We start from the raw sequence: 55,212 nt of genomic DNA, 5'->3' as shown, positions 1-55,212 counted from the left end.
CCAGCCGTCTGGCGGATGCCTGGGTGGCGCAGGACAAGGACTGGCAGCGCCCCATCAGCGAAGCCTCGGACAAGGCCCTGGCCCGGCTGGCCGAGCGCCTGGCGCGCTGGGAACTCGTGCCCACCGGCAGCGAGGGGTACAAGAAGGCCGAGGTCACGCTGGGTGGGGTGGACACGCGCGACCTCTCCTCCCAGACCATGGAATCGAAACAACCCGGCTTGTATTTCATCGGCGAGGTGGTGGACGTGACCGGCTGGCTCGGCGGCTACAACTTCCAGTGGGCCTGGGCCAGCGCCCACGCCTGCGCTGTGGCCATTTGTGAACAGAAAACCGGCTGAAGCCGGCCGTTGACGCCCCGGGAAAGCAGCAAAGGGCTGGAAAATCGGCTAGACAAGGCTATAATCCAAGGCTTTGCTGGCAAACCTCCGTCGGCCAATACTAGTTAACAGGCGGGGGAACTTTGCAGAAACGACGTCTGGGCCCGATCTCCTGGTCATCCTCTTTCTGTGCAATCTGGAATTTCTTCTTCAATGACGACCATCCGTGTAAAAGACAACGAGCCCTTTGACGTCGCTCTGCGTCGCTTCAAGCGCACCATCGAAAAACTCGGCCTGCTGACCGACCTGCGTGCCCGCGAGTTCTACGAAAAGCCCACAGCCGAGCGCAAGCGCAAGAAAGCTGCTGCCGTCAAGCGCAACTACAAGCGCATCCGCTCGATGCAGCTGCCCAAGAAGCTGTACTGATCGCTTCCCGGGTTCGCCCCGGACGCAGCAAAAGCCCGCTGGAGGACGCTCAGGCGGGCTTTTTTCGTTTTCTGCCCTCTCTTTCAAAGGATTTCCCATGAGTCTCAAGGACCAGATCACCGAAGACATGAAGAACGCCATGCGCGCCAAGGACAGCGAGCGCCTGGGTACCATCCGCCTGCTGACGGCGGCGATGAAGCAGAAGGAAGTGGACGAACGTGTGGTGCTGGACGACACCATGGTCATCGCCATCGTCGACAAGCTGATCAAGCAGCGCAAGGACAGCATCGAAGCCTTCACCAAGGCCGACCGCATGGACCTGGCCGACAAGGAAAGCGCCGAAATGAAGGTGCTGCAGGCCTACCTGCCGGCGCGCCTGTCGGCCGACGAGGTCGCCGCCGAGGTCAAGGCCATCGTGGCCGAACTGGGCGCCACCGGCCCCGGCGACATGGGCAAGGTCATGGGCGCGGTCAAGACCCACCTGGCCGGCAAGGCAGACATGGGCCAGGTCTCGGCCGCCGTGAAGGCAGCGCTGGCTGGTTGAATCTTTCCCAGCTCAGCGCAGGCATGCGAGGTGCGCCCCTCCCGGAGCGCGGCGGAGCCGGCTTCGCCGGGCCGCATCGCGCTGCCCCCTTTGAGGGGGTCACGCGCAGCGCGGCGGGGGTGGGCCTAGCTAGCTCCCCGCCACCTTCATGCGGTTCACAAGGATCGAGCCCACGGTCTTGGCACCGTAGTTGTAGGCGTCGGCGCCCACGGCCTCGATCCCCTGGAACATGTCCTTCAGGTTGCCGGCGATGGTGATCTCGTGCACCGGGTAGGCGATTTCGCCGTTTTCCACCCAGTAGCCGGAGGCGCCACGCGAATAGTCCCCGGTCACGTAGTTCACGCCCTGCCCCATCAGCTCGGTGACAAACAGGCCGCGGCCCAGCTTCTTGATCATGGCCTTGAGGTCGTCGCCGGGCTGGGTCAGGCGGCTGGTGAGCACGAGGTTGTGCGAGCCGCCGGCGTTGCCGGTGGTGCGCATGCCGAGCTTGCGCGCCGAGTAGGTGGAGAGAAAGTAGCCCTGCACCTTGCCGGCGCTGAGCACCTTGCGTTTCTGCGTGCGCACACCTTCGTCGTCAAACGGGGCGCTGCCCTTGCCGTTGATGACGTGCGGGTCTTCGACGATGTCGAGGTGTTTGGCCATCACGCGCTTGCCCAGGCTGTCGGCCAGGAAGGTGGTCTTGCGGTAGAGCGCGCCGCCGCTGGTGGCCTGCACATAGCCACCCAGCAGGCCGGCGGCCAGCGGTGACTCGAACAGCACCGGGCATTCGGTGGTGGCGATCTTGCGGCCGTTCAGCCGCGCCAGCGTGCGCTCGGCGGCGTAGCGGCCCACCGCCTGCGGGCTGGCGAGGTCTTCGGGTGCGCGCATCGAGCTGTACCAATGGTCGCGCTGCATGTTGGCGCCCTTGCCCGCGATGGGTGCCACCGACAGGCTGTGGCGCGAGCTGGCGTAACCCCCGCTGAAAATGCCGAGCTTGCCGCGTTCGCCGCCGCGCATGTGGGCGGTGAAAAAGTGCGACTGCTGGGCCGACACGCCCGCGCCTTCACTGTTGCTGATCTTCTTGCTGGTGGCGAAGGCCGCGGCCTCGCATTCGAGCGCGATGCGCAGCGCTTCCTCGGAATTGATCGCCCAGGGGTGGAACAGGTCCAGGTCGGGGTAGCTGTCGGCCACGTCGGCCGGATCGGGCAGGCCGGCCACCGGGTCTTCGGCGGTGAAGCGGGCGATGTCGTAGGCCGCCTGCACCGTCTGGCGGATCGCCGCGGGTGAAAAATCGGAGGTGGACGCGTTGCCGCGCTTCTGCCCCAGGTAGACGGTCACGCCAAGCGACTTGTCGCGGTTGCGCTCCACGTTTTCCAGCTCGCCCTTGCGCACGCTCACGCTCAAGCCCGCCCCTTCGGACACCTCGGCGCCCGCGTCAGAGGCACCCAGCTTTTTGGCGTGCCCAAGCGCCATGTCGACCAGTTCCTCGAACTGGCTCCGGGCGTACTGGAAGCCCGCGAGCGGCTGGCTGGCACTGGCGGCGGAAGAAGAAAGGGCTTGGGACGGGGTGTTGGGGGCTTTTTTCATGTCGACGGCTATGATACTTGCCGCCCCCTCTGGCTGCTGCAGGCCCTGCACAAGCCCATTTGAAGAAACCCGATGTCCCGCAAACCCACCAAAGGCTATTTCGTCCGTGGCCAGTTCGTTGCCGAAGGCAGCGAACTCGACCTGGAGCTCAAACGCGAGCTCAAGGGTTCGGTCGACATGAGCAAGACCGACCTGAAAAAAGAGAGCGACCGCCTCCAGTTGCTCGGCGAAAACCTGCTCACGCTCAACGCCGGCCTGATGACGCGCCTGATCGAAAACAACGGTCTGCCCGAGAAGCTGGTGGATGCCGTGGCCGATGCCAAACGCATCACCAACTTCGAAGGCCGGCGCCGCCAGATGCAGTTCATCGGCAAGCTCATGCGCAAGCTCGACGAAGCCACCGTGGCCGCCATCGAAACCGCCATGGAAGAACAGCGCAAGCCTTCGGCCCAGGCCACGCTCGCGCTGCACCAGGCCGAACAGTGGCGCGACAAGTTGATCGCCGACGACGATGCGCTCACGCGCTGGCTGGAGCAAGACCCGGCGGCCGACGTGCAGCACCTGCGCGCCCTGATCCGCCAGGCGCGCAAAGACGCACAGGCCGTGACCGAGCGGCCGGGCGAAGCCCTGCGCCACGGCAAGGCTTACCGAGAGATTTTCCAGATCGTGCGCACCGCCCTCACCCCCGCCGACGAATCGGCGGACGGCGCCGACGACACCCAGGAAGACTGATCCATGACCGACCACCTCACCCCCGAGCCGGTGCGCATCGGCATCGTTTCCATCAGCGACCGCGCCAGCAGCGGCGTCTACGAAGACAAGGGCTTGCCGGCGCTGCAGGACTGGCTCACGCGTGCCTTGAAAAACCCGATCACGTTCGAACCGCGCTTGATCCCCGACGAACAGGCCACCATCAGCGCGACGCTGATCGAGCTGGTGGACGCCGGCTGCGCGCTCGTGCTCACCACCGGCGGCACCGGCCCTGCGAAACGCGACGTGACGCCCGAAGCCACGCTGGCTGTGGCGCACAAAGAGATGCCCGGCTTTGGCGAGCAGATGCGCCAGATCAGCCTGGCCTTCGTGCCCACCGCCATCCTGTCGCGCCAGGTGGCCGTGATCCGCGACCAGAGCCTGATCATCAACCTGCCGGGGCAGCCCAAGGCAATTGCTGAAACACTCGAAGGCCTGAAGAACGCCGACGGCACGCCCAAGGTCAACGGCATCTTCACCGCCGTGCCCTACTGCATCGACCTGATCGAAGGGCCTTACCTCGAAACGAACGACGAGGTCATCAAGGCCTGGCGACCAAAACGGTAACCCCCTGCGCCGCTTCGCGTCTTCCCCCCCGGTGGGGGGACGCACCTGGTGGCCCGGCTAAGCCGGTTCCACGGGTGCCCACGACAAATACCTTCCCCCGGAGCCATTCATGAAAATCACCAAAGACACCGTCGTCACCATCACCTTCCGCGCCACCGATGCACAAGGCAAGTTGCTGGAAGACGGCAAGGAGCCGCGCGCCTATCTGCACGGCGGCTACAACAACACGCTGCCCGGCATCGAGAAGGCGCTGGAAGGCCAGGACATCGGTTTCTCGGCGCAACTGGTGCTCCCGCCAGAGGACGCCTTTGGTGTGCGTGATGAAAGCCTGGCCACCACGATTCCCAAGAGCGAATTCCCGCCCGGCGTGAAGGTCGGCGGGCAGCTGCAGGGGCATGATGATCAGGGCAACCAGCAGGTGTTCACGGTCATGAAGATCAAGGGCGACACCGTGCACCTGGACGGCAACCACCCGCTGGCCGGGCAGACGCTGCGCTTCGCGGTCAAGGTGGTGGATGTGCAGCCGGCTTCAGCCGAGGAGGTCGCCCACGGCCATGCTCATGGTGCCCACGGGCATCACCACTGACCCACCCTCGCACCAGCCGAAGGAACTTTCGCGCGCCCAAGCGCAACCCGTGACCCGGCGCACCGGGTGGCTGACGCAGCGAAGTCAAGGAGGAGGACCGGGCGCAGCCCGGTCCGGGGGACATGAGCGGAGTCGGCCGCCCGGCGCTCCGGGTCACAAGCCAACCAGGCAAAAGCGAGAGGAAGCTTACTTCCCGACCAACTGGTTGAGCTTTTCGGCTTCGAAATGCTCTTCCTTCGCCGCGTCGGGCGGTACGCAGTCGTCACCGCGATGCTCGCAAGCCAGTTGCTCGATGGCCGCCCACAGCAGCGCAATCTGGTGTTCCTGGCTACCGGTCTTGTCGATCAAGCCACGCATCGCCTGCGACAGCGGGTCGTCTTCCTGCGTGATGCCATAGGCCTGAAACTTCGGGTGCGCTTCGGTCACGTCGGCGCTCTCGCCGGTTTTGCTCGGGATGATGCGCGCCGGAATGCCGACCGCCGTGGCGCCCGCAGGCACCGGCTTGATCACGACCGCGTTGCTGCCGATCTTGGCGCCGTCGCCCACTTCGAAACCGCCCAGCACCTTGGCGCCCGCGCTCACCACCACGTCCTTGCCCAGCGTCGGGTGTCGCTTGGCACCTTTGTAGAGCGAGGTGCCGCCGAGCGTCACGCCCTGGTAGATCGTGCAGCCGTCGCCGATCTCGGCGGTCTCGCCGACCACCGTGCCCATGGCGTGGTCGAAGAACACCCGGTCGCCGATCTTCGCGCCCGGGTGGATCTCGATGCCGGTCAGCCAGCGCGCGATGTGCGAGGTGAAACGCCCCAGCCACTTGAACCCATGCGTCCAGCACCAGTGCGCCGGGCGGTGCAGCCAGACGGCGTGCAGGCCGGGGTAGCAGGTGATGACTTCCCAGGTGCTGCGCGCCGCGGGGTCGCGCTCGAGGATGCACTGGATGTCGGAGCGGAGTCGGGCAAACATGGAACGGGCCGTTGGTTTTCTGTATCGGGTCGGCCAGTCTAGCGCTTTGCCTGCGCGGCGGTCTGCAGCATGGCCTTGGCCACACCACGCAGGATGTGGATTTCTTCTTCGGTCGGTGCAGCGCGGTTGAAAAGCTGGTTCAGGCGCGGCATGAGCTTTTTCGGCGCCTCGGGGTCCAGGAAGTCCACCGCCACCAGCGCCTGCTCCAGGTGCTGCAGCATGCCGGCCAGGGCCTTGGCGTCGGCCAGCGGGCGTTCGGGTGCGCTGGCGGGCGGCAGAGCATAACCACCCAGCGCCTGGCGCCAGTCGTAGGCGATCAACTGCACCGCGGCGGCCAGGTTGAGCGAGCCAAACTGCGGATCGGTGGGAATGCTCAGACAGGTGTGGCAGCGGTAGACGTCCTCGTTGCGCATGCCGAAGCGCTCGGAGCCGAAGAGGAAGGCCACGCCGCCGGGGCGGGTGGACACAGGGGCTTCGGGTGTGCCCAGCAGCGCGGCAAAGTGTTCGCGCGGGTGGCGCGTGGGCGGGCCGAAGTCGCGCGGCGTCATGGCCGTGGCGCACAGGTGTTCGATGCCGTCCAGCGCTTCGTCCAGTGTGTCCACGATGCGCGCCTTGGCCAGCACGTCGTTGGCGCCGCTGGCGCGCTGGATGGTCTCTTCGCGCCGCAAGACGTTGGCCCAGCGCGGCGCCACCAGCACCAGGTCGTCAAAACCCATCACTTTCATGGCGCGCGCAGTGCCGCCCACGTTGCCGGCGTGGCTGGTCTGGATCAGGATGAATCTCGTCTTCATTTGGAATCCCCCCGCGCCGCTTCGGATCACCCCCCAGAGGGCCACACCAGCAGCCTGGCAAAGCCAGTTCTGCGGTGCGTGCTGGGTGGGGCACTTGCTCCGGTGAGGTGTTTGGTGTGTTGAAACGGTAAAATCTCCGATTGTCGCCGCCCCGCATCGCCTGGGGTCCAGCCTTCCCGCTCTTCCACTGTCACGCTCGCAGCCCGCTGCGGCGCAAAGGTTCACAACTTATGTCGTCCACACTCCACCCCATGCTCAACGTGGCCATCAAGGCCGCACGTACCGCCGGTACCATCATCAACCGCGCCGCGCTGGACGTGGAGTCGGTCCGGGTCTCTGCCAAGCAGACCAACGACTTTGTGACCGAAGTCGACCACGCGGCCGAAGCCGCGATCATCGACACCCTGCTCACCGCCTACCCCGATCACGCGATCTGGGCCGAAGAGTCGGGCAAGCGCGAAGGCAAACACGGTGGTGCAGACCATGTCTGGATCATCGACCCGCTGGACGGCACCACCAACTTCATCCACGGCTTCCCGGTCTACTGCGTGAGCATCGCGCTCATGGTGGGCAACAAGCTGGAACAGGCCGTCATTTACGACCCGAGCCGCAACGACCTCTTCTGCGCCACGCGCGGGCGCGGCGCCTACATGAACGACCGCCGCATCCGCGTGGCCAAGCGCATCGCCATGCGCGAGTGCCTGTTCTCCACCGGCTTTCCGTTCCGCCCGGGCGATGCCTTCCAGACCTACATGCAGATGCTGGGCGACGTGATGCCCAAGTGCGCTGGCGTGCGCCGCCCCGGTTCGGCCGCGCTCGACCTGGCCTATGTCGCCGCCGGTTTCACCGATGGTTTCTTCGAGATGGGCCTCTCGCCCTGGGACGTGGCCGCCGGCGCGCTGCTGGTGACCGAAGCCGGTGGCCTGGTGGGCAACTTCACCGGCGAAGCCAACTTCCTGGAACAGAAGGAATGCCTGGCCGCCAACCCCAAGATCTACGGCCAGCTCGTCAGCACCATCGGCAAGTACAGCAAGTTCGCCAGCGCGGGCGACAAGGCGGCTGTGCGTCAGGCCAGAGGCCCGCTCGCGGCTTCGACCGAAGAAGCTGATGCCAGCGGCCACAACGGGCCGTCTGGGGACGATGCTCCGCCCACCGAACAAGCCGCTCCCTTCTGAAGCCGCGCGGCCTCAAGGGCCTCAGCGCAGGTGCAACGTCCACCAGAACGTGGCGCCTGCCCCGGCCGTTGCGTTGGCCCAGATGCGTCCGCCGTGGCGCTCGATGATGCGCGCCACGATGGCCAGGCCGACACCGGTGCCCGGCACCTCGGAGCCCGCATGCAGGCGCTGGAACAGGCCGAACAGCTTGCCCGCGTGCGCCATGTCGAAACCCATGCCGTTGTCACGCAGGTAAAAAGCCTGCCGCTCCGCGTCAAAACCCAGCACCAGCTCGGGTTGCGACTGATGACGTGAGTACTTCAGCGCGTTGTCCATCAGATTGACGAGCACCTGCCGCAGCAAGGTGGCGTCGCCCATGACCGCGGGCAAAGGCTGCAGATCGATGAGCGCCTGCGGCACATCGGGCGCCAGGGTATCGACCACCGAATGCGCCAGCGCATTCATGTCCACCGGCACCGCGTCCAGATCCACCCGCACCACGCGCAGCAGCTCCAGCATGTCTGAAATCATCTGGCCCATGCTGCGCGACGAGCGGACGATGCGCCCGAACATGTCTTTGGCCACCGGACTCAAGCCATCGCCCTCTTCTTCGGCAATCAAGGACGCAAAGCCGTTGACCGAGCGCAGCGGCGCGCGCAGGTCGTGCGCGATGGAATAGGAGATCGCCTCCATGTCCTTCATGGAACGCTCCAGTTCGGCGGTGCGCTCGGCCACGCGCCGCTCCAGGGTGGCGTTGAGCGCGCGCACTTCTTCCTGAGCGGCCACCCGGTCGGAGATGTCGAGGTGGGTGCCCGACATGTACAGCGCCTTGCCGCTGTCATCGCGCCGGTGAACCCGGCCGCGGTCGTTGATCCAGACCCAGTGACCCGCCTTGTGGCGCATACGGACGTCGCACTCGTAGTAGGGCAGCTCGCCCGACCAGTGCCGCTGCAACACCCGCTGCGCCCGCTCCAGGTCCCTCGGGTGAACCAGCGTGCGCCAGGTATCGAACGTGGTGGGTTGCAGTTCCGCGACCGTGTAGCCCAGCATCTCGGCCCAACGGTCGTTGATCGTCATGGCCCAGGTCTCGATATTGGTTTCCCAGATGCCCGGACGCGTGGCCTCCAGCACCCACTGCAGCCGCTGCCGTTCCTCACGCAGCTCTTCTTCCGCACGCACATAGGACGTGACATCGGTGTAGGTGCGCACATAGCCACCGTCGGGCAACTTTCGTGTGTAGACATCCAGCACACGACCGTCGCGCGTGTGCCGCAGGTAGTTGTCGGGCAGTGGCAGGCTGGCGTTGCGGTCCACCAGGGCGCGCAGCGAGGCGTCCAGCAGGCGCCCGTCTTCACCAAAATCGCCCTGCGCCGCCTGGAATGCAAGCACCTCATCCTGATGAGGCTGTGTCTGCAGCAGCGCTTCGGGCAAGCCCAGCAGCTCCAGCATGCGCTGGTTGTAAAAACGCACCCGACCTTCTGCATCCACCATGGTCAACCCTTGGCTCATGCTGTCGAACGTCACTTGCAGCGCTGCGCTTTTTTCCACCAGCAGGGCACTCGTGGCCTGGAACTGCAGGCGAGCCCGCCTGCGTTCGGCATGCCCGCGCCAGGCCAGCACCAGCTGGCGCACGGCGCCCAGCAGCGGCTGCAGAAACGCCACATCGGCGGGGCTGTAACCACCGGGCTGGTTCGCCAGGCCGACCATCGCGACCAGACGGTCGCCCACGGCGAGCGGAATGCCCAGGAAACTCGTCATGTCCGGGTGGCCCGAAGCCAGTCCACCCGATCGGGGATCGTGGGCTGGATCGTTGGCGATCACCGTCTCGCCGGTGAGCATGGCGTGGCCGAACAGGGTCTTGAGGTTGCGGAACTCCATGCCCGCATCGACCTGCGCGTCGTACAGGCGCCGCGAAGCTTCGTCCCAGGCGATGTCGGTGATGGCGTGGGTCTTGAGGTAGGGCTGCTCGCGCATGTCGTACAGCACTTCGCCCACAAAACCGTAGCCACTGCCCGTCACGCCCAGCAGCGCAGCCAGCAGGCTTTCGAACGCCTGCCGCTTGTCATCGGCTTCGATGAAGGCGGCCTGTGCCTGCTGCACGGCTTCGAGCATGCGGTGCTGGCGTTCCAGCGCCTGGGCCGCCAACCGGGACTCGGTGACGTCGAAGGTGAAGCCGTGCCAGAGCACCGATCCGTCGGCTTCGCGCTGGGGCACCGCCTCCGCGCTGTACCAGCGCAGCCCAGCACGGGGCAACTGGATGCGGTAGACCTGCCGCCACAGTGTGAGATCGCGCGCGGATGCCGCCAGAGAAGAAACCATCTGTGGAAGATCGTCCGGGTGCACCCGTTCATAAAAGAGCCTGGCGTCGCGCGCGAGGTCGCTGGGGTCCAGTTCCACCATCTCGTGCACCGCGTCGTTCACATACGGGATCGTGCTGCTGCCGTCGGGGTACCGGCGTATCTGGTACACCAGACCCGGCACCCGGGCCGCGATGTTCTGGATGAACCGCAGCTGGCCAGCCAGCGCCTGGGCGGCCTCGCGCTCGGCGGTGATGTCCTGGACCACGCCGAAATCGGTCTGCGGATTGCCCGCCACAGCGGTCTGACCCATGCGCGTGCGCAGCCAGCGCTGCTGGCCATCAGGCCGCGTCCAGCGGAACTCGACCACCCGTCCGTCGAGCGCCTCACGGGCCTTCATCCAGGCCGGCAGATCATCGGGGTGGATGCCACCCCGCCCTTGCGCGCGGGACAACACCGGTGCGGGCTCGATCCCCGTCAGCTCGTAAAGACCGGGGGACCAGATCACATCCTGGTCGCTGCAGGCATTCGTCCAGTGGCCCACGCGGGCCAGTTTTTCGATCGCTCCGTGCAGTTCGACCTGCTGTTGCAGCTCCCGATTGGCGCTCTGCAAGGCCCGTTCGGCCTGTTGTTCCTGGTTGACTTCGGTCAGGTACACCAGCAAAAGTGGCTCGTCGCCCATGTCGAGCCGCCGGGTTCGCAAACAAACGCAGTGGGTTTTGTGGTGGCTCAAGCGCAGATCGACCACCTTGTCCGTCTGCGACAACGAAGCCACATAGCGGGCACGGTCTGATGCGTCAAACCAGTGACCCAACTCGATCGTCGTGCGGCCCAGCGCCTCCTCGCGAGGCACGCCACACAATGCAACCCAGGCATCGTTCACGGCCAGGAGGCAACCGTCGGCCATGCGACTCAGGCTGGCCGCCACGGGCATGGACAGGAACATCGCCTCAAAAAGCGACGGATCGCTGACCCATGCGGCCATGGAAGACACGGCTGGCGTTTCGCCGACCGGGCGGCCGCCAGCCGTCAGAGGGGGCTCGTTTTCAGGCATGGAGGATTTGGGCGTTTCGCACACGGTGTGCTGCGCCAACTTCCTCGCATTCTGTCTCAATTCCAGCGCCCGGGTCGGTGGAGCTGGGGCGGGAAAGGCGCCTATTTCCTGGGCCCTGCGTCCGCCCGGCGCACCGCCATTGACAGAAGGACGGGCAGACCTGAAGTCAACACGGGCGGGCCGAGCTTGAAGCCGCTGTTCAAGGCCAGCAAAGCCGCCATGCGCCGTCGCCCGGTGCCGGTCTTGCCGCGCCCCTTGGCCGTCCCAGCCACCGTCGTCCAGAGCATCAGGGTATGGTTTCAGACCAAACGGTAAAGACGGTTGAGCGATGAATGACGGTGCATAGTTTTTGCCTGTTATTGCCGCTTTGATTTGCACCAATTTGTATTGAGTGTTTTCTTCTATGGTTAAGTGAATAAGTTCAGATGTGGGCGGAATTGTTACAGTTTTTGAGCACACACATTTGAGGGTTGACAAGGGTTTCTGGTACATCCTGGGTCGCACCGACGGATCTCAAATCGCGCTGCGACGCGAAAATGCCTTGTTTTGGAGCTCGCCTGCGCAGGCTTTGTGGCCCAGAGTTCGGTCGGTCAGAACTGGATTCACCGCTCCGGGTTGAGTTCGAAGCGCTTGAGCGCCGGCTCCGGCATGCGCGCGAGCCAAATGCCGCCGGTCCAGCCGCACCCGGTGCCGGGTTACAAGGGCACGGCATAATTTCAGCTGTTCGCGTGCGTGGGAAGCATGGCTTATAGGGTCCGTCCATGCGCGCAGGACCGACGACCCGACCGGGTCGGATGGCGGGCGGCCGCTGACCGGGAAGCCTCCCGCGGGCCCAAGCAGGGGGCAAACGAAAAAATCACCTATGTTGGGAACGCAGCGTTGAGCCGCACAGACAATCACACGGACAGCCCTGCAGGACAGGATCTTTCCCGGCACACCCCCATGATGCAGCAGTACCTGGCCATCAAGGCCGGGTACCCGCACACGCTGGTTTTTTACCGCATGGGCGACTTCTACGAGCTGTTCTTCGGCGATGCTGAAAAAGCCGCGCGCCTGCTCGACATCACGCTCACGCAGCGCGGCCAGTCGGCCGGGGAACCGGTGGTGATGGCCGGCGTGCCCTTCCATTCCATCGACAACTACCTCGCACGCCTCATCAAGCTCGGTGAATCGGCCGCCATCTGCGAGCAGGTGGGCGATGTCGCCACGGCCAAAGGCCCGGTGGAGCGCAAGGTGGTGCGGGTGGTCACGCCCGGCACACTGACCGACAGCGAATTGCTGTCCGACAAGACCGAAGCGCTTCTCATGGCAGTGCACCCCGGCGCGCGCACCGGCGTCGGGCTGGCCTGGATGTCGGTCACGCAGGGCATCGTGTTCCTGGCGCAATGCGCGAGCGACGAACTGGCCGACTGGATCGCCCGCGTCGCGCCGGGCGAACTGCTCTACAGCGCCGAAGTCACGCCCGCTTTTGAAAAGAACGTGCAGGCGCTCGCCGCCCAGCCGCTGGCGAATGGCCAGCGCACCGTGGCCGTGCTGCGCCCTGCCTGGGCGTTCGACGGCGCCTTGGGCGAACGCAAGCTGCTCGAACAGCTCGGCGCCGCCAGCCTGGCCGCCTGGGACGCACAGGGCCTGACCGACGCCCACGCCGCCGCCGCCGCCCTGCTCGACTACGCCGAACACACGCAGGGCCGCGCGCTCAGCCATGTGAAGAGCCTGCGCGTGGCGCGCAGCGACGAGCTGATCGACCTGCCGATCACCACGCGGCGCAACCTCGAACTCACCCACACCCTGCGCGGCGAGACCAGCCCCACGCTGTTCTCCCTGCTCGACGTGTGCCAGACCGGCATGGGCAGCCGGGCACTGCGCAGCTGGCTGCTGGAGCCCAAGCGCGATCGCTCGGAGGCGCGCGCCCGGCTCGACGCCATCGGCCTGCTGCGCAATGGGCTTGCCAACTCCCTGCGCAACGCGCTCAAAGGCGCGAGCGACGTGGAGCGCATCACCGCCCGCACGGCGCTGCGCCAGGTGCGCCCGCGCGAGCTGGTCGGTCTGGGCCAGACGCTGGGCCGCGCGCAGCAACTCGCCCAGGGCCTGCAACACGGCCTGCCCGCGGGCGGACCGGCCCTGCTGATGCAGATCGCGGCCGACCTCACACCACCCGCCGGCTGCGCCGACCTGCTGCTGGCCGCGCTGCTGCCCGAGCCGGCCGCACTGGTGCGCGACGGCGGGGTGATCAATCATGGCTTCGACGCCGATCTGGACGAACTGCGCGGCATCCAGACCAACTGCGACGGTTTCCTGATCGACCTCGAAACCCGCGAGCGCGCCCGCACCGGCATCGCCAACCTGCGCGTGCAGTTCAACAAGGTGCACGGCTTCTACATCGAGGTCACGCAGGGCCAGATCGACAAGGTGCCCGACGACTACCGCCGCCGACAGACGCTGAAAAACGCCGAGCGCTTCATCACGCCCGAGCTCAAGGCTTTTGAAGACAAGGCGCTCAGTGCACAGGAACGCGCGCTGGCGCGCGAGAAGTGGCTCTTCGAACACTTGCTGGACGAACTGCAGGCTTACATCGACCCGCTCACCCGCCTGGCCCGCGCTCTGGCCGCGCTGGACGCGCTCTGCGCCCTGGCCGAACGCTCGCTCACGCTCAACTGGAGCGCGCCGTTGTTCGTCGCCGAACCCTGCGTCGAGATCCGCGCTGGCCGCCACCCGGTGGTGGAAGCGCGGCTGAACGAAACCACCGGCGGCAGCTTCATCGCCAACGACACGGTGATGGGTCCGAAACAGCGCATGCAGGTCATCACCGGCCCCAACATGGGTGGCAAGAGCACCTACATGCGCCAGGTGGCGGTGATCGTGCTGCTGGCCAGCATGGGCAGCTACGTGCCGGCGGCGGCCTGCCGCCTCGGCCCCATCGACGCCATCCACACCCGCATCGGCGCCGCCGACGACCTGGCCAACGCGCAATCCACCTTCATGGTCGAGATGACCGAGGCCGCGCAGATACTGAACGCCGCCACGCCACAAAGTCTGGTGCTGATGGACGAGATCGGTCGCGGCACCTCCACCTTCGACGGCCTCGCACTGGCCGGCGGCATCGCCGCCCACCTGCACGACAAAGCCAAAGCCTTCACCCTGTTCGCCACCCACTACTTCGAACTCACCGAGTTCCCCGCCGCCCACCACGCCGCAGTGAACGTGCACGTGAGCGCGGTCGAAGGTGGCGGAAAATCGGGCATCGTCTTCCTGCACCAGATCGAACCCGGCCCGGCCAGCCGCAGCTACGGCATACAAGTTGCAAGGCTCGCTGGCGTGCCGGCGGCGGTGGTGCAGCACGCGCGCCACGCCCTGGCCGCACTGGAAAGCCAGAGCGAACAGAGCCGCAGCCAGGTGGACCTGTTTGCACCACCGCCGCCGAGCGCCGAACCTGAAACCCACCCCTTGCTGGCTGCCCTGCGGGGCATCGACCCCGACGCACTGAGCCCGCGCGAAGCGCTGGACCAGCTCTACCAACTCAAGAAACTCAGCCTGCAACCATGACCTACTGCGTCGCCGTCAAACTCAACGCCGGACTGGTCTTCCTGTCCGACTCGCGCACCAATGCGGGCCTGGACCAGATCAGCACCTTCCGCAAGATGATCGTCTACGAGAAGCCGGGCGAGCGCTTCATGTGCCTGCTCTCGGCCGGCAACCTGAGCATCTCGCAGTCGATCCGCGAGATCCTGCAGGTCGAGCAGGTGGAGGACATCGCCGGCGGTGAGCCCATCACCATCTGGAACGCCAGGAGCATGTTTGACGCCGCGCGCGTGCTCGGCTCGGCGGTGCGCCACGTGTACGAACGCGACGGCGAATCGCTCAAACGCGCCGGTGTGGAGTTCAACGTCTCCATGATCTTCGGCGGCCAGATCCTGGGCGAGGGTATGCGCCTGTTCCAGGTCTATTCGGCGGGCAATTTCATCGAGGCCACGGCCGAAACCCCGTTCTTCCAGGTCGGGGAATCCAAATACGGCAAACCGGTGCTCGACCGCGTGATCACGCCCGAGACCCCGCTGGACGAGGCCGCCAAGTGCGTGCTGGTGTCCATGGACAGCACGCTCAAGTCCAACCTCTCGGTGGGTCTGCCGCTGGACCTCGCGGTGTACGAGGTCGACCAGCTGCAGAGCGACAAGATCACCTGCATCGACGAAAACAATCCCTACTTCCGCATGGTGCACAACACCTGGGGCCAGAAACTGCGTGAGGTGTTCGACAGCATCGAACACCCGACCTGGGACGGTGCCCACACCGAAGTGCCCCTGCTGTGTGAAAGCCCGCGCAACCAGCCACTGAAGAAGATCTCGAACTCAAGAGAAAAACTGATCTGATCAGGCCATGTCCCTGATCATCTTCTCCCACGCCAACAGCTTCCCCGCCAGCACCTACGGCGTGCTGTTCAAGTCGCTGCGGGCGCGCGGATTTTCCGTGCGGGCGCCCGAAAAGTTCGGTCACGACCCGGCCTACCCGGTCACCAGCAACTGGCCACATCTGGTGCAGCAGCTGGCCGATTTCGCGGCGCCGGAGATTGAGCGCCACGGCCAGCCGGCCTGGCTGGTCGGTCATTCGCTGGGCGGTTTCCTGAGCCTGATGTGCGCCGCGCGCCACCCGGCACTCGGCGGCCACGGCATCAAGGGGGTGCTGCTGCTGGACTCGCCCGTGCTGGGCGGCTGGCGCGCCCGGGCGCTGGAACTGGCCAAGCGCACACAGCTGGTGGGCTCGATCTCGCCCGGCAAGATCAGCCGCAAGCGCCGCAACGCCTGGCCCGACGCCCAGGCCGCGTTCGACCACTTTGCCCACAAGAAGGCCTTCGCCCGCTGGGAACCGCAGGTGTTGCGCGACTACATCGCCCACGGCACGCACGACGAAACCATCGCACAGGGCACGCGCCGCGTGCTCAGCTTCGAGCGCGATGTCGAAACCGCCATCTACAACACCCTGCCCCACAACCTCGACCGCCTGCTGCGCCGCCACCCGCTGCAGGCGCCGGTGGCCTTCATCGGCGGCACCGAATCGCAAGAGATGAAACAGGTCGGCATGGCCATGACCCACCGGCTGGTGGGCAAGAACCACCCCGGGCGCCTGCTCATGGTGGAAGGCAGCCACCTGTTTCCGATGGAAAGGCCCCAGGAGACGGCCGCAGCCATCGAACGCGCGCTCCAGAGCCTGGCGCGCTGAGCGGCCACGGGCACCCACCCCGGGTGCCAAGGGGCGGAAACCCGGGTGAAATCCGGCGCTCGTTCGGCCGACCGGCCAGGGACTTCCTCCGGTATAACAGCTGACAGACGTCGCCCGTTCCCACACCGGCTCCCGCCCAAGACCCCATGCCCTACACCGACGAACCGTCGAACCCCCTCCATCGCCTCTGGCGGCAGATCGCGGGTTGGCAGCCCGACCGCCACAGTCTCTGGAGCCGCTATGCGGTCGCCGTGGCCATCACGCTGGCGGCCGCCCTGTTGCGCATGGCCCTGGCGCCGGCCGAATCGGGCGGGCGCTTCATCACCCTGTCCCTGGCGGCGGCCCTCTCGGCACTGTACGGCGGGTTTCGCGCCGGCATGCTCAGCACCGTGCTGGGCATGGTGATGGTCAACTTTTTCCTGGTCAAACCCTATGGGTCGCTGGCGTTTGACGACCCGGGCGAAGCCTTCTGGCTCAACCTGTGGCACTTCATCACCGCGCTGGTGGTGGTGGGCGCCATCGCGCTCATGCAGCGGCAAAACCGCCTGTGGCGCGCAGCCGGTGAAGCGGTGCAGCGCAGCACCCGGCAACTGGCAGACACCTTCGAGCACAGCGCCACCGGCATGGCCCACAGCCAGCTGGACGGGCGCTGGATCCGTGTCAACCAGACCTACTGCGATCTGGTCGGCTACACCCGGCAGGAAATGGAAACCATGAGTTTTCGGGATTTCACCCACCCCGACGATCTGGAACTGGACCTCACCCTGCTGGCGCGCACCCTGGCAGGCGAAACCGACCACTACAGCATCGAGAAGCGCTATATCCACAAACGGGGCCACACCGTCTGGGTGCACCTGACGCTGTCCCTGGTGCGCACGGCCGAGGGGGCACCCGACTACCTGATCGCGGTGGTGCAGGACGTGAGCGACCGCAAGGCCACCGAAGAGGCCTGGCGCACCAGCGAACAGCTGCTGCGCCAGGCCCAGCAGCTCGCCGGTCTGGCCACCTGGCAGGCCGACGTGGCCACGAGGCGCTTCACCACCCTCGCCGGCTCCAAGGACATCCTGGGCCTGCCCAGCACCGAATTCAGCGACGAGGAACTGCTCGCGATCACCCATCCGGACGACCGCCCGGTGGTGCTGCGGCAGTGGGCCCTGGCGGTGCAGGGCAAGGCGGTTTATGACATCGAATACCGGTTGCGCATTGGCGATCACGAGCGCTGGTACTCGGTCCAGGCCGATTTCGAGCGCGACGCGCAGGGCCGGGCCGTGCGCGCGCTGGGCGTGACACTGGACGTGACCGAGCGCAAACAGGCCGAGCTGGAAATCCAGCGCCTCAACGCCTCGCTGGAGAACCGCATCCAGCACCGCACCCAGGCCTTGCGGGACGCCTACGACGAGCTGGAGAGTTATTCCTACGCGGTGGCGCACGACCTGCGCTCACCGCTGCGCATCATCAACGGCTTCGCCCAGGCCCTGCAGGAGGACAACCCGGCGCTGGATACCGCCAGCCTCAGCCACCTGCAACGCATCATGGCCGCCAGCAAAAAGATGGGCCTGCTCATCGATGGCCTGCTGCAGCTCTCGCAGATCGGCCGGGGTGAGGTGCAACGCCAGCCGGTCAACCTCGGCGCCATCGCCACGCGGCTGCTGGAAGAACTGGCCGCGGAATCTCCTCAACGATCCGTCACCTGGTCCATCGAGTCCGACCTGCACGCCTGGGCCGACCCCTCGCTGGTCGACGCCCTGCTGCAGAACCTGCTGCACAACGCCTGGAAATACACCGCAGCCACGCCGCAGGCACACATCCGGGTGTTCACCCGGGAGGTGGATGGTCAGACCCATTTCTGCGTGAGCGACAACGGTGCAGGCTTCGACATGGCCCGTGCTGAAAAGCTCTTTCAGCCTTTCCAGCGCCTGCACCAGCCGCACGAATTCGAGGGACTGGGCATCGGACTGGCCACGGTGCAGCGCATCGTGCAGCGCCATGGCGGCATGCTCCACGCCGAGGCCGCACCCGGCCAGGGGGCCACGTTCTGTTTCACACTGCCTGGCGAAGCGTCTCCCGAATCGCTGCCCTGAACCGGTTCAAGCCTTCCAGTCGACCCACCCCAGGCTCGCGGTCAGCAGGATCAGGCCGCCAAAAGCGATGCGGTACCAGGCGAACGGCACGAAGGTGTGGTTGCCAACGAAACGCAGCAGCCACTTCACGCACACCCAGGCCGACAGCCACGACACCAGCAGGCCGACGGTGAACAGCGGCAGGTCGGCCATGCTCAGCAGATCGCGGTTCTTGTAGATGTCGTAAACCGCCGCGCCAAACAACATGGGGATGGCCAGGAAAAAACTGAACTCGGTCGCGGCCTTGCGGTTGAAGCCCAGCAGCATCGCGCCAATGATGGTGGCACCCGAACGGCTCACGCCCGGCACCAGCGCCGTGCACTGCACCAGGCCCACCTTGAGCGCGTCGGTCCAGCGCACGCCATCGACATCCTCCACGTGCACCCGGGCCCCTTTGGTCTGCAGGCGCTCGGCCCACAGGATCACCAGCCCACCCACGATGAAGCCCAACGCCACCACCACCGGGTTGAACAGCACGCCCTTGATCACGTCGATGAACAGCACTCCCGCCACCGCTGCGGGCAGAAACCCGATCAGCACATTCAGCGTGAAGCGCTGCGCCGAGCGCTCACGCGGCAGGCCCAGCAAGGTCTCCCAGAGCTTGCCCGCGTAGAGCGAAACGATGGCCATGATCGCGCCGGTCTGGATCACCACCTCAAACAGCTTGATCTTTTCGCCCGGCATGTCCAGCAGCGCGGCCGTCAGGATCAGGTGACCCGTGGAAGAAATCGGCAGGAACTCGGTCAGGCCCTCCACCACGCCCATGATGGCGGCCTTGATCAACAACACAACATCCATACAGTGTCCGGCGCGCAGCGCGCTTCGCAAAAAAAAGAACAGGCCAACCACTGGCCTGTCTGCAAGCGCCTATCCTACCTGCCCCGGCTGCTGATCTGCAGCGCGCCTCAACGCGGCAACGGGTCGAGCTGCAGTTCCAGCCCACCCGGCACCACCCGCAGCGCGCCGGGCTGGTAGCCCCGGCGCCCGACCGCCTCCAGGTCTTCGGGCTTGAGGCGGTGAACCACCAGATCCGGCAGCAAGCCCTGAACCAGCGCACCGCCCAGGCGCTTGAAACGCGCCGCATTCGACGGCGACGCGTCGGGCAGATCCATGTTTTCCAGCCGCACATCGGTGAGCCGCACCGTGTTGTCGACCGGTTCCAGGCGCAGGCCGTAGCTCAGGCTGAGCGTGCCGCGCTGCGTGCGCGTCTCGACCAGCGGCATGCCCACGGTGAAATCCAGCTGGGTGCCGATGCGGTTCTCAGCCGGCATCAGCCGCAGCCTGGGCGTGTCCAGCGTGACGTCGAACAGCTCCAGGTAACGGTTGCTGCGCGGAAACTGGCGCGCGATCGCCTCCATCAGCTTCTTCTCGGAAACCCTGACGGTGCGCGGGCCGGGTTGCAGTGCCGCGCAGCCGGTCAGAACCCCGGTGGACAGCGCGCCAGCCACCAGCATCCCGGACCAAAGCAGCTGTCGTCGGGCGGTGTCGGGCATTCGGTGTTCCTTGGCAATGGGGGTGGGTCGGCCCATTGTAGGAACACCACGGCCCGCCCCCGATCAGCGGGTCTGAAGCACCGGGCCAGCGCGCCACGCCCACCCTTCACGCCCGCGGGCGGCATTTCACACCCGCGCTCCGTCGTTCCGTCGCAACCGGCTCGCACCCGAACGGGTCGCGCGGCACAGTCACGCCACGGTCCTCGCAACGACCGACCAACCCAGGAGCCACCCATGAACGCCAGCACCCCTTTCTCGCTATCGCCCGACCAGGAGCGCCTCGCGTTACGGCGCGTCAAGGCCCGCCTGGGCTGGTACACCCACGCCTTCATCTACGTCTGTGTCATCAGCGGCCTGACCGTGCTGGGCTGGTGGCAGGGCCACCTGTGGCCGGTGGCGCCGGCCCTGGGCTGGGGTTTCGGCCTGCTGATGCACGGCCTGGGCGTGTTTGGCTTCGGCGCCGGATCGGACCTGCGCCAGCGGCTGGTGGAGCAGGAACGCCAGCGCCTGTACGCCGCCTCCAACGGAAAACAGCCATGACAAACCGCCCCAACCCTTCCATCGCCTGGTGGACCCTCACCCTGTTCTGTCTCGGCGTGGGCGCCTACGCCTGGGTGCTCTACGGCCTGCTGCCCGAGGTGCCGGCCACCGCGCCCGAGTTCCAGGCCAGCTTCGCGCGCCATCACCCCACCGTGTTCTACGTGCACGTGATGGCCGCCGCCCTGGCGCTGCTGATCGGGCCCTGGCAGTTCCTGCCCGCGCTGCGCGCGCGGCACCCGCGCCTGCACCGCTGGCTCGGCCGCGTCTACCTTGGCGGCGGCGTGCTGGCCGGTGGCGTCTCCGGCCTGCTGCTGGCGCCCAACACCTTCGGCGGCCCATTGGCCAACCTGGGTTTTGGCGTGCTCGCCCTGCTCTGGCTGTTCAGCGGATGGCGCGCCTACCGCGCCATCCGCCAGGGCCGGGTTGACGAACACCGGCGCTGGATGTTGCGCAACTTTGCGCTTGCCTGCGCGGCCGTGACGCTGCGGCTCTACCTGCCGCTGTCCTTCGTCAGCGGCCTGCCGCTGGCACCGGCCTACGCCGCCATCGCCTGGCTGTGCTGGGTACCCAACCTGCTCTGGGCCGAGTGGCACATCCGGCGCAGCGCGCCAGCACCCGTCGCGGCCCGGCTGGGTGCTTTCGCGGGCTGAGGTCAGCGTGCCAGAATCGTCCGCGTCCCACCATCGGCTGCTGCTGCCCATGACCCTGCGCCCCGACCCCGCCCTGCTGCGCTGGCTGCCCTCCGACAGCCGCCGCGGCGTGGCTCAGCGCATGGGCATCGTCTGGGCCGTGGCGCTGCTGATCGCGCTGTTCCAGTGGGGCTCGGGCCACAAGAACCACAGCCTCGACGCGTCCCTGGTCTACAGCTACGCCATCAGCACCGCCATCTGGTTCCTCACCGACCCCGGCCGCATCGCGCTGCACCGCCTGCTCGGCACGCAGGGGCCGCACTACTGGGGGCTGTCGCTGCGCATGATGGCCTACCTGCTGGCGGGCGTCGTGGTTGGCTACACACTCGGCACCTTCGTCGGGGACGCCTACACCGGCCACTCCACCTGGGCGCTGCTGGCGTCGTCGCCCCTGCGATTCTTCGGTTTCTGGCTCTCCACCCTGGGCATCAGCCTGGGCTTCCTGTTCAGCTTTTACCAGCGCGCGCGCAACCAGGACCTGCAGCGCCAGGCCACCGAAGCGCGGCTCAAGTTGCTGGAAACCCAGCTCGAACCCCACATGCTGTTCAACACCCTGGCCAACCTGCGCGCGCTGATCGCCACCGACCCGCCGCGCGCCATGGCCATGCTCGACCGGCTTAACGACTACCTGCGCGCCACGCTGCGTGCCTCGCGCACCGACGGATCGACCGGCAGCCACACCCTGGCCGACGAGTTCGCCCGCCTGCGCGACTACCTCGAACTCATGGCCCTGCGCATGGGGCCGCGCCTGTCGTTCACGCTGGACCTGCCCGAGGCGTTGCAGCGCCATCCGGTGCCGCCGCTGCTGCTGCAGCCGCTGGTGGAAAACGCCATCCGCCACGGGCTGGAGCCCAAGCTCGACGGTGGCCGCATCGACATCCGCGCCAGCACCGACGGCACCGGGCAGCTGCTGCTGGAGGTGGTTGACACCGGCGTCGGCATGGACACCGCTGGTGCACCACACAGCGGCAGCGGCTTTGGTCTGTCGCAGGTGCGCGAGCGCGTGGCCAGCCTGCCCGGTGGCGGACGCGTGGACCTGAGCACGCAGCCTGGCCACGGCGCCACGGTGTGCATCCACTTGCCTTTGTTGAACACCCCCCAGCCATGAACGCCACCGCCCTCATCGCCGAAGACGAACCGCTGCTGGCCGCCGCGCTGCAGGCCGAACTCGCGCGCGCCTGGCCCGCGCTGCGCGTGCTGGCCACCGTGGGCCACGGCGCCGCGGCTGTGGAACAGGCCCTCGTGATGCAACCGCAGGTGCTGTTCCTCGACATCCGCATGCCCGGCCTGAGCGGCCTGGAAGCCGCCGTGCAGCTGGCCGAAGAATGGCCGGAAGGTGGCCCGGGCGCGGCGCCTTTCCCGGCCATCGTCTTCGTCACCGCGTACGACCAGTACGCCGTGCAAGCCTTCGAAGCGCAGGCGGTGGACTACCTGCTCAAGCCGGTACAGCCCGAGCGCCTGGCGCGCACGGTACAGCGCGTGCAGCAGGTGCTGGCGCAGCGCAGCCCCGCCGAGGTGACCGCGCCGCTCGAACACACGCTGACCCAGCTGCGCGCCCTGCTCGCGCCTGCGGTGGCGGCCTCGCCCAGCGAGCCGCTGCGCGTGATCCAGGCCAGCGTCGGCCAGCAGATCCGGTTGGTGCCGATCGACGAGGTGCTGGTGTTCGAGGCCGCCGACAAGTACGTGCGCGTGCTCACCGCCAGCGAAGAGCTGCTGATCCGCACTCCGCTCAAGGACCTGACGCCGCAGCTCGACGCCAGTCTGTTCTGGCAGATCCACCGCGGCACCGTGGTGCGCGCCACCGCCATCCACAGCGTCAGCCGCGACGAAGCCGGCAAGCTCAGCCTGCGGCTGCGCGGGCGCACGGAGTCGTGGCCTGTGAGCCGGCTGTACGCAGGGCAGTTCAAGGCTATGTGAATGCCTGGCCTGTCGGGGTCTTGGTCGATGCGATGCTGGGGAACAACGGTCTTGTTCTTTCTTGCACCTCGCGGCGCCAAGGCGTGTGCGCTCAGGCCGCAGCGCTTAAGTGAAGCGGTCGGTGCTTTGCACCGACTTCCCTGCGATGCTCGCGGCCGTGGCCTGTCGCACAACTCGCTGCGTTCGCTGCGCTCTCTCCGCTCAGACAAGTGCGACAAATCAGTTGACGAAGCGCGCTGCGCGCGCGGCCACGACCACTGCGCTTCTCGGCGCCTCACACGGCGCGCTGCGGCCTGAGCGCACACGCCTTGGCTGAAGTGGTTTGGGCTCGCTACCAGTGGAAGTCGAAATCGCCGCTTTGCTGCGGCCAACGTTTTCGATTGGGCGTGCTGGACGCAACATCACTTCATGCTGCGGCAGGCGCTGTCCGGTGGGGGCGATGTTCCGGGGTGGCTGTGTCCACCAGCCTGGGGCCGGGCGCGCAAGTGCGCGCTTCGTTTCATGCTCGCGGCCACTGTCTGAGCGGAGAGAGCGCAGCGAACGCAGCGAGTTTGGCCGCGCCGGCCCCAGGCTGGTGGACACAGCGAAGTCGGCGCAAAGCGCCGACCACCCCGGATGAGCCCCCATCGGGCAGCGCCTGCCGCAGCCGCGAGGTAGCTAACACCAAAGAGGCGCTAAAAACTGCCCGTGAACCGGTAACGCGCCGCCGGGTGCCACATCGCCGCCACCGACGCCACCTGCCCTTGCGAATGCGTCTGCCGGCGCAGCACCAGACAGGGCTCCTCGGGTGCCATGTGCAGCATCTCGGCCACGTCGCGCGGCGGCAGGCAGGCTTCGATGACGAAGCGCACGCCCTGCAGCGGCGCCACGCGCATCAGGTAGGCGTTGGGCGTCTGGCTGGCGAAGTCTTGCGCGAGGTAATCGGGTGCCACCGACGGATTCACGTAGCGGTCTTCGACCTGGATCGGCTCGCCGTCCTCGAAGTGCACCACCACCGAATGGAACAGCGGCTGCTCGGCCTTCAGCCCGAACTGCCGCCCCAGCGCCTCGCCCGCCTTGATGCGCTCCAGCTTGTGCAACTCGCTGCGGTGCACGTGGCCGCGCGCGGCGATCTCTTCGGCGATGTTGCGGATCTCGACCAGCGTGGCCTGGTATTTCTGCTGCGCCACGTAGGTGCCCGAGCCCTGCACCCGCTCCACGATCTGCTCGTCGCTCAGCTCGCGGATCGCGCGGTTCACCGTCATGCGCGACACGCCGAAGGTGCGCGCCAGCGCCTCTTCGCCCGGGATCGCCTCGCCCTCCTGCCAGGTGCCGCTCTGGATCTGCGCCAGCACATGCTGTTTCACCCGCAGGTAGGCGGGCGTGCGGTCTTCGGCGGCCGCAGCGGGCAAGGGGGTGGAACCGTTCGACATAGGGTTTTTACGGGGGTATCAACCGATGAAGTGGTATTGACAGGTGGGATTATGGCCAGATAAAGTTGTATATACATATCGCAGACAAGTATTTTGATATGTACAGACATACCATCGAAACCGCCCCGAGGAAACCGCCCATGAACACCCGCACCGCCACGGCGTCCAGCCCGCCCGTCCCCGCCGCCGCCTTCCTGCGCCTGCTGGCCTACAGCAGCATCGGGCTGGTGATGTTTTTCCTGCCGCTGGAGATCGCCGGCAAGACCACCATCCTGTTCGACCACGCCGCCACCTACCTCGCGCAACAGCAGCGCAGCCTATCGGTCGCGCTGGTGCTGGCGCTCATGGCCTGGGGCGCGGCCGCGCCCTTCATCAAAGGCAGCTGGCGCGCCAGCACCACCACCGTGTTCAGCGTGCTCAAGGTCATGGGCCTGGTGCTGGCGCTGATGTATTTGCTGAAACTTGGGCCCGCGCCGCTGTTCGAAAAGGACATGCTGCCCTTCCTGTTCGACAAACTCGCGCTCACCGTCGGCCTGATCGTGCCGCTGGGCGCGGTGGCGCTGGCCTTCCTGGTCGGTTTCGGTCTGCTGGAGCTGGTGGGCGTGCTGATGCAGCCCGTCATGCGGCCGATCTGGCGCACGCCCGGTCACTCCGCGATCGACGCCGTCGCCTCCTTCGTCGGCAGCTACTCGGTTGGCCTGCTGATCACCAACCGCGTCTACGTCGAAGGCAAGTACACGGCGCGTGAAGCGGCCATCATCGCCACCGGCTTCTCCACGGTCTCGGCCGCTTTCATGGTCATCGTGGCCAAGACGCTGGGACTGATGGAAGCCTGGAACTTCTACTTCTGGTCCACCTTCGTGATCGCGTTCGCCGTCACCGCCATCACCACCTGGCTGCCGCCGATCTCGCGCATGGACAACAGCGGCGGCGTGAGCAGCGCCCTGCCCGCCGGGCGCAACCGCTGGCAAGCCGCCTGGGACGCCGGCCTGGCCCAGGCCAGCAACGCGCCGCCGCTGTGGCGCGTGCTGCGCGACAACCTGCGCGACGGCCTGGCCATGGCCAGCGCGGTGGTGCCCACCATCCTCGCCGTCGGCCTGATCGGCCTGCTGCTGGCGCGCTACACCCCGGTGTTCGACGTGCTGGGCCTGTTGCTGCTGCCCTTCGTGTGGCTCGGTGGCCTGGCCGAACCGGTGGCGACTTCCAAGGCCCTGGCCTCGGGCCTGGCCGAGATGTTCCTGCCCGCGCTCCAGCTCAAGGGCGCCGACCCGGTGGTGCGCTACGTCGCGGCCGTGGTCTCGGTCAGCTCGGTGCTGTTTTTCTCCGGCTCGATCCCCTGCGTGCTGGCCACGCGCATCCCGATCTCGCTGCGCCAGATGGTCGGCGTCTGGTTCGTGCGCACCGCGCTGAGCATCCTGCTCGCCGCCGGCGCCGGCCACATCGCGTTTGCCCAGGGCTGGATCGCCTGATCCCACCCCCTCTTCACCCCACCGCTTTTTCAAGGAGTTCCCCATGAACACCAACACCGACCCCCGCCTCGACCCCACCCGCGTCATCCGCGCTCCGCGCGGCAACACGCTGACCTGCAAGAACTGGATCGCCGAAGCCGCCTACCGCATGATCCAGAACAACCTCGACCCCGAGGTCGCCGAGAACCCGCAGCACCTCGTGGTCTACGGCGGCATCGGCCGTGCCGCGCGCGACTGGGCCTGCTTCGACCAGATCCTCGCTTCGCTGAAAGACCTGAACGACGACGAGACCCTGCTGGTGCAGTCGGGCAAGCCGGTCGGCGTGTTCAAGACCCACAGCAACGCGCCGCGCGTGCTGATCGCCAACAGCAACCTGGTGCCCAAGTGGGCCAACTGGGAGCACTTCAATCAACTCGACCGCAAAGGCCTGTTCATGTACGGCCAGATGACCGCCGGCAGCTGGATCTACATCGGCAGCCAGGGCATCGTGCAGGGCACGTTCGAGACCTTCGTCGAGGCCGGCCGCCAGCACTACAACAACGACCTCTCGGGCAAATGGATACTCACCGCCGGCCTGGGCGGCATGGGCGGCGCGCAGCCGCTGGCGGCCACGCTGGCCGGCGCCTGCTCGCTCAACATCGAGTGCCAGCAAAGCAGCATCGACTTCCGTCTGCGCACGCGCTACGTCGACAAGCAGGCGCGCGACATCGATCACGCGCTGGAGCTCATCAAAGAGCACACCGCCAAGAAAGAAGCTGTCTCCATCGCCCTGCTGGGCAACGCCGCCGAGATCCTGCCCGAGCTGGTGAAGCGCGCGAAGGCCGGCGGCATCAGGCCCGACCTGGTGACCGACCAGACCTCGGCGCATGACCTCATCAACGGCTACCTGCCCGTGGGCTGGAGCGTGGCGCAGTGGAAGGCCGCGCAGAAGGACCCGGCGCAACACGCCCGCCTGACCGCCGAAGCTGCCCAGGGCTGCGCGGTGCACGTGCAGGCCATGCTGGACTTCCAGAGCATGGGCATCCCCACGGTGGACTACGGCAACAACATCCGCCAGGTCGCGTTCGACCAGGGCGTGAAGAACGCGTTTGATTTCCCCGGCTTCGTGCCGGCCTACATCCGCCCCATGTTCTGCGAAGGCAAAGGCCCGTTCCGCTGGGTCGCGCTCTCGGGCGACCCGGAAGACATCTACAAGACCGACGCCAAGATCAAGGAACTGTTCCCGAACAACCACCACACGCACCGCTGGCTCGACATGGCGCGCGAGCGCATCGCCTTCCAGGGCCTGCCCGCGCGCATCTGCTGGCTCGGTCTGGGCGAGCGCCACATCGCCGGCCTGGCCTTCAATGAAATGGTGAAGAACGGCGAGCTGAAAGCCCCGATCGTGATCGGCCGCGACCACCTCGACACCGGCTCGGTCGCCAGCCCCAACCGCGAGACCGAGGCCATGAAGGACGGCACCGACGCCGTGAGCGACTGGCCGCTGCTCAACGCCCTGCTCAACACCGCCGGCGGCGCCAGCTGGGTCAGCCTGCACCACGGTGGCGGTGTGGGCATGGGTTACTCGCAACACTCGGGCATGGTGATCGTGGCCGACGGCACTGATGCCGCGGCCGAGCGCCTGGCGCGCGTGCTGGTGAACGACTGCGGCTCGGGCGTGATGCGCCATGCGGATGCGGGCTATGAACTGGCGATTGCCACAGCGAAAAAACAAGGGCTCAAGTTGCCCATGATCGGATGACACTTCACACCATGACCCACACCCTCACCCTCCACCCCGGCCAGATGAGCCTGGCCGATCTGCGCACCGTCTGGCAACAAGCCGTGCGCATACAACTGAGCGACGACGCGCAAGCGGGCATCGCCGCTTCGGCAGCCGCCATCCACGCCATCGTGCACAAAGGCGAGGCGGCCTACGGCATCAACACCGGCTTTGGCAAGCTCGCCAAGACGCGCATCCCCGACGACCAGCTGGAGCTGCTGCAGCGCAACCTGATCCTGTCGCATTCGGTCGGTACCGGCGAACCCATGAGCGACGCCACCGTGCGCCTCGTGGTGCTGATGAAGGCCGCGAGTCTCGCGCGCGGCTACTCGGGTGTGCGCCCCGTCGTCATCGACACGCTGCTCGCCCTGCTCAACGCCGGCATCACGCCGCGCATCCCGGTCAAGGGCTCGGTCGGCGCCTCGGGCGACCTCGCGCCGCTCTCGCACATGACGCTGGCCCTGATGGGCGAAGGCGAGGTGCGGATGAACGGCGAGTGGTTGCCCGCCGCCGCAGCGCTGAAAGCCACCGGCATCACCCCGCTCACGCTGGCGGCCAAGGAAGGCCTGGCGCTGATCAACGGCACCCAGGTCTCCACCGCGCTCGCGCTGCACGGCCTGTTCATGGCCGAGCGCCTGCTCGAAGCCGGCACCGTGACCGGCACGCTCAGCGTCGATGCGGCCAAGGGCAGCGACGCACCCTTCGACCCGCGCATCCACGCGGTGCGCGGCCAGCCCGGCCAGATCGCCGTGGCCGCCGCCACGCGCGCCCTGCTCGCGGGCAGCCAGATCCGCCTCTCGCACGTGGTGGACGACGAACGCGTGCAAGACCCCTACAGCCTGCGCTGCCAGCCGCAGGTCATGGGCGCCTGCCGCGACCTCATCAACAACGCCGCGCGCACCCTGCTCACCGAAGCCAACGCCGTCACCGACAACCCGCTGGTGTTCACCGACACCAACGAGGTGCTCTCGGGCGGCAACTTCCACGCCGAGCCTGTGGCCTTCGCCGCCGACACGCTGGCGCTGGCCATCGCCGAGATCGGCGCGATTTCAGAGCGCCGCATCGCGCTGCTGATCGACAGCACGCTCTCGGGCCTGCCGCCTTTCCTGGTGGACAACCCGGGCCTCAACAGCGGCTTCATGATCGCCCACGTCACGGCCGCCGCGCTGGCCTCGGAAAACAAGTCGCACGCCCACCCCGCCAGCGTGGACAGCCTGCCCACCAGCGCCAACCAGGAAGACCATGTGAGCATGGCCACCTACGCCGGGCGCCGCCTGGCCGAGATGGCCGACAACACCGCCACCATCCTCGGCATCGAGTGGCTGGCCGCCGCGCAGGGCGTGGACTTCCACCGCCCGCTCGCCACTTCGCCGCGCCTGGCCCAGGTGCACGCCGCGTTGCGCGCCGAGGTGCCGTTCTACGACAAGGATCGCCTGTTCGCACCCGACATCGAAGCCGCCCGCCGGCTGGTGCTGGAGGGTGCGGCCGGTGCGGCGCACCAGGACCTGTTCGCCGAAGTCTGGTCGCACTGAACGCACCATGAACAGCGCTCGCACCATCACCGTGGACAACACCCCGGCCACGCCGTGGCGCAACGGCGGTGGGGTCACGCGCGAGCTGCTGGCCTGGCCCGGCCCAACAGACTGGCGGCTGCGCATCAGCGTGGCCGACATCGCCACCGACGGCCCGTTTTCGGCTTTCCCCGGCGTGCGGCGCTGGTTCACGCTGCTCTCGGGTGAGGGCGTGGTGCTCGACTTTCCCGACCACCCGCTGACGCTGCGCCCCGGCGATGCGCCGCTGGCGTTTGACGGCGCCGCCGCACCCGGTTGCCAACTGATCGGCGGCCCGGTGCGCGACCTCAACCTCATGGTTCGTGATGGCACGGGCGGCATGGCCGCCGTGTCGCCCGGCGCCGCCTGGCAAGCCCCCGCCGGAGCCCGGGCCGGCCTGTTCGCACGCGTGCCCGGCCGCTGGCGCAACGGCGAAGAGCAGCGCACACTGCCCGCTCTCAGCCTGCTCTGGTTCGACGCGCCGCCACCGGGCGACTGGCGCTTTGAACCCGACCCCACCTCATTGATCGAATTGAACCCACCGGCGCCCGCCGGCTGGTGGCTGCACCACATTCCCGAAGGCGTGACCCCATGACCACCACCACCCTCTGGCACAACGCCCGCATCGCCACGCTGGACCCCTCCCACGGCGCTGACGGCTGGGGCCTGATCGAAGATGGCGCCGTGCTCACCGCCGGTGACCAGATCGCCTGGGTCGGCCGCAACCGCGGCCTGCCATCCCACGCCCGGCCCGCTCACGAAATCGACCTTGGCGGCGCGCTGGTCACCCCCGGCCTGGTGGACTGTCACACCCACCTGGTCTACGGCGGCCAACGCGCGGCCGAGTTCGAGCAGCGCCTGCAGGGTGCGAGCTACGAAGCCATCGCGCGCGCAGGCGGCGGCATCCGATCCACGGTCGCGGCCACGCGACACGCCAGCAAAGACGACCTGCTCGCCAGCGCCACGCAGCGCGCAAAAAGCCTCATGGCCGAGGGCGTGACCACGCTGGAGATCAAATCGGGCTACGGCCTCTCGCTGGAGGCCGAAGCGCGATGCCTGCGCGTGGCGCGCCGGCTCGGCGTTGAACAGCGCCTGGATGTCAAGACCACCTTCCTCGGCGCCCACGCCCTGCCGCCCGAATTCGAGGGCCGACCCGACGATTACATCGACGCCGTCTGCGCCTGGCTGCCCGAACTGCACGCCCAGGGCCTGGTGGACGCGGTCGATGCCTTCTGCGAAAACATCGGCTTCAGCCCCGCACAGACGCGCCGTGTCTTTGAAGCGGCCAAAGCCCTCGGCCTGCCCGTCAAGCTGCACGCCGAGCAACTCTCCGACCAGGGCGGCGCCGCGCTCGCGGCTTCGTTCGGCGCGCTCTCCTGCGACCACCTCGAACACCTGAGCGACGCCGGCATCGCGGCCATGAAGACGGCAGGCACCGTGGCCGTGCTGCTGCCCGGCGCCTATTACTTCCTGCGTGAAACGAAGCTGCCGCCCATCGCGGCGCTGCGCGCGGCCGGCGTGCCCATGGCCGTGTCCACCGACCACAACCCCGGCACCTCGCCGGGCCTGTCGCTGCTGCTCATGGCCAGCATGGCCTGCACGCTGTTCCGGCTCACGCCGCTCGAAGCGGTGCAGGGCATCACGCTGCACGCCGCGCGCGCGCTCGGCCTGAACGACCGCGGCCAGCTCGCCGCCGGCCAGCGCGCCGACTTCGTGGCCTGGGACCTCGACCACCCGAACGAACTGGCCTACTGGTTTGGCCGCAACCCCTGCCGCCGCGTGATCGCGGCGGGACTGGAGCGCACATGAACCCGGATCAAACCTTTGAATGGCGCGGCCGTGACGACACCGAAGAAACCGGCGTCAGCTCCCGCTGGCACCACCGCGTTCAGCCCGCCACTGCACACAGCAACGGCGGCGTCACGCTGATCGGCTTTGCCGTGGACGAAGGCGTGCGCCGCAACGCCGGGCGCACCGGCGCCGCCGCCGGGCCGCTGGCACTGCGCGGTGCGCTGGCCAACCTGCCCGTGCTGGGCGAGCCCGAGCTCTGGGACGCGGGCGATGTGGGCTGTGAAGACGGCGGGCTCGAAACCGCGCAGGCGCAACTGGGCGAGCGCGTGGCCGAGGCCATGGCGCGTGGCAGCCTGCCGCTGGTGCTCGGTGGTGGCCACGAAATGGCCTGGGGCACGTTCCAGGGCATCGTGAAGGCCCGGCCCGACGCCAGCCGCCTGCTGGTGGTCAACTTCGACGCACACTTCGATCTGCGCGTGGCCGCCCGGGGGAACTCGGGCACGCCGTTCCGCCAGATGCACGACTGGTGCGCCGAGCGCGGCCAGACCTTCAACTACCGCGTCTTCGGCATCAGCCGGTTCGCCAACACCCAGGCCCTGTTCGACCGCGCCCACGCCATGGGCGTGCGTTACTGGCTCGACGACAGCCTGCAGGACGCCGCCGGTCAAAGCAACGCGCAGCAGGCGCTGGCCACCGACCTCGCGAACTGCGACGCGGTGTACCTCACGGTGTGTCTGGATGTGCTGCCCGGCGGCCAGGCCCCTGGCGTGTCAGCGCCGGCGCCGCTGGGTGTGCCGCTCGCGCAGGTGGAGCGGCTGATCGATCAGGTGCTGGCTTCTGGCCGCGTGGTCGCGGCCGATATCGCCGAACTCAACCCGGCGCTGGACCGTGATGGCCTGACCGCCCGGGTGGCGGCGCGGCTGGCGGCGCGCATCGCGCGCAGCCGCGCCTGAAACCCGCCTCAGCGGCGGTCGTGGCGCCAGTCGCGGCGATCGTCGTGGCGGTCATGACGATCGTGCCGGTCGTGGCGCCAGTCGCGGCGGTCATGGCGGCGGTCACGTCGGTCGTCCCAGCGCGGGCCGTAGCCCCGGCCCGGGTAGTAATACACCGGTGCAGGTGCCACCACGACCGGCCGCACGTATCCGTACGGATACGGCTGGTGCATGATCACCGGCCGGTGCTGGATCACATAGGGCTGGTGGTACACCGGCGCATTCGACACCCCCACAGCCACACCGGGTGCATGCAATCCGATCGAGAAGTGGACGTTGTCGCGTGCCTGCGCAGTACCGGTCGACGCGGCCCAGCCGGCCGCAGCCAGCGCCAACAGCGCCAAGCCCTTCGCCCATCCCGAACTGCGGACCCATGGCGTTTTGAAAGTCATCGTGTTCATCATGGTTGCTCCTGTTGTCGGTGCCTGTCTGGTCACCGTGTTCCTATTACAGGAGAATCTTCGCTGTTTTGTACCGCATGCACGGTCAAAGGCGTTGCCAAAAGTAACGACCGACCGTCCGAAAGGGAGCGATGACCGACACCACCACACAGACGCAGGAAGTGCTCGACTTCTGGTTCGGCGACGGCCTGCTCCGCGACTGGCCCGCCACCGACCGCAATGCCCTCTGGTTTGGCGGCGGCACCGCGCAGGACGCCCTGATCACCCAGCGCTTCGGTCCGCTGGTCGAGAGCGCGCTCGGCGGCGGTCTCTGCGACTGGGAGTCGAAGCTGGAATCCCGGCTCGCCCTCATCGTGGTGCTCGACCAGTTCACGCGCAATGTGTTCCGCGGTCATGCGCGGGCTTTCGCCGGTGATGGCCGCGCGCAGAAGCTCGTGTTGCAGACCCTTGCACTCGCGCAAGACGCCGAACTCCCGAGCGTGGGGCGCGTGTTTCTCTACATGCCCCTCATGCACGCCGAGAGCCTGGCGTTGCAGGACGAGTGTGTGGCCCGCTTCACCCGCCTGCTCGCCAGCACCACACCCGAGCTGCACGACACGCTGACCAGCAACCTGCGCTTTGCCTACCAGCACCTCGACATCATCAGAAAGTTCGACCGATTCCCGCACCGCAACGCCGCGCTCGGCCGCGTCAGCACGCCTGAAGAAGAAGCCTTTTTGACAGACGGCCCGCGCTTCGGCCAGTGAACGCGCCCGTCCGGCTCGACGAAACGGATCGAAACCGGCTGCGTGCGCCGCGACCGGGGCCTTACAGCGTTCCGAGCGCCAGCAGCGTCAGCGCCGCGCCCACCGCGGCGGCCGCCAGCAAGGCCAGCACGCGCAACACCACCGAGTCCCCTTCAGGAGCCTGGGGCAAATCCCCAGCCTCCGCGCTGCTCCCGGGATTGACATCAACGTCAACGGCCTCCGGGTGCGTTTCACCGGCACCCAGGCGCGTGGCGCTGCCCGGCAAAGCCCAGCTCGCCCACAACGCATGGGCTTGCGCCGGAACGATGGCGCCTTGGTCGACAGCGCTCTCCACATCGGACCAGCCCAGCTGCACACGCACCGACGGCAGGAAAACGTCCTCCATCTGGGTCGCTTCCCAATGCGATTGCTCGTCCATCATCACCGTGTCCGGGTTGTCCTGGTTCATTTTGTATGCACCCCTTTTTCATTCGTCCTCTGGCAAGTCACAACGATAGCGGAAAACCACCGCCACTGGCGCCCTGATGTGCGCCCCTTGTCGGCTGTCGTGGGGCGCACTCGCGGCCTGTGGGCACCGGAACCGTTTGCAATACCCAGATACACACAAGCCGGCTTTCATGTGCCGCCTGCATGGCGCCCACCGCCTGCGGCATAACCTGCACCGCGCGCTTCCTAGAATGCGCCATGAACCTGCCCGCCCTGCTCGACCAGATCCACACCGAAGCCCAGGCCCTCTACGGCAAAGGCCGTGTGGCCGACTACATTCCCGCGCTCGGTGAAGTGGCGCCACGCCAGTTCGGCATGGCCGTGGCGCTGGTCAACGGCGGAATGCACACCGTGGGCGATGCCCAGGTGCCCTTCTCGCTGCAGAGCATCACCAAACTCTTCACCTTCGTCATCGCCCTCAAGCTCATGGGCGAAGGCCTCTGGCAGCGCGTGGGCCGCGAGCCCTCGGGCGCGGCGTTCAACTCCATCGTGCAGCTCGAAACCGAAAACGGCATCCCGCGCAACCCCTTCATCAACGCTGGCGCGCTCGTCATCACCGACATCCTCACCAGCCGCTACGCCCACCTTGATTACGCCCTGCTCGGCGCCCTGCGCCGCCTGGCCGACGAGCCCAACCTGCACTGGAATCCGCGCGTGGCCAGGAGCGAACGCGACACCGCCCACCGCAACATGGCCATGGCCTACTTCATGAAGAGCCACGGCAACTTTCACAACGAGCCCGAGCTCGTGCTTGACAACTATTGCCGCCAGTGCGCCACCGAGATGAGCTGCGCCCAGCTCGCCCAGGCCACGCTCTTCCTCGCCAACGGCGGGCGCGATCTCGCCCTGGACGGCCAGCCCGACGAACTCTTCCTGAGCGCCGAACAAACCCGCCGCGTCAACGCCCTGCTGCTCACCTGCGGCGCCTACGACGCCGCGGGCGACTTCGCCTACCGCATCGGCCTGCCGGTGAAAACCGGCGTGGGCGGCGGCATCGTGGCCGTGGTGCCCGAGGTGGGCACGGTGGCCGTGTGGGCGCCCGAGCTCGATGCCAAAGGCAACTCGGTGCTCGGCGCCTTTGCGCTGGAGCGGCTGGTGCAGCTCACCGGCTGGGGGCACACCACGCTCTGAATGCATTCAGTTGAATGACATTGAAACCGTGAAGTTTCAAAAAAAACGTTGTTGATCAACGGTTTTTCATTGAAAATTTCATCCAATTATTCATTCATAAATTCATTCATGAGCCCGCCCAACCCCAGCGAAACCGAACCGATCCAAGCCCTGGCCAGCCTCGGCGGCCAGGCGGGCGCCGCCCAACTGCAGCAGCGCCTGGGCGTCAGCCAGCCCACGCTGTCGCGCCTGCTGGCTCCGCTTGTGGCCAGCGGCCTGGTGGTGGCGGTGGGCGCGGCGCGGGCGCGGCGCTACCTGCTGCCGCGCGAGGTGGCCGGCGTGGGCCGCCAGGTGCCCATCCATGAAGTGACGCCGCAAGGCGAGCTGCGCCCGTTCGGCACGCTCCACGCGCTGGCCGGTGGCGGCTTCTGGATGGACGAGGCCGACAAGGCGCACGGCAGCAGCGCCTTCCACGACAGCCTGCCCTGGTTCCTCTACGACATGCGGCCCCAGGGTTTTCTCGGTCGGGGCTTCGCCGCCGCACACCCGGCCCTTCAACTGCCCGCCAACCTGCAGCACTGGAGCGACGACCACATCTTGAAAGCGCTGGTCAACGCGGGCGAAGACCTGCCCGGCAACCTCATCGTCGGCGCCGCCGCGTTCGACCGCTACCTCGGCCTGCCCGCACCGCAGCGCACCCGCGCGCCCACGGTGCACGCACCCGCCGCGCAATACCCGGCCCTCGCTGCCCAAGCGCTGGGGCAGACCCTGGCCGGCTCCAGCGCGGGCGGCGAACAACCCAAGTTCAGCGCCGTGCGCGATGGCCACCCGGTGCTCGTCAAGTTCTCCCCGGCGGACGACAGCGCTACCGCCCAGCGCTGGCGCGACCTGCTCATCTGCGAAGCCCTCGCCCTGCACACGCTGGCCGGGGCCGGCATCAGCGCCGCCCACACCGGGCTGGTCGAGGCCGGGGGTCGCGTCTTCCTGGAGAGCCGCCGCTTCGACCGCACGCCACAAGGCCGCGTGGGCATGGTCTCGCTCGAGGTCTACGACCGCCAGTACATCGGCCAGGGCACCAACTGGGTCGACACCGCCCGCCGCTCCGACCAGGCCGGCCCCGAGCGCCTGAGCGCGGCCGACGTGAGCACCCTCACCCTGCTCGACGCCTTTGGCGCGCTCATTGCCAACACCGACCGCCACCACGGCAACATCTCCCTGTTGCTGCGCGAACACCGCTGGCAGCTCGCCCCCGCCTACGACATGCTGCCCATGCTCTACGCGCCCGTGGCCGGCGAGCTGGTGCCGCGCGACTTCACCGCAAACCCGCCAAGGCCCAGCGTGCACACCCTCGCCGTCTGGCCCCGTGCCCGCGAACTCGCCACCCGCTTCTGGCAGACCGCGGCGTCAGACCCGCGCATCAGCCCCGCCTTCCGGGTCATCGCCCAGGGCAATGCGCAACTGGTTACGAACTTGTGATGTAGAACACCGGGACATTTGAAGCAAAATGAACTACAAATCTTCAAAGCCCATCGCCATGCCAAGCCCAAACCAACCGCCCTTTGTCCGCTTTTGCGCGCTGCCTGTCGCCACGCTCCTGGCCCTGACCGTGAGCGCTTGCGCCGCCGGACCCACGGCAGCCACGACCACCACACCCGTCACCCACAACTGCAAACCCCAGGAGACCGTGGGTTTCTCCTGCGAACTTCGAGATCACCGTTTGCTCTCGCTGTGCGCGTCGCCAGGATTTGAAAAGTTCAAAGGCTTGCCCAAAGACAACCCTGGCTACGCCTACCTGGTGGTCGGAACGCAGAAGGGCGAGGTGCAATACAGCTACCCGCCCGATCCCCGCGACTACAAGAAGCACTTTTTCAAAGGCGTGCCCACCAACGGCATTCCGTACATGTTCGTGACTTCCGACAAGGGGGAGTTCTTTTTCATGGCCGAACAGGACGACACCGATCCGCTTGGGGCCGGCCAATGGACGCTGGAGAACTTGCCTGTTGGTTGGTCGGTTGGATCAAAAGAAGAGAAGCGCGCTTGCGCCCGTGTACTGGAATTCGACAACTTCTATGCCTTGGGGGTCACGCACGATTCCGTTTGGAGGTCTAAGGAGCGGGAGCGGCGCGAAGCTGAAAAGGCCAAGGCCAAACAACCATGAGCGCCAACGACCCCTCCATTCCAGGACTTACCACGGCCCGGCAGCGAGAGCGGGCCGAGTCCCTGATGGTGACGGCCTTCCGCAGTGGCATCACCGATGCGAAAGAGCTTGCGAACTTCATGGGGCAGACACAGCACGAGAGCCAGAATTTCACCCGCCTTGAAGAAAACCTGAACTACCGGGGCTCCGTTCTGTGGGACACCTTCAAAGGCAACGCCAGGGTTCCGCCCCGCAATGGGTTGACCGAAAAAGAAGCCGAGAAGCTTGCGGCCATCGACGACCGCCATCAGCGACACCAGGCCATCGCCAACAAGATTTATGGCGGCGAATGGGGCGAGGCGGCCCTCGGGAATTCCGAACCAGATGATGGCTACAAGTACAGAGGCCGTGGCTATATCCAGTTGACCGGGCGAGACAACTACACCGATTTCGGCAAAGCCACCAAACTGGATTTGGTCAACCAGCCCGAGCTTGCAGCGAACCCAGTCAATGCCGAAAAACTGGCTGTTCAATACTGGAAAGACGAAATCCAACCAAAGATCAGCAATCGAGCCAGCGTCACGGACGCTGGCTCGATCATCAACACCGGCAAGATTGGGAGAGTCGTCAAAGGCCTCGCCGACCGCCAAGCCAGTGCCACCGCCTGGGAAACCGTCCTCAGCAAAGAAGGGTATCTGGAGGGCGTTCTGGAGCGCCACCCTGCGGAGGCCACACCACCCCCGCCCGCGGTGGGAAAAGGAGACCCACTCAACCAGCCCCTGCAGCTCAAACCCACCCACCAGCTCTCCCCCCAAAGCCTGCAGCTGATCCAGCAGAGCGAGCAACAAGTCCGCGCCATCGCCGACCGCCACCAGCTGCCCTGGAACCCCGGTATGGACAACACCGTGCACGCCGTGGCCCAACAGGCCCGCGAGCAGGGCTTGACCGGCATCACGCACATGAAGGTCCAGGACGGCCAGATCCGCTTCGCCCAGCACGACGGCTACGCCCTCCGGGAGGGCCAGCTGGACGCCCGCTCGGCCGCCAACACCGACGCGCGCGAGTCCATCACCCGCATGGCGCAGGCCGACCAGAGCCCGGCGCACGGCAGTGCCTTCAGCGCCACACCGGCCCGCGCCGCAGAAACGCCCACCATGACTGTGTGACGCCGCCCCTAGAATGGGCGAATGAGCTCCAACACACCTCCATCCCCGTCTAAAAACAACGCTGCCGCCCCCAATGCCCAGGGCGAGCAAAAGGTCAGCAACTTCCTGCGACAGATCATCGAAAACGATCTGGACAAAGGCACCTACGCCAGCCGCCGCTGGGCCGGCACCCCGGGCGACGCCGCCCACCACGCCGCCGGCCAGCCCGACCCGGCCAAGATCCGCACCCGCTTCCCGCCCGAGCCCAACGGCTACCTGCACGTGGGCCACGCCAAGAGCATCTGCCTCAACTTTGGCCTCGCGCGCGACTACGGCGGCGTGTGCCACATGCGCTTTGACGACACCAACCCCGAGAAAGAAGACACCGAATACGTCAACTCCATCCTCGACGCGGTGCAGTGGCTCGGCTTCGGCTGGCAAGCCAACGGCCAGAGCCACCTGTTCCAGGCCAGCGACTACTTCGACTTCATGTACCGCGCGGCGGAATACCTCATCGAAGCCGGCCACGCCTATGTGGACGAACAGACCGCCGAGCAGATGCGCGCCGCGCGCGGCGACTTCGGCAAACCCGGCGTGGACAGCCCGTTCCGCAGCCGCACGCCCGCCGAGAACCTGGCCCGCTTCCGCGAAATGCGCGACGGCGCGCACGAAGACGGCTCCATGGTGCTGCGCGCCAAGATCGACATGGCCTCGCCCAACATCAACCTGCGCGACCCGGCCATCTACCGCATCCGCCGCGCCACGCACCACAACACCGGCGACAAATGGTGCATCTACCCGATGTACACCTTTGCGCACCCCATCGAGGACGCGCTGGAGCAGATCACCCACAGCATCTGCACGCTGGAGTTTGAAGACCAGCGCCCGTTTTACGACTGGCTGATGGACCGCTTGTGCGAAGGCGGCCTGCTCGCGCACCCCGCGCCGCACCAGTACGAATTTGCCCGCCTCAACCTCACCTACGTCATCACCAGCAAGCGCAAGCTCGCGCAGCTGGTGTACGACCACAAAGTCAGCGGCTGGGACGACCCGCGCATGCCCACCATCGTCGGCCTGCGCCGCCGCGGCTACACGCCCGAAAGCATCCAGCTCTTTGCCGAACGCATCGGCGTCACCAAGAGCGACAGTTGGATCGACTACAGCACGCTCGAAGGCTGCCTGCGCGAAGACCTGGAAAACAAGGCCCACCGCGGCATGGCCGTGCTCGACCCGGTCAAGTTGGTGCTCACCAACTGGGCCGAGGCCTTTGGGTCTGACGACTACACCGAAGACTGCACCCAGCCCGCCCTGCCCCACAGCGCGATTGCCGAAGGCCAGACCCCGCCGCCCGACCGCGTGTTCAAGATCGGCAAAGAGGTGTGGATCGAGCGCGAAGACTTTGAAGAAGTGCCGCCCAAGGGCTACAAACGCCTCTTCCCTGGCAACGTGGTGCGCCTCAAAGGCGGCTACGTCATCGAATGCACCGGCTGCGCCAAAGATGCGAACGGCACCGTGACCGAAGTGCACGCCAAAGTGATCCCCGGCACCAAGAGCGGCACCCCCGGCGCCGACAGCGTGAAAGCCAAAGCCGCCATCACCTGGGTGAGCGTGGCCAGCGGCGTGAGCGCCGAAGTGCGCCTGTATGACCGCCTGTTCAGCGACCCCAACCCCGACGCCGGCGGCAAAGACTTCATTGAAGCCCTGAACCCCAACAGCCTCAAGGTGGTGACCGCCTACGTGGAGCCCTCACTGGCCGCCGCACAGCCGGATCAGAAATTCCAGTTCGAGCGGTTTGGGTACTTTGTGGCGGATCGGGTGGATCACGTGGCTGGCGTGAAGCCGGTGTTCAACCGGGTTACGGGTTTGAAGGATTCGTGGGGAAAGTGACACCATGTTCTACCTCGATCTTTTCGCCGCCCTGAACCGATACGAGGTTGGCTACGTGCTGATCGGCGGCCTCGCGGTCGCGCTGCACGGGATCGAGCGCAACACCATGGACGTGGACGTCTGCGTCGTGGTGTCACCAGACAACCTGGCCCGCCTGGCGGCCGCAGCCAGAGAGCTCAAGCTGCAACCCATGTTGCCGGTGCCGCTGAGCGCGCTGGAAGACATTGAAACGCTCAAGCGCTGGCACACAGAACGCCACCTGCAAGCCTTTGCGCTGCGCAGTGACCAGTTGGCTGGCGTGACGCTGGACGTCTTGCTGTTTCCACCGGTGAGTCCACAAGACATGGTGCAACGGGCACAGCGCCTCGACATCGCGGGTGTGCAGGTGCCGCTGGCGTGCATTGATGACCTGATAGCGCTCAAGCAAAGTGCTGGGCGCCCCATCGATCTGGCCGACATTGAGCACCTCAAACGCCTTCAAAAGCCATGACGTCCACCACCACCCCCACTCAGAACCTCGCCTCACAGAGCCAGCGCGACCAGCGCACCTACTTTGTCAGCGACGAACGCCTGCGTGCTTTTGCACAACTGACACCGCTGCAACGCCTGCAATGGGTGGAACAGTGCTCGCACTTCGTGCGACTGGGGCAAATGGCGCGGCAAGCCGACCGTGCCCAGGCTACCGACCACTGAATCGAGCGCCATCACGATGAAAAGCAACACCCGAGCAATCCCCGGCGCCGACAGCGTGAAAACCAAAGCCACCATCACCTGGGTGAGCGTGGCCAGCGGCGTGAGCGCCGAAGTGCGCCTGTACGACCGCCTGTTCAGCGACGCCAACCCCGACGCCGGCGGCAAAGACTTCATCGAAGCGCTGAACCCCAACAGCCTGAAAGTCGTCACCGCCTACGTGGAGCCCTCACTGGCCGCCGCGAAACCGGACCATAAATTCCAGTTCGAGCGGTTTGGGTACTTTGTGGCGGATCGGGTGGATCACGTGGCTGGAGTTAAGCCGGTATTCAATCGGGTTACGGGGTTGAAGGATAGTTGGGGAAAATAAGGGTGCTCTTAAATTACGGAGGAAAGAGAAGACTAAATCTTCATCGAAACAACGTACAAAAACAATCGAATCTACTCAAAAGCACGATAAACTCTTTGACTCGTGAGTATGGCGTTAGCAGGGTATTAATTCTAGCTAAGAGTGGGGAGATCCCCCCCTGACATCCAAAGCTGTTCCTGAGCGTGCCAACCATTATAGTTTCCCAGCAAGAAAATAGCGTATGACACGTATTTGGTTTTTCATTGCTCTAGGGTTTACCTCTTTCGCCCATAGCCAAACTCAAATATCAGTTTTGGAGAATGCCTGGGTAGATCTATCTCTTGAAGAGCGCACAGCGATTCAGAGAGATCATCTCGTCTCACCGCTTCAATCGAGTCTCGTTGGTGTAGTTATCGACAATCAAGGCATCGACAACTCTACTCCAGGGAGCAATGGCGGATCTGCACTTGGAGGAGCTGTTGCTAGCGCAACATACATTGACAATGCTTTTCGACCGGACCACAATTATTCGGCAAAAGGTCATTTGGCAGCAATCATCTTGGGAAACGTACTCGGATCTGCTTTAAATAGAGCTCCTAACAGCGAATACCATTTTAGGTATGCAATCAAAAATGCATCCGGCGATATAAGTTACCACGACTCAATTTCTCAGAGTCCCTTCAGGCATCCTGTTGGTGTTTGTGTATTGCTACCACAAGTCGCTCTCCCCCCAAATCAAGATTTGTGTTTTCAAACAGCCGACTCACTCAGGACGAAGTATTTAAAGCAGCGAGTTCGCGCTGCTCCCATGCAAATCCAGCAAGCATTACCAGAACCTAAGTTTGCTGAAAATTCTCCAGCAACAATCTCGCCTCAGCTTGTTGATAAAAGAGTTTTGTGCAAAGTCGCTGAACTACCACCGGTTCAGACCAGTGAAAATAAGTGTGAATTAATTAACGGAGAAATTATCAGATGATCTCGAAACTATTTATATCTGCAAGCCTTTTTTTCCTTAGCGGCTGCGCGTCCAATTATTACACAATGGGTACCGATAAGTATGATGATGAAGATGATTTTATTGAGGCTACCATCGAGAAAACTGCCGTAGTTAACAGGGCCGTTCTACCACTTTCAAAACGGCTAACCGATCGCAAGTTAATAATTGTCTTTCCATCCAAAGAGGCAATATCTAACCAATCAAAGAAAAACGTAAAGGCGACCCATGGGAAAGAACCAAATAGCAACGCTGCAGAGAGATTAGATACACTTGCGTTGCATAGCACTATAATGGTTAAATCGATGTATGAAGCAGCAAAAACCAAGGGAATTTATTCCCACGTTTCGTTTCGTGAAACAGATACCATTTCCAACGCTCTGGCGGCAGCAGCCGACTATGACACTCTAGTTTGGTACGAAGAATCTGTGGGGCTGGGTCAGTGGTTCTACTCCAACGCGAAATTTGGGAAACAAGTCTTTTCTTGGGATCGAACTTCACCTAATCTGCAAGTTAATACCGAAGCTTTTCTCTCGTCGCTCCAAGTACTCGCTGTTCGAGAGTGACGATGTGAGCATTAGCCTGACCTCATACCCATAATCCGTCGGCATTGTGGTCAGGTTTTTCCTTTTCCCCAGACCGGTAATAAGTCCATCTGGCGTTGCAACTGCAAAGAGCACCCTCACCCAATACATCCAACCGAATCACGGAGCCATTGAACTAAACTCCTGTAATTCCACCAACAGCAAGGCAGCACACGCAATAGCCATGCAATTACATAGATGAAGATATCTTGCATAGGTTATCTCACGCTCGACACCTGTCCCACCACTTCTGTACTTCACCGTCTCGCCATCGCGGACAATAGAAGCATGATGTGAGCCATTCCTTAGCGCGCTGTCATCCCATTGCGAAAAATTTGCCAAGCATGGCTCACCAGAAAATGCATTTGACTTTTTTGATTTTTCAAGATCTTTAATATACTTAGCAAGTGCCATTGATTGAAACACATCAAATGAACGTCCTTGATTAATATTATTAAGACAAGCCAACGTGACATAAGATGATGTCAGTGTTTCATAGGCTTGACCATAGAAAAGCTTTACCTTTTCGAAACTCTTACCTCCGACAATCAGATCATCTACGTCATCATCTCCGACTCGCGCATGAACATAGAGTTGTCGGAATTGATCGAAGTTTGAGAAATAGTCATCAAACAGAGAAAGGTATCGCGAAAGATTTTCTTTTTCGATCTGCGCGCGATAATATGCTTGAAAGCGCTGCAACTCCGCTGAATCTTTCATTCTTAAGTTTGAAATAAATACCCTTAACGGCTGGCGCAGATTCCCCACAGCTGGAAACATTGAATCATCAAAGAATGATGCTATGCACTTGAATATCGTTGAACAGTGAAACCATTCATGATAAGTTTGGCGCAATTTCTGGTACCGCCCAATTTGGGAAGTAATAACGTTCGCCGGATCGCCATTTTGATACAAACGAAGTAGATTTCGAACAATCTCCCATAGTTGCTTTGTTTCTGGCAGCTCGAAATCTTGAGCCACATCACGTGTCCTCGAAGTTGCTGAAACCCTCATATGAGGGCCTGCCAAATCCATCAACTTCATTGACGCAAATACCATAGGAGAGTGGTAGTCTGCCGAATCAAATGCAATTGATGGATGCAAATTGATAACCATTGCACTCTCTTTCTCTTCAGCGCGCTCCGAGTTTTCCTGATACTCAATCCAGGCAGTTGGCGGCTCGCCTATACATACAAACAGTGTGATAGGACTGTAACAAGTTGGGCAATCGAATTGGTGCTCACACCTACTCTCCAACCCTACACCAGCCCGAATGCAAAGTACCGCACCACACACCTTACAACGACAGTAATCCCGAATAACCATAACTATTTCCAAACCTTTACTAGAACGTCAATCAAACTGCAGCCGCTCAAAGATATACCTGACTATAAAACTTAGATTTATTCAAATGCAAAACGAAATCAATAGCCAACTGTTTGCCTAAATACGGAGGGCGAACTCTCCGTTGCCACCCGTACCTATGATCAGCCGCTGCGTGGCCCGCGTGGCACCCACGTAAAACAGCTTGGCTTCTTCGCGCTCGTCTTCTCCCGGGGCGGGCATGTGGCCCGCGCCCACCAGCGCCACCACCGGGAACTCCAGCCCTTTGCTGGCGTGCATGGTGAGCACCTTGATGGTGTCGGCGGCCGGGTCGAAGCTGCCCGCGCCTTTGCGCACCTGATGCGGCAGGCCGCGCTGGCGCAACACGCCGGCGCATTGATCCATTTCGCTGTAGTGCCGGCAGATGATGGCCATGTCGCCCCAGGCGTGGCCTTCCTGGTGGGCGGCGCCCAGGAGCTCGGCCACGCGCGTGGCTTCGGCCCGCAGGCTGGGCAGGCGGATGATGAGCGGCGCTTCGCCGTCGCGCCCGCAGCTCACGGGCTTGAGCATGGGGATGCCATCTTCGTCTTTGTCTTCGGCGGTCAACAGGTCAGCCGCCACGAGGCTGGCGGTTTGCAGGATCTGCCGCGTGTTGCGGTAGTTGATCTTGAGGATGGTGGTGCGCCCCTGCGCCTGGATGCCCACGCTCTTGAAGCTGAACTGCTTGCTGCGGCTGCGCTCGTAGATGCTCTGCGCGTCGTCGTACAGCACGAGCAGGCTGTTGGTGGCGGGGTCCACCATCTGCGTGATGAGCTTGAGCCACTCGGGCGCGAAGTCGTGGCCTTCGTCGATGAGCACGGCCTGGTATTGCCTGCTGGGGATCTGGCGGCGGTCCACACCGGTGATGACGCGCTGGACCATGTCAGCCATCTTGTCTGACACCGACTGGTTGTTGGCGGGCAGGGTCTGGCCAAAGGCAACGAGCTGGTCGCGGCACCATTTGTGGAAGTGCACCGCGCGCACGCGGTCAGCAATGCCTTTGGCGGCCATCACGCGGGCGAGCTGCTTGGCCAGCGGCTCGTTGTAGCAAAGCATGAGGATGGGTTTGCTGGCGGCGGTGTGGGCCTTGGCCAGGTGCTCGGCGCGGTAGGCCAGCAGCATGGTCTTGCCCGAGCCGGCCACGCCGTGGATGACGCGGTGCCCGTCGCCTTGCCCGCGTGTTTCGTCGGAGTGGTACGCGGCGCGCCCAGGATCGGGATGGATGGGTGCGCGATGCGCCACGCCAAGGGCTTGTGCCCTTGGCACGAAGCAGCGTGCAGCCAGCCGCCCGAGCCCTGGGATGCGACGGGTGCCGATCCGGCGAAACACGCGGGCACACCTGCGCGACAGCTGCTCTTGCTGAATGTCCATCACACGCATGATGCTGGGCAGGTCGGCGGCCTCGTCGCCCGCGTCGGCGGCAAACAGACTTTCCTGGGTGCTGACCCACACCTCAGGAAACATGATCCAGCGCACGCGGTCCAGCTGCGGCAGCGACATGACGCCGCCCATCATGAATGGGAACATGTCCCACAGGCGGCTTTGCAGCGCCTCGGGGTCGACGTGTTCGCCCATCTCGTCCTGGCAGACCACGCGGTGCGGCTCGATGGCGTGGGCGAGTTCGGCTTTGTCGAACTGCGCGCGGGTGATGTTGGGCAGCACCACGCCGTAGCTCCACGGAAAGGCCAGCTTGCCTTTGTGCCGACCGTCAGGGTGCACCAGCTGCGGGTCGCGCTCCAGCGCATGGACCACCTGGTGCGCGTACTGCCGCGCCTGCTCCAGCGGGTTGGCAATGGTCTTGGGGCCGTTGTCGCCGTGGATGTCCCAGGTCTGTTTGTTGGCACTGATGATGGTCGAATTGTTCGCGCTGAGCCGGAAGTCTTTGACCTCCAGGATCAGGATGCCCCGGCGCGGGTGCATGACGACGAAGTCCGGGTGCTGATGCTTGGGGCCAACGGCCACGTCGTACCAGAGCAGGTAGTCGGCATCGAGCTTGTCTTCAAGCCGCTCGGCGGTGCGGCGTTCGCCAGAGGTCATGCGCGAGACGCAGCTGCCGAGGGCTGGTATCAGTGTGGCCATGAGTTGTAAGTATTTGCTTCCCTGGGGCGGATGATGCACCAAGTGGCAGCGAACGCGGTCGCACTCGCTGTCAACGGTGTCCATAGCTACACTCACCTCCATGCACCCCGCCATCGCCCAACACCGCGCCTCCATTGCGGCCATCTGCCTGCGCTACCGCATCAGCCGGCTGGAGGTGTTTGGTTCGGCGGCGCGTGCCGATGACTTTGACCCCGCGAGTAGCGACGCTGACTTTCTGGTGGAGTTCGCGGAAGATGCGCAGCCCGACCTGCACAGCTTCTACGGCGCCAAGGCCGAGCTGGAACAACTGCTGGGGCGGGGTGTGGATCTGGTGGAGCCGGGCGCGGTGCGCAACCCCTATGTGCTGGCCAGCATCAACCGCCACCGCGAGCCTGTGTATGCAGCGTGATCCGCGTGCGTTCCTGTGGGATGTGCGCGAAGCGGCGCAGGCGATCCAGTCCTTCACGGCGGGTCTGGACGCCAAAGCCTACGTGGGCAATGAATTGGTGCAGGCCGCGGTGGAGCGCAAGTTCGAGGTGATCGGCGAAGCCCTCAACCAGCTCACCAAGCTCGATGCCCCCTTGGCGGCCCGAATCCCGGACGTTCCACAGGTTGTCGCCTTCAGAAACCAGCTGATCCACGGCTACGCGACCATCAACCCGGACACGGTCTGGAACATCGCGCAAAACGCGCTGCCGGGTTTGCTGTCGGCCGTTCAGGCCTTGCTGGACGAACTGGGCAGTTGACACATATCCATGTCGTCTTCGCACAATGCCCTGCTGCTGCGGGTTGAGCTGAAGGATTTCAAACCGGCGATTTACCGGGAGGTCTTGGTCGACCCGAACATCACCCTGCGTGCCTTGCACACGGTGATTCAGGCCGCCATGGGTTGGGAAAACGCGCATCTGTATGCCTTTGCCCAGCCGCTTCGCTCGACGGAATCGTTCTGGAAGATTCCGAACCAGCGGAAATGGCAGAAGCCCAGCCCCGACGCATGGGGCGAGCCGATGGGCAACGATGCCAAGGTCAGGCTCTCCCAGTTGCTGACCGCGCCCAAACAGCGTCTGCTGTACCTCTACGACTTTGGCGATGAGTGGTTGCACACCATCACGCTGATGGCTTTCAGCGAAGCCCATGTGCCCTTGCCCCACCTGCTCAAGGCACAGAATGGGTGCCCGCCAGAAGACTGCGGCGGCCCGCCCGGTGCCGAATACTGGGCCGCTGCCTGGTACGACGCCGATCATGAAGACCATGAAACGGCACGCGACATGTTCGGGGGCCAAGAGCCTGGCTCTCTGGACTTTGCAGCGCTGCACAAGGCTGTGGCCAAACTGAAGAAACCCGCCCCCAGCACGAAGTAGGGCCCAGCTACACTCGGCCTCATGCGACCTTCCCAAGCCCTCAACCTGCACCGCTCGCAAATCCGCGAGATCGCGATGCGCCACCGCGTAGCCGGTGTGAGCGTGTTTGGCTCGGCGATCCATGGCGACGACGTGGAAGGCAGCGATCTGGATGTGCTGGTGGACCCGACGCCCGCGACCACGCTGCTGGACATTGGCGCCATCCGCTACGAACTGAAAGCGCTGTTGGGTATGGAGGTCGATGTATTGACCCCCAATGGCCTGCCCGACAGCTTTCGCGAGCAGGTGCTTCGCGAGGCGGTGCGACTGTGAAGCGCCAGCATCCGCTGCGCGCGGCAGACTACCTGCAACACCTGGCGCAGGCGATTGACAACATCCAGAGTTACACGGTGGGCATGGACGCCGCCAGCTTCAAGGCAGACCGCAAAACGCAGGACGCGGTGATCCGCAACCTGGAGATCATTGGCGAAGCCTGCAACAACGTGGTCAAGAACGACCCGTCGTTTGCCAAAGCCCATCCCGCTATGCCCTGGGGCTTTGCGTATGAGATGCGCAATGCGCTGGCACACGGCTACTTCAAGGTGGACCTGGACATCGTTTGGGCGACCGTCAATGCTGACTTGCCCGGTTTGAAAGCACAGTTGGCGTCGTTGATGCGGTAATACATCGGTTGCGCAAATCATGACTGTGAGCAGCGACAACGTTTTCCACGACCTGGGCTTTGCCGGGCCCGAGGCGCAAAACCTGTTGCTGCGCGCCGATCTGGTGGCACACATCCGAAAAGTGATAAACAAGCTCGGCATCACCCAGGCCGAAGCCGCCCAGCGCGCAAGCGTGAGCCAGCCGCGCATGAACGATCTGGTGAAAGGCCGCACCCACAAGTTCACGCTGGACGCGCTGGTGAACGTGGCGGCGCAGTTGGATTACACGGTCAGGCTGTCGGTCAAGAAGGCGGCTTGATCTCTGCGGAGGCTGCTCAACCGCGGCGGGAGAAGTTCGGATGAGGGCCACCTTTCAAACCCTAATTGGGTATGATAAAACCCATTATGGGTACTAACTCCACTCCTTCTCCCTCGTCCACAGCCGACGCCCTCTTCCCCAAAGTGCGCCAGCGGGTGCTGGGCGTTCTGTTCGGCGCGCCGGACCGCAGCTTCTACACGAACGAGGTGATCGGCCTGGCGCAGTCGGGCGCGGGCGCTGTGCAGCGTGAGCTGGCCGATCTGGCAGGCGCGGGTCTGCTCACAGTGCGCAAGCAGGGCAACCAGAAGCACTTTCAGGCCAACGCAGCATCGCCGGTGTTTGCCGAGTTGCGCGGGCTGGTGCTCAAGACGATGGGGCTGGCCGATGTGTTGCGCGCCGCGCTGGTGCCATTGGTGCCGCAGATTGAGCGCGCCTTTGTGTTTGGCTCCATCGCCAAGCAGCAGGACACGGCCGAGAGCGACGTGGACTTGCTGGTGGTGAGCGACACGCTGGGCTATGGCGATGTGTTCGCGGCGCTGGAGGGCGCCAGCCAGACGCTGGGGCGCACCATCAACCCGGCGCTGTATTCCGCCGCCGATTTCCAAGCCCGCCTGCAGGGCGACAATGCGTTCGTCAGTCGCGTGATGCAACAGCCAAAGATATGGCTGATCGGCCAGGCCGAATCAGCGCCACATGAACCCAACCAACCCGCTTGAAAACCTGAGTCGCCCCGGCGGCTCGCTCAAACCGGAGCCGCCGGATGCGGCCGAGATCGCCGGCTTGCAGCGCACGGGCCGCGCCCGCCTGGCGGACGCGGGCAACACCACGCTGGCCCTGGAAAGCCGCTTCGACCTGGCCTACAACGTGGCCCACGCCTTGGTGCCTCGCGGCACTGCGCGCCAAGGGCTACCGGGCCGGCAACCGCTACATCGTCTTTCAGGTGCTGCCCAAACCGCCCTTCCCCACCCATCTCGACAAAGGGTGCGACGCACCCGCTGCCGCACTCAGTGCAGCGTATTCGCCATGATCTGGTGCATTTCATTCTCCAGAAGCTTCGACGGTATGACGACCATCTGCTTGCCGCCGAATTCGGCCGAGTAGCGCGGCGTTTCGCTGGCATGCTGGTAGGCCTCGCCGAGCCGCACAATCATCTTGCCGACTTCAATCTGCGTCAGATGGTGTTCTTCGGCGAACTCCTTGAGGCCGGTGACCTTGCCATCGTGAATCCAGGCAATGCCGAAGTTGCTGGGGGGTCTGCCGAGGAAGACAAAGGCCTCGTGCTCTGCCGGCACCACTTCCAGGTGGTCATGCACCTTGTGCGCCAGCTCCGCCAGCGGCGCTTTGACCTCATCGAGCTGGGCCATCGCCTCGTTGCCAGCCGGCAGCGGCGGATACGCCACCTTGTTGCCAAAAAACTTGTCCAGTAGTCCCATGTTGTTCTCCTTTCAGAAGAATAAAAGAGATCCTGACAACCGCGCATGAGCGCGTAGCGGGAGGGGGGGAGATGGGAAAGATGTCGCCAAGCGCTTTCACCATAGACCATCAGGGCGATTTTTTCAAACCGGGTCGACGAAATGGTTTTTCAAAGGCCCGCCGGCCGGCTGGGTATGTTGGCGCTGTAGATCAGCTCCACCGTGGTGCCGTCGGTCATCTGGAGCTGCACCGTCATGCGCCGAAACGCCCACTTGAGGTCGACCGTGCCGGGCGCCGCGTTCTCCCGCGCCTTGGTGCTGATGGGCAGGCCGTAACGCGCGCGCAGCGAGGCCTGCAGGGCTTGCAGCAGCGCCTGGGTGCGCTCACGGGTGCCAGGCTGGGCCCGCAGGTGAATGCGCTGCAGGCGCTCGGACTCGAAATGGAAGGTCGCTGCGAAGTCCTCGTCCGCAATCGGCGTGCTCGGGATTTCCAGCAAGGCGCTGCGGTCCGCCGAGCGCTGGCTGGGTGAGGTTTCGCGGGCGTCGGGCATCAGGGCGCGGATCTCGGCCGGACTGGCGTGCATCGGTGCATCGCGCCACAGGGTCTGGGCCGAGGCACTCCATGCGAAGCCAGCCATCACAAGACAGGTAAGGAAGTGCTTCATGACGCCCAGTGTGCCGCAAGCGCCCGGCTCGGGACCTCAGCGGGGAATTTCCTGGGAAGGCGTTCCCAACGCCTGCAGGTATCTGGCCAAATTGAAAGATACTCCCGGGTGTAGCTTCGGGTGGATTTTTTCCTCCCGCCGCCCCCTACCCCAAGGAGTTGTATGGATTTCGCAGGTTTTTTCCAGCAGTACTGGCCACTCATGCTGGTGGCGCTGTGGTTTGGCTACAAGTGGTGGAGCGCGCGAAAGGTCGTGGCTTTGCTGCCTGGGCTGAAGCAGCAGGGCGCGACGCTGGTGGATGTGCGGTCCGCCGCGGAGTTCGCGGGCGCCAGCGCCCCGGGCTCGATCAACATCCCCCTGCCGGAACTCGGGAGCCGGCTCAGCGAGATTCCCAGGTCGGCGCCCGTGGTGCTCTGCTGTGCCAGCGGAACGCGCAGCGGGATGGCGAGGATGGTGCTGAAGAAGAATGGCTACGGGCAGGTCTTCAATATCGGCAAATGGCGCAATCTGTTGCGGTGACGGATCGGCGCGGGGGCTCAGGTCAGGCCCTCCTCCGCCCAGGCCCGCAGGGCGCGCAGCAAGGGGGTTTTCTTGGTCTGGTGGCCGGCCATGCGGCGCAGGATGTCGTCGAGCATGCGGATGGCGTCTTCGATGTACGGGCCTTTGTTGAGCATCACGCATTCAGCGCGCACGCCCATGCTGGCGTCGGAGATTTCGGCGCGCGAGGGCACGCCGGTCTTGGCCAGGGTTTCAAGCACCTGCGTGGCCCAGATGACGGGCATGTGCGCCGCCTCTGAACACCAGAGTATTTCTTCCTGCACTTCGGCCAGGCGCTCGTAACCGCATTCCACGGCCAGGTCGCCGCGCGCGATCATCACGCCGGCCGTGGGCGCGGCCATGGCGGCGAGCATGAGCTCGGGCAGGCTCTCGAAGCCCCGCAAGGTTTCAATCTTGAGCACCACGCCCACCTGGCTGCCCCCCAGCGCCCGCAGCTCGTCGAGCAGGCGGTGCACGTCGTCCGGCGCTTGCACGAACGAGAGGCCCACGAGGTCGGCCACCTTGGCCACGGTGCGCAGGTCCTGCAGGTCCTTGTCGGTGAGCGCGGGCAGGTCGAGCTGGCTGTCGGGCCAGTTGATGCCCTTGTCGGCCATGAGTTTTTCGCCGCCGTCGCGGGCCTGCACGATCTCCAGCTCCAGCCGGCGCCGGGACGCCTTGCGCACCACGGCACCGATGCGGCCGTCGTCGATCCAGACCCGTTCACCCACGTGCACCTGGCCGATCACCTCGGGCAAGGTGCAGGCGATGCGGGGCGGCTCGGCATCGCCTGCATCGTCACCGTCGGCCGGCTCGGCGGTCAGCTGCAGCACGTCGCCCCGGTGCAGGCGGATCGCCGACGGCAGGGGTTGTATGCCGCTGGGATAGGCGGTGTGGATGCGGCGACCGTGCGTGCCTTTGAGCGAGAGGGCTGTGTCGGGCGTGAGGTAGCAGGTGTCCATGCACTCGACCACCACGCCATGGACATCGCGCTCGACCACGAGCAGGCGGCGCTTCTTGCCGCGCCCGTCGGTGAGGTGGATCTGTTGCCCCAGCCGGGCGCGTTCCAGCCAGTCCTGGTCCACCACGATGCACGGCGGCGTCCCGGACGTTGCCGGCATCTCGGTCGGCGTCAGGCGCAGCCGCCAGGGCTGGATGGCGAAGCCCAGCTCGTCGCGAGCGGGGCGGAGCTTGAGCACGGCTGGGCCGACAGGCAGCGTGCCGGTGCGGATCTTGGGGCCGCCCAGGTCCATGAGGACTTTTACCTCGCGCTGCGCCGCCTTGGCGGCACGACGCACCAGCCTGGCCATGGCCTTCCAGGCATCGGCGTCGTCGTGTGCGCAGTTGATGCGGGCCACGTCCATGCCGGCCCGGACCAGGCCGCGCACCAGCGAGAAGTCGGTCGCCGCCTCGCTGGGCAGGGTCACCATGATGCGCACGTTGCGGTCGCGCGCCACCGGGCCGAGCAAGGCCTTCGTGTGATGCTGCAACAGCGCCGGTCCCGACACGCTGCCCACGGGCTCCTCGGACGAGCGGTCCTGCCAGTCCTGGCCGGTCAGGCGGTGCAGGATGCCCAGCACCTTGTCCACGTTGGCCAACACATGAGACTCCGAACGCCCCAGCGAAGACACCCCCAGCCAGGCCAGCCGGCCCTGCAGGTCGCGCAGGTCGGTCGCACGCATGGCCAGGAAATGCACCAGGTTGCGGGCGCTGTCGCGCTGATGGGGGCCGACCCGTTCGATGGTGTCGGCGTAGCGCTGTTCGCTGTCCAGCATGGCCGCGCGCAAGGCCCAGAGCTTCTGGATCAGCTCATGACAGACTTCGGGGTTCCAGGGCTGCGGACCGGACGGGGTCTCTGCAGGGCGAAGGGGCTTGCTTTTCTTGTGCATGCCTCCTTGTAAGGCAAACAGGTTTCAAATTGGTGTCAGTGCCGGCTGGGACGGGTTTGGGTGTCCGTGCGTGGCGGTGTGTGTCAGGCTGGCAAGGATATGCTGATCAGGCATGCGCGCCAGAGGCGCGTCACCCGAAGGAGTGTTCATGGCAACCCGCAGGAATCCGGTCACCGATGTCGAACCGCCCGAGGATTCGGGCTCGCACCTGATCAGCCAGGCGATCCTGTCGCTGGTGGGCCAGGTGCCCAGCTCGAAGGAGCTCAAGAGCAAGACGCCCGCGGACGATGCGCGCAAGAAGGCCAATGCCGCGGCGGCCAAGGCGGCGCTGGCGGCCGGCGCGCTGGCGCTGCCGCCGGGTTTCGTGGGCTGGTTGACCATCCTGCCCGAGATGGTGGGTGTCTGGAAGATCCAGAAGCAGCTGGTGGCCGACCTGGCCGCCCTGTATGGCAAACAGTCCACGCTGACGCCCGAACAGGTGGTGTATTGCCTGTTCCAGCACACGGCGGCGCAGGGCGTGCGCGATCTGGTGGTGCGCGTGGGCCAGCGCACGCTGGTGCGGCGCGCCTCGCCGCTGCTCATCCGCACCCTCACCCGGCGCATTGGCGTGAAGCTCACGCAAAGAGTTCTGGGCAGGGGCGCGGCGCGCTGGCTGCCGATCGTGGGCGCGGTGGGCGTGGGCGCATATGCCTACGTCGACACGGCGCAGGTGGCGGCCACGGCGATCGACCTGTTCGAGGGCGTGATCGAGGTGGAGGCGGTGGAGGTCTGATCCTACCGCTTCGCCAACCGGCCGTCGAAGGCGCGGTGCGCGCGCTATTGCCCCGGCGGGCGGTAGACCGGCAGTTTCTTGGTGGCGATGTCGACCTCTTCCACCGTGAGCAGCACGGTGGTGCGCAAGGACACCGCGCCGCTGGTGTTGATGGCGGTGACGAGGGCGCAGGCGCTCACGTTGTCGGGCATGTCGACGATGGCAAACACATCGGTGTCACCAAAGGCGAAGTACAGGCATTCGAGCGTGCCGCCCATCGATTTGACGAGTTTGTCAACCACGGTCCGGCGCCCGGAGGCGCCCTCCTTCACGAGACCGCGCGCGCCTTCGGCGGAGTAGTTGCCTTGCGCAAGGTATTTGGGCATGGTGATGTCTCCCAGGGGGTTGAGGGATGGATGAAACAGGAGCCGGAACAGGCAGGCACGGCGTCAGACCGTCTTCCAGATGGCGTCGTGAAACGAGCCCGGGATGAAGTTGTCGGACGCGCTGTTGACAAGCTCCCAGTACTTGGGGTCTGAGGTGATCTTGTTCATGACGGTCTCCAGCTCGGTCAGATCGTTGTAGCGGGCCGACCAGGCCACGCGCTGCACCTCGCCACCGATGGTGGAGCAACACTTCGAGTTCGCGTTTTTGTGTTTCCTTGAAATAGGTGGCCATCTCTTTGGCAAACGCCAGGGCTGCGCCCGTTTTTCCGGGCTTGACGCCGGCCACCCGCACAAATGCAATCATTTTTGTCTCCTTGTTTCGCCGGAACAGCGGCGTCTGTGGCCCGCTTCAGACCCGTGAAAGCGGCCCTGCCCAATGTGGCCATTCGCATGACCGCCGTCCCTAAACGCATCTGAATTTGGACCAAACTTTCCTAAACCCGGACTTGTGGCTACGATGAAAGGCTCCGGTGAAAGGCAGGCTGACCGTGCTCGATCCCGTGGTTTTCGGTCATTTCGAACTCCGACCCGCGCAGCGCCAGTTGCTGAAAAGTGGTGAGCCGGTGGCGTTGGGTGCGCGGGCCTTCGACGTGCTGACGGCGCTGGTGCAAAACCGGGAGCGCGTCGTCACCAAAGAAGAATTGCTGCGCCAGGTGTGGCAGGGCGTGGTGGTGGAGGAGAACAACCTCACCGTGCATGTGTCCAGGCTGCGCAAGTTGCTGGGCGCCGATGCGGTGTCCACCGTCAACGGCACGGGCTACCAGTTCACCTTGCAGGTCTCCTACGCTCAGCGTGCGCCCTCACCGGCGCCATCCACCCACGCCGATGCAGCGGCCACACCGCTGCCCCTGCCGGACAAGCCCTCGATCGCCGTGCTGCCGTTTGCGCGCATGCAGGGCGACGCGGCGCACGAAGACTTCATCGACGGCATCACCGACGAGCTCATCACCGCGCTGTCGCGCTTCCATTCGCTGTTCGTGATTTCACGCAACAGCGTCTTCACCTACAAGAACCGGATGGTGGACGTGCGCACGGTGGCGCACGAGCTCGGCGTGCGCTATGTGCTCGAAGGCAGCGCGCACCGGGCTGACGCGTCGGTCCGGGTGGCGGCGCAGCTGATCGATGCGGTCACCGGCCAACAGATCTGGGCCGAGCGCTACGACCGCCAGCTGGTGGACGTGTTTGCGCTGCAGGACGAGCTTGCCCGTGCGATCGTGACCGCCATGGCGCCGTACATCGAGACCACGGAGCTGAACCGTGCAC

The 55,212-nt window shown here is 65.1% G+C and carries 57 protein-coding genes and 1 pseudogene (2 of these 58 only partly in view); 42 read left to right on the top strand and 16 right to left on the bottom strand.

Annotation, left to right across the window (positions count from 1 at the left end):
• From AC0GNO_RS05050 to AC0GNO_RS05040, 3 genes are all read left to right on the top strand, one after another.
• Positions 1–338 carry the 3' portion of a BaiN/RdsA family NAD(P)/FAD-dependent oxidoreductase gene (locus AC0GNO_RS05050; RefSeq protein WP_472903176.1) on the top strand. It extends 883 nt beyond the left edge of the window, so the window shows 338 of its 1,221 coding nt (coding positions 884–1,221); the start codon falls outside the window, past its left edge; the stop codon is at positions 336–338.
• Positions 339–530: 192 nt separating this feature from the next.
• Positions 531–743 (top strand): 30S ribosomal protein S21, encoded by a 213-nt coding sequence (gene rpsU / locus AC0GNO_RS05045; RefSeq protein ID WP_007872347.1) that lies wholly within the window; start codon positions 531–533, stop codon positions 741–743.
• A gap of 97 nt (positions 744–840) precedes the next feature.
• A complete protein-coding gene (locus tag AC0GNO_RS05040) occupies positions 841–1,287 on the top strand; it encodes a GatB/YqeY domain-containing protein (RefSeq protein ID WP_472903175.1) in 447 nt (148 codons plus the stop codon).
• A gap of 129 nt (positions 1,288–1,416) precedes the next feature.
• Here AC0GNO_RS05040 and pmbA read toward each other — a convergent pair whose 3' ends face one another.
• Complete coding sequence (gene pmbA / locus AC0GNO_RS05035; RefSeq protein ID WP_472903174.1) at positions 1,417–2,853, bottom strand: metalloprotease PmbA; 1,437 nt, start codon at positions 2,851–2,853, stop codon at positions 1,417–1,419.
• 72 nt (positions 2,854–2,925) lie between these two features.
• Here pmbA and yjgA point away from each other — a divergent pair, with 72 nt between their 5' ends.
• The 3 genes from yjgA (at position 2,926) to AC0GNO_RS05020 (ending at position 4,756) form a co-directional block, all read left to right on the top strand.
• Positions 2,926–3,585, top strand: a complete 660-nt coding sequence (gene yjgA, locus AC0GNO_RS05030; protein ID WP_472903173.1) for a ribosome biogenesis factor YjgA — start codon at positions 2,926–2,928, stop codon at positions 3,583–3,585.
• 3 nt (positions 3,586–3,588) lie between these two features.
• On the top strand, positions 3,589–4,170 hold the full coding sequence (gene mog / locus AC0GNO_RS05025; RefSeq protein ID WP_472903172.1) for a molybdopterin adenylyltransferase: 582 nt from the start codon (positions 3,589–3,591) through the stop codon (positions 4,168–4,170).
• Between the two features lie 109 nt (positions 4,171–4,279).
• Entirely contained in the window at positions 4,280–4,756 is a 477-nt protein-coding gene (locus tag AC0GNO_RS05020) for an FKBP-type peptidyl-prolyl cis-trans isomerase (protein ID WP_472889961.1), read from the top strand.
• Positions 4,757–4,942: 186 nt separating this feature from the next.
• Here AC0GNO_RS05020 and cysE read toward each other — a convergent pair whose 3' ends face one another.
• A complete protein-coding gene (gene cysE, locus AC0GNO_RS05015) occupies positions 4,943–5,716 on the bottom strand; it encodes a serine O-acetyltransferase (protein WP_472903171.1) in 774 nt (257 codons plus the stop codon).
• A 38-nt stretch (positions 5,717–5,754) separates the two neighbouring features.
• Positions 5,755–6,507 carry an RNA methyltransferase gene (locus tag AC0GNO_RS05010; RefSeq protein ID WP_290969734.1) on the bottom strand — a complete coding sequence of 251 codons (753 nt, stop codon included), beginning with the start codon at positions 6,505–6,507 and terminating at the stop codon, positions 5,755–5,757.
• A 230-nt stretch (positions 6,508–6,737) separates the two neighbouring features.
• Between AC0GNO_RS05010 and AC0GNO_RS05005 the strand changes: the two genes are divergently transcribed.
• Entirely contained in the window at positions 6,738–7,682 is a 945-nt protein-coding gene (locus AC0GNO_RS05005) for an inositol monophosphatase family protein (protein ID WP_472903170.1), read from the top strand.
• Positions 7,683–7,703: 21 nt separating this feature from the next.
• On the opposite strand, the gene AC0GNO_RS05000 is transcribed toward AC0GNO_RS05005, so the two are convergent.
• Entirely contained in the window at positions 7,704–10,943 is a 3,240-nt protein-coding gene (locus tag AC0GNO_RS05000; RefSeq protein ID WP_472903169.1) for a PAS domain-containing protein, read from the bottom strand.
• A 1,011-nt stretch (positions 10,944–11,954) separates the two neighbouring features.
• Here AC0GNO_RS05000 and mutS point away from each other — a divergent pair.
• From mutS to AC0GNO_RS04980, 4 genes are all read left to right on the top strand, one after another.
• On the top strand, positions 11,955–14,555 hold the full coding sequence (mutS, locus tag AC0GNO_RS04995) for a DNA mismatch repair protein MutS (protein WP_472903168.1): 2,601 nt from the start codon (positions 11,955–11,957) through the stop codon (positions 14,553–14,555).
• Complete coding sequence (locus AC0GNO_RS04990) at positions 14,552–15,379, top strand: proteasome-type protease (RefSeq protein ID WP_472903167.1); 828 nt, start codon at positions 14,552–14,554, stop codon at positions 15,377–15,379. Before mutS ends, AC0GNO_RS04990 begins: the two co-directional genes overlap by 4 nt.
• A 7-nt stretch (positions 15,380–15,386) precedes the next feature.
• Entirely contained in the window at positions 15,387–16,226 is an 840-nt protein-coding gene (locus AC0GNO_RS04985; protein ID WP_472889967.1) for an alpha/beta fold hydrolase, read from the top strand.
• Between the two features lie 146 nt (positions 16,227–16,372).
• Positions 16,373–18,307, top strand: coding sequence for a PAS domain S-box protein (locus AC0GNO_RS04980; RefSeq protein ID WP_472903166.1), 1,935 nt, complete (start codon positions 16,373–16,375; stop codon positions 18,305–18,307).
• Positions 18,308–18,313: 6 nt separating this feature from the next.
• Here AC0GNO_RS04980 and AC0GNO_RS04975 read toward each other — a convergent pair whose 3' ends face one another.
• Both AC0GNO_RS04975 and AC0GNO_RS04970 read right to left on the bottom strand, forming a co-directional pair.
• The gene (locus AC0GNO_RS04975) at positions 18,314–19,144 is read right to left on the bottom strand and encodes an undecaprenyl-diphosphate phosphatase (protein ID WP_472889969.1); all 831 of its coding nucleotides are present in this window, start codon (positions 19,142–19,144) and stop codon (positions 18,314–18,316) included.
• Between the two features lie 107 nt (positions 19,145–19,251).
• On the bottom strand, positions 19,252–19,839 hold the full coding sequence (locus AC0GNO_RS04970; protein WP_472903165.1) for a hypothetical protein: 588 nt from the start codon (positions 19,837–19,839) through the stop codon (positions 19,252–19,254).
• Between the two features lie 234 nt (positions 19,840–20,073).
• On the opposite strand from AC0GNO_RS04970, the gene AC0GNO_RS04965 reads away from it, so the two are divergent.
• From AC0GNO_RS04965 to AC0GNO_RS04950, 4 genes are read left to right on the top strand one after another with little or no spacing between them, the layout of a single operon-like run.
• Entirely contained in the window at positions 20,074–20,379 is a 306-nt protein-coding gene (locus AC0GNO_RS04965) for a 2TM domain-containing protein (RefSeq protein WP_472903164.1), read from the top strand.
• Positions 20,376–21,029 carry a DUF2306 domain-containing protein gene (locus tag AC0GNO_RS04960; RefSeq protein WP_472903163.1) on the top strand — a complete coding sequence of 218 codons (654 nt, stop codon included), beginning with the start codon at positions 20,376–20,378 and terminating at the stop codon, positions 21,027–21,029. Before AC0GNO_RS04965 ends, AC0GNO_RS04960 begins: the two co-directional genes overlap by 4 nt.
• 49 nt (positions 21,030–21,078) lie before the next feature.
• Positions 21,079–22,176, top strand: a complete 1,098-nt coding sequence (locus AC0GNO_RS04955; protein ID WP_472903162.1) for a sensor histidine kinase — start codon at positions 21,079–21,081, stop codon at positions 22,174–22,176.
• Positions 22,173–22,985 (top strand): LytR/AlgR family response regulator transcription factor, encoded by an 813-nt coding sequence (locus AC0GNO_RS04950; RefSeq protein WP_472903161.1) that lies wholly within the window; start codon positions 22,173–22,175, stop codon positions 22,983–22,985. The genes AC0GNO_RS04955 and AC0GNO_RS04950 overlap by 4 nt, the downstream gene beginning before the upstream one ends.
• A 674-nt stretch (positions 22,986–23,659) precedes the next feature.
• Here AC0GNO_RS04950 and hutC read toward each other — a convergent pair.
• Positions 23,660–24,397 (bottom strand): histidine utilization repressor, encoded by a 738-nt coding sequence (gene hutC / locus AC0GNO_RS04945; protein ID WP_472903160.1) that lies wholly within the window; start codon positions 24,395–24,397, stop codon positions 23,660–23,662.
• 140 nt (positions 24,398–24,537) lie between these two features.
• Between hutC and AC0GNO_RS04940 the strand changes: the two genes are divergently transcribed.
• From AC0GNO_RS04940 to hutG, 6 genes are read left to right on the top strand one after another with little or no spacing between them, the layout of a single operon-like run.
• Positions 24,538–25,866 (top strand): YjiH family protein, encoded by a 1,329-nt coding sequence (locus AC0GNO_RS04940; RefSeq protein ID WP_472903159.1) that lies wholly within the window; start codon positions 24,538–24,540, stop codon positions 25,864–25,866.
• 43 nt (positions 25,867–25,909) lie between these two features.
• Positions 25,910–27,607 carry a urocanate hydratase gene (gene hutU, locus AC0GNO_RS04935; RefSeq protein WP_472903158.1) on the top strand — a complete coding sequence of 566 codons (1,698 nt, stop codon included), beginning with the start codon at positions 25,910–25,912 and terminating at the stop codon, positions 27,605–27,607.
• An 11-nt stretch (positions 27,608–27,618) separates the two neighbouring features.
• Positions 27,619–29,160, top strand: coding sequence for a histidine ammonia-lyase (hutH, locus tag AC0GNO_RS04930; protein ID WP_472903157.1), 1,542 nt, complete (start codon positions 27,619–27,621; stop codon positions 29,158–29,160).
• A gap of 7 nt (positions 29,161–29,167) precedes the next feature.
• Complete coding sequence (locus AC0GNO_RS04925) at positions 29,168–29,773, top strand: HutD/Ves family protein (RefSeq protein WP_472903156.1); 606 nt, start codon at positions 29,168–29,170, stop codon at positions 29,771–29,773.
• A complete protein-coding gene (gene hutI / locus AC0GNO_RS04920; RefSeq protein WP_472903155.1) occupies positions 29,770–30,987 on the top strand; it encodes an imidazolonepropionase in 1,218 nt (405 codons plus the stop codon). The genes AC0GNO_RS04925 and hutI overlap by 4 nt, the downstream gene beginning before the upstream one ends.
• A complete protein-coding gene (hutG, locus tag AC0GNO_RS04915; protein WP_472903154.1) occupies positions 30,984–31,922 on the top strand; it encodes a formimidoylglutamase in 939 nt (312 codons plus the stop codon). The genes hutI and hutG overlap by 4 nt, the downstream gene beginning before the upstream one ends.
• Before the next feature lie 8 nt (positions 31,923–31,930).
• Here hutG and AC0GNO_RS04910 read toward each other — a convergent pair whose 3' ends face one another.
• A complete protein-coding gene (locus AC0GNO_RS04910) occupies positions 31,931–32,362 on the bottom strand; it encodes a hypothetical protein (RefSeq protein WP_472889982.1) in 432 nt (143 codons plus the stop codon).
• Positions 32,363–32,493: 131 nt separating this feature from the next.
• On the opposite strand from AC0GNO_RS04910, the gene AC0GNO_RS04905 reads away from it, so the two are divergent.
• Entirely contained in the window at positions 32,494–33,108 is a 615-nt protein-coding gene (locus AC0GNO_RS04905; RefSeq protein WP_472903153.1) for a DUF924 family protein, read from the top strand.
• A gap of 61 nt (positions 33,109–33,169) precedes the next feature.
• Here AC0GNO_RS04905 and AC0GNO_RS04900 read toward each other — a convergent pair whose 3' ends face one another.
• Entirely contained in the window at positions 33,170–33,556 is a 387-nt protein-coding gene (locus tag AC0GNO_RS04900) for a hypothetical protein (protein ID WP_472903152.1), read from the bottom strand.
• Between the two features lie 236 nt (positions 33,557–33,792).
• Here AC0GNO_RS04900 and AC0GNO_RS04895 point away from each other — a divergent pair, with 236 nt between their 5' ends.
• The 10 genes and pseudogenes from AC0GNO_RS04895 to AC0GNO_RS04850 all read left to right on the top strand — a co-directional run bounded on the left by AC0GNO_RS04895 (position 33,793) and on the right by AC0GNO_RS04850 (position 42,472).
• Positions 33,793–34,725 (top strand): glutaminase, encoded by a 933-nt coding sequence (locus AC0GNO_RS04895; RefSeq protein ID WP_472903151.1) that lies wholly within the window; start codon positions 33,793–33,795, stop codon positions 34,723–34,725.
• Positions 34,726–34,833: 108 nt separating this feature from the next.
• Positions 34,834–36,180 carry a type II toxin-antitoxin system HipA family toxin YjjJ gene (gene yjjJ / locus AC0GNO_RS04890; RefSeq protein ID WP_472903150.1) on the top strand — a complete coding sequence of 449 codons (1,347 nt, stop codon included), beginning with the start codon at positions 34,834–34,836 and terminating at the stop codon, positions 36,178–36,180.
• A gap of 28 nt (positions 36,181–36,208) precedes the next feature.
• Entirely contained in the window at positions 36,209–36,862 is a 654-nt protein-coding gene (locus tag AC0GNO_RS04885) for a hypothetical protein (RefSeq protein WP_472903149.1), read from the top strand.
• A complete protein-coding gene (locus AC0GNO_RS04880; RefSeq protein WP_472903148.1) occupies positions 36,859–38,007 on the top strand; it encodes a glycoside hydrolase family 19 protein in 1,149 nt (382 codons plus the stop codon). The genes AC0GNO_RS04885 and AC0GNO_RS04880 overlap by 4 nt, the downstream gene beginning before the upstream one ends.
• A 21-nt stretch (positions 38,008–38,028) precedes the next feature.
• Positions 38,029–39,873, top strand: a complete 1,845-nt coding sequence (locus tag AC0GNO_RS04875) for a glutamine--tRNA ligase/YqeY domain fusion protein (RefSeq protein WP_472903147.1) — start codon at positions 38,029–38,031, stop codon at positions 39,871–39,873.
• A 4-nt stretch (positions 39,874–39,877) separates the two neighbouring features.
• Positions 39,878–40,363: a DUF6036 family nucleotidyltransferase gene (locus AC0GNO_RS04870; RefSeq protein ID WP_472903146.1), complete on the top strand. Its 486-nt coding sequence runs from the start codon at positions 39,878–39,880 to the stop codon at positions 40,361–40,363.
• Entirely contained in the window at positions 40,360–40,566 is a 207-nt protein-coding gene (locus AC0GNO_RS04865; RefSeq protein WP_068174074.1) for a hypothetical protein, read from the top strand. The genes AC0GNO_RS04870 and AC0GNO_RS04865 overlap by 4 nt, the downstream gene beginning before the upstream one ends.
• 37 nt (positions 40,567–40,603) lie before the next feature.
• Positions 40,604–40,933, top strand: a pseudogene (locus tag AC0GNO_RS04860) (glutamine--tRNA ligase); the annotation flags it as partial.
• A 220-nt stretch (positions 40,934–41,153) separates the two neighbouring features.
• Positions 41,154–41,888: a hypothetical protein gene (locus AC0GNO_RS04855; protein WP_472903145.1), complete on the top strand. Its 735-nt coding sequence runs from the start codon at positions 41,154–41,156 to the stop codon at positions 41,886–41,888.
• Positions 41,885–42,472 (top strand): YgdI/YgdR family lipoprotein, encoded by a 588-nt coding sequence (locus AC0GNO_RS04850; RefSeq protein WP_472903144.1) that lies wholly within the window; start codon positions 41,885–41,887, stop codon positions 42,470–42,472. The genes AC0GNO_RS04855 and AC0GNO_RS04850 overlap by 4 nt, the downstream gene beginning before the upstream one ends.
• A 138-nt stretch (positions 42,473–42,610) precedes the next feature.
• Here the strand turns inward: AC0GNO_RS04850 and AC0GNO_RS04845 are convergent, their stop codons facing one another.
• The gene (locus AC0GNO_RS04845) at positions 42,611–43,606 is read right to left on the bottom strand and encodes a hypothetical protein (protein ID WP_472903143.1); all 996 of its coding nucleotides are present in this window, start codon (positions 43,604–43,606) and stop codon (positions 42,611–42,613) included.
• 327 nt (positions 43,607–43,933) lie between these two features.
• Positions 43,934–45,931, bottom strand: coding sequence for a 3'-5' exonuclease (locus AC0GNO_RS04840; protein ID WP_472903142.1), 1,998 nt, complete (start codon positions 45,929–45,931; stop codon positions 43,934–43,936).
• A gap of 100 nt (positions 45,932–46,031) precedes the next feature.
• Between AC0GNO_RS04840 and AC0GNO_RS04835 the strand changes: the two genes are divergently transcribed.
• The 7 genes from AC0GNO_RS04835 to AC0GNO_RS04805 all read left to right on the top strand — a co-directional run bounded on the left by AC0GNO_RS04835 (position 46,032) and on the right by AC0GNO_RS04805 (position 48,968).
• Positions 46,032–46,340, top strand: coding sequence for a nucleotidyltransferase family protein (locus AC0GNO_RS04835; protein WP_472903141.1), 309 nt, complete (start codon positions 46,032–46,034; stop codon positions 46,338–46,340).
• Entirely contained in the window at positions 46,330–46,677 is a 348-nt protein-coding gene (locus AC0GNO_RS04830; RefSeq protein WP_472903140.1) for a HepT-like ribonuclease domain-containing protein, read from the top strand. Before AC0GNO_RS04835 ends, AC0GNO_RS04830 begins: the two co-directional genes overlap by 11 nt.
• Before the next feature lie 9 nt (positions 46,678–46,686).
• Positions 46,687–47,292 (top strand): plasmid pRiA4b ORF-3 family protein, encoded by a 606-nt coding sequence (locus AC0GNO_RS04825; RefSeq protein WP_472903139.1) that lies wholly within the window; start codon positions 46,687–46,689, stop codon positions 47,290–47,292.
• Positions 47,293–47,313: 21 nt separating this feature from the next.
• On the top strand, positions 47,314–47,604 hold the full coding sequence (locus AC0GNO_RS04820; protein WP_472903138.1) for a nucleotidyltransferase family protein: 291 nt from the start codon (positions 47,314–47,316) through the stop codon (positions 47,602–47,604).
• Complete coding sequence (locus tag AC0GNO_RS04815; protein WP_472903137.1) at positions 47,601–47,954, top strand: HepT-like ribonuclease domain-containing protein; 354 nt, start codon at positions 47,601–47,603, stop codon at positions 47,952–47,954. Before AC0GNO_RS04820 ends, AC0GNO_RS04815 begins: the two co-directional genes overlap by 4 nt.
• Positions 47,955–47,973: 19 nt before the next feature.
• Positions 47,974–48,252, top strand: coding sequence for a helix-turn-helix domain-containing protein (locus AC0GNO_RS04810; RefSeq protein ID WP_472903136.1), 279 nt, complete (start codon positions 47,974–47,976; stop codon positions 48,250–48,252).
• An 86-nt stretch (positions 48,253–48,338) separates the two neighbouring features.
• Complete coding sequence (locus AC0GNO_RS04805) at positions 48,339–48,968, top strand: nucleotidyltransferase domain-containing protein (protein WP_472903135.1); 630 nt, start codon at positions 48,339–48,341, stop codon at positions 48,966–48,968.
• Positions 48,969–49,256: 288 nt separating this feature from the next.
• Here the strand turns inward: AC0GNO_RS04805 and AC0GNO_RS04800 are convergent, their stop codons facing one another.
• Together AC0GNO_RS04800 and AC0GNO_RS04795 are read right to left on the bottom strand one after the other, a co-directional pair.
• Positions 49,257–49,685 carry a hypothetical protein gene (locus AC0GNO_RS04800; RefSeq protein WP_472889421.1) on the bottom strand — a complete coding sequence of 143 codons (429 nt, stop codon included), beginning with the start codon at positions 49,683–49,685 and terminating at the stop codon, positions 49,257–49,259.
• Between the two features lie 149 nt (positions 49,686–49,834).
• The gene (locus tag AC0GNO_RS04795; RefSeq protein WP_472903134.1) at positions 49,835–50,302 is read right to left on the bottom strand and encodes a hypothetical protein; all 468 of its coding nucleotides are present in this window, start codon (positions 50,300–50,302) and stop codon (positions 49,835–49,837) included.
• A 189-nt stretch (positions 50,303–50,491) separates the two neighbouring features.
• Here AC0GNO_RS04795 and AC0GNO_RS04790 point away from each other — a divergent pair, with 189 nt between their 5' ends.
• The gene (locus AC0GNO_RS04790) at positions 50,492–50,848 is read left to right on the top strand and encodes a rhodanese-like domain-containing protein (RefSeq protein WP_472903133.1); all 357 of its coding nucleotides are present in this window, start codon (positions 50,492–50,494) and stop codon (positions 50,846–50,848) included.
• Positions 50,849–50,865: 17 nt separating this feature from the next.
• Here AC0GNO_RS04790 and AC0GNO_RS04785 read toward each other — a convergent pair whose 3' ends face one another.
• Positions 50,866–52,752 carry a pyruvate kinase gene (locus tag AC0GNO_RS04785; RefSeq protein WP_472903132.1) on the bottom strand — a complete coding sequence of 629 codons (1,887 nt, stop codon included), beginning with the start codon at positions 52,750–52,752 and terminating at the stop codon, positions 50,866–50,868.
• 148 nt (positions 52,753–52,900) lie between these two features.
• On the opposite strand from AC0GNO_RS04785, the gene AC0GNO_RS04780 reads away from it, so the two are divergent.
• Positions 52,901–53,524 (top strand): hypothetical protein, encoded by a 624-nt coding sequence (locus tag AC0GNO_RS04780; RefSeq protein WP_472903131.1) that lies wholly within the window; start codon positions 52,901–52,903, stop codon positions 53,522–53,524.
• A gap of 44 nt (positions 53,525–53,568) precedes the next feature.
• Here the strand turns inward: AC0GNO_RS04780 and AC0GNO_RS04775 are convergent, their stop codons facing one another.
• Both AC0GNO_RS04775 and AC0GNO_RS04770 read right to left on the bottom strand, forming a co-directional pair.
• Positions 53,569–53,889 (bottom strand): GYD domain-containing protein, encoded by a 321-nt coding sequence (locus tag AC0GNO_RS04775; RefSeq protein ID WP_472889416.1) that lies wholly within the window; start codon positions 53,887–53,889, stop codon positions 53,569–53,571.
• A 63-nt stretch (positions 53,890–53,952) separates the two neighbouring features.
• Positions 53,953–54,105, bottom strand: a complete 153-nt coding sequence (locus AC0GNO_RS04770) for a hypothetical protein (protein ID WP_472903130.1) — start codon at positions 54,103–54,105, stop codon at positions 53,953–53,955.
• 314 nt (positions 54,106–54,419) lie between these two features.
• Here AC0GNO_RS04770 and AC0GNO_RS04765 point away from each other — a divergent pair, with 314 nt between their 5' ends.
• On the top strand, positions 54,420–55,212 hold the beginning of the coding sequence (locus tag AC0GNO_RS04765; protein WP_472903129.1) for a winged helix-turn-helix domain-containing protein. 794 nt of this gene lie beyond the right edge of the window; 793 of the gene's 1,587 nt are visible here — the first part of the coding sequence; it begins with the start codon at positions 54,420–54,422; the stop codon falls past the right edge of the window.

The sequence above is a fragment of the Hydrogenophaga sp. L310 genome, assembly GCF_055703065.1.
The sequence above is the reverse complement of the archived record's forward strand: the minus strand, read 5'-3'. Positions and strand labels throughout refer to the sequence as shown.

Coding starts and splice junctions, on each gene's coding strand:
- rpsU (WP_007872347.1), top strand. CDS start 531: ATGACGACCATCCGTGTAAAAGACAACGAGCCCTTTGACGTCGCTCTG.
- AC0GNO_RS05040 (WP_472903175.1), top strand. CDS start 841: ATGAGTCTCAAGGACCAGATCACCGAAGACATGAAGAACGCCATGCGC.
- pmbA (WP_472903174.1), bottom strand. CDS start 2,853: ATGAAAAAAGCCCCCAACACCCCGTCCCAAGCCCTTTCTTCTTCCGCC.
- yjgA (WP_472903173.1), top strand. CDS start 2,926: ATGTCCCGCAAACCCACCAAAGGCTATTTCGTCCGTGGCCAGTTCGTT.
- mog (WP_472903172.1), top strand. CDS start 3,589: ATGACCGACCACCTCACCCCCGAGCCGGTGCGCATCGGCATCGTTTCC.
- AC0GNO_RS05020 (WP_472889961.1), top strand. CDS start 4,280: ATGAAAATCACCAAAGACACCGTCGTCACCATCACCTTCCGCGCCACC.
- cysE (WP_472903171.1), bottom strand. CDS start 5,716: ATGTTTGCCCGACTCCGCTCCGACATCCAGTGCATCCTCGAGCGCGAC.
- AC0GNO_RS05010 (WP_290969734.1), bottom strand. CDS start 6,507: ATGAAGACGAGATTCATCCTGATCCAGACCAGCCACGCCGGCAACGTG.
- AC0GNO_RS05005 (WP_472903170.1), top strand. CDS start 6,738: ATGTCGTCCACACTCCACCCCATGCTCAACGTGGCCATCAAGGCCGCA.
- AC0GNO_RS05000 (WP_472903169.1), bottom strand. CDS start 10,943: ATGGCCGCATGGGTCAGCGATCCGTCGCTTTTTGAGGCGATGTTCCTG.
- mutS (WP_472903168.1), top strand. CDS start 11,955: ATGATGCAGCAGTACCTGGCCATCAAGGCCGGGTACCCGCACACGCTG.
- AC0GNO_RS04990 (WP_472903167.1), top strand. CDS start 14,552: ATGACCTACTGCGTCGCCGTCAAACTCAACGCCGGACTGGTCTTCCTG.
- AC0GNO_RS04985 (WP_472889967.1), top strand. CDS start 15,387: ATGTCCCTGATCATCTTCTCCCACGCCAACAGCTTCCCCGCCAGCACC.
- AC0GNO_RS04980 (WP_472903166.1), top strand. CDS start 16,373: ATGCCCTACACCGACGAACCGTCGAACCCCCTCCATCGCCTCTGGCGG.
- AC0GNO_RS04975 (WP_472889969.1), bottom strand. CDS start 19,144: ATGGATGTTGTGTTGTTGATCAAGGCCGCCATCATGGGCGTGGTGGAG.
- AC0GNO_RS04970 (WP_472903165.1), bottom strand. CDS start 19,839: ATGCCCGACACCGCCCGACGACAGCTGCTTTGGTCCGGGATGCTGGTG.
- AC0GNO_RS04965 (WP_472903164.1), top strand. CDS start 20,074: ATGAACGCCAGCACCCCTTTCTCGCTATCGCCCGACCAGGAGCGCCTC.
- AC0GNO_RS04960 (WP_472903163.1), top strand. CDS start 20,376: ATGACAAACCGCCCCAACCCTTCCATCGCCTGGTGGACCCTCACCCTG.
- AC0GNO_RS04955 (WP_472903162.1), top strand. CDS start 21,079: ATGACCCTGCGCCCCGACCCCGCCCTGCTGCGCTGGCTGCCCTCCGAC.
- AC0GNO_RS04950 (WP_472903161.1), top strand. CDS start 22,173: ATGAACGCCACCGCCCTCATCGCCGAAGACGAACCGCTGCTGGCCGCC.
- hutC (WP_472903160.1), bottom strand. CDS start 24,397: ATGTCGAACGGTTCCACCCCCTTGCCCGCTGCGGCCGCCGAAGACCGC.
- AC0GNO_RS04940 (WP_472903159.1), top strand. CDS start 24,538: ATGAACACCCGCACCGCCACGGCGTCCAGCCCGCCCGTCCCCGCCGCC.
- hutU (WP_472903158.1), top strand. CDS start 25,910: ATGAACACCAACACCGACCCCCGCCTCGACCCCACCCGCGTCATCCGC.
- hutH (WP_472903157.1), top strand. CDS start 27,619: ATGACCCACACCCTCACCCTCCACCCCGGCCAGATGAGCCTGGCCGAT.
- AC0GNO_RS04925 (WP_472903156.1), top strand. CDS start 29,168: ATGAACAGCGCTCGCACCATCACCGTGGACAACACCCCGGCCACGCCG.
- hutI (WP_472903155.1), top strand. CDS start 29,770: ATGACCACCACCACCCTCTGGCACAACGCCCGCATCGCCACGCTGGAC.
- hutG (WP_472903154.1), top strand. CDS start 30,984: ATGAACCCGGATCAAACCTTTGAATGGCGCGGCCGTGACGACACCGAA.
- AC0GNO_RS04910 (WP_472889982.1), bottom strand. CDS start 32,362: ATGAACACGATGACTTTCAAAACGCCATGGGTCCGCAGTTCGGGATGG.
- AC0GNO_RS04905 (WP_472903153.1), top strand. CDS start 32,494: ATGACCGACACCACCACACAGACGCAGGAAGTGCTCGACTTCTGGTTC.
- AC0GNO_RS04900 (WP_472903152.1), bottom strand. CDS start 33,556: ATGAACCAGGACAACCCGGACACGGTGATGATGGACGAGCAATCGCAT.
- AC0GNO_RS04895 (WP_472903151.1), top strand. CDS start 33,793: ATGAACCTGCCCGCCCTGCTCGACCAGATCCACACCGAAGCCCAGGCC.
- yjjJ (WP_472903150.1), top strand. CDS start 34,834: ATGAGCCCGCCCAACCCCAGCGAAACCGAACCGATCCAAGCCCTGGCC.
- AC0GNO_RS04885 (WP_472903149.1), top strand. CDS start 36,209: ATGAACTACAAATCTTCAAAGCCCATCGCCATGCCAAGCCCAAACCAA.
- AC0GNO_RS04880 (WP_472903148.1), top strand. CDS start 36,859: ATGAGCGCCAACGACCCCTCCATTCCAGGACTTACCACGGCCCGGCAG.
- AC0GNO_RS04875 (WP_472903147.1), top strand. CDS start 38,029: ATGAGCTCCAACACACCTCCATCCCCGTCTAAAAACAACGCTGCCGCC.
- AC0GNO_RS04870 (WP_472903146.1), top strand. CDS start 39,878: ATGTTCTACCTCGATCTTTTCGCCGCCCTGAACCGATACGAGGTTGGC.
- AC0GNO_RS04865 (WP_068174074.1), top strand. CDS start 40,360: ATGACGTCCACCACCACCCCCACTCAGAACCTCGCCTCACAGAGCCAG.
- AC0GNO_RS04855 (WP_472903145.1), top strand. CDS start 41,154: ATGACACGTATTTGGTTTTTCATTGCTCTAGGGTTTACCTCTTTCGCC.
- AC0GNO_RS04850 (WP_472903144.1), top strand. CDS start 41,885: ATGATCTCGAAACTATTTATATCTGCAAGCCTTTTTTTCCTTAGCGGC.
- AC0GNO_RS04845 (WP_472903143.1), bottom strand. CDS start 43,606: ATGGTTATCAATTTGCATCCATCAATTGCATTTGATTCGGCAGACTAC.
- AC0GNO_RS04840 (WP_472903142.1), bottom strand. CDS start 45,931: ATGGCCACACTGATACCAGCCCTCGGCAGCTGCGTCTCGCGCATGACC.
- AC0GNO_RS04835 (WP_472903141.1), top strand. CDS start 46,032: ATGCACCCCGCCATCGCCCAACACCGCGCCTCCATTGCGGCCATCTGC.
- AC0GNO_RS04830 (WP_472903140.1), top strand. CDS start 46,330: ATGCAGCGTGATCCGCGTGCGTTCCTGTGGGATGTGCGCGAAGCGGCG.
- AC0GNO_RS04825 (WP_472903139.1), top strand. CDS start 46,687: ATGTCGTCTTCGCACAATGCCCTGCTGCTGCGGGTTGAGCTGAAGGAT.
- AC0GNO_RS04820 (WP_472903138.1), top strand. CDS start 47,314: ATGCGACCTTCCCAAGCCCTCAACCTGCACCGCTCGCAAATCCGCGAG.
- AC0GNO_RS04810 (WP_472903136.1), top strand. CDS start 47,974: ATGACTGTGAGCAGCGACAACGTTTTCCACGACCTGGGCTTTGCCGGG.
- AC0GNO_RS04805 (WP_472903135.1), top strand. CDS start 48,339: ATGGGTACTAACTCCACTCCTTCTCCCTCGTCCACAGCCGACGCCCTC.
- AC0GNO_RS04800 (WP_472889421.1), bottom strand. CDS start 49,685: ATGGGACTACTGGACAAGTTTTTTGGCAACAAGGTGGCGTATCCGCCG.
- AC0GNO_RS04795 (WP_472903134.1), bottom strand. CDS start 50,302: ATGGCTGGCTTCGCATGGAGTGCCTCGGCCCAGACCCTGTGGCGCGAT.
- AC0GNO_RS04790 (WP_472903133.1), top strand. CDS start 50,492: ATGGATTTCGCAGGTTTTTTCCAGCAGTACTGGCCACTCATGCTGGTG.
- AC0GNO_RS04785 (WP_472903132.1), bottom strand. CDS start 52,752: ATGCACAAGAAAAGCAAGCCCCTTCGCCCTGCAGAGACCCCGTCCGGT.
- AC0GNO_RS04780 (WP_472903131.1), top strand. CDS start 52,901: ATGGCAACCCGCAGGAATCCGGTCACCGATGTCGAACCGCCCGAGGAT.
- AC0GNO_RS04775 (WP_472889416.1), bottom strand. CDS start 53,889: ATGCCCAAATACCTTGCGCAAGGCAACTACTCCGCCGAAGGCGCGCGC.